49 protein-coding genes, 3 tRNA genes and 1 pseudogene (2 of these 53 only partly in view) are annotated in these 57,671 nt (G+C 47.5%); 22 read left to right on the top strand and 31 right to left on the bottom strand.

Annotation, left to right across the window (positions count from 1 at the left end):
* The 3 genes from queC to PRUTH_RS17480 form a co-directional block, all read left to right on the top strand.
* Positions 1 to 389 carry the 3' portion of a 7-cyano-7-deazaguanine synthase QueC gene (queC, locus tag PRUTH_RS17490; protein WP_257221110.1) on the top strand. Its footprint begins 319 nt before the window's first position, so only the last 389 of its 708 coding nucleotides appear in the window; its start codon lies off the left edge, out of view; it ends in the stop codon at positions 387 to 389.
* Between the two features lie 99 nt (positions 390 to 488).
* The gene (locus PRUTH_RS17485; protein ID WP_022944493.1) at positions 489 to 719 is read left to right on the top strand and encodes a hypothetical protein; all 231 of its coding nucleotides are present in this window, start codon (positions 489 to 491) and stop codon (positions 717 to 719) included.
* A 37-nt stretch (positions 720 to 756) separates the two neighbouring features.
* Entirely contained in the window at positions 757 to 2,088 is a 1,332-nt protein-coding gene (locus PRUTH_RS17480) for a diguanylate cyclase domain-containing protein (protein WP_151174046.1), read from the top strand.
* Here the strand turns inward: PRUTH_RS17480 and PRUTH_RS17475 are convergent, their stop codons facing one another.
* From PRUTH_RS17475 to PRUTH_RS17465, 3 genes are all read right to left on the bottom strand, one after another.
* Positions 2,089 to 2,802: a substrate-binding periplasmic protein gene (locus PRUTH_RS17475; RefSeq protein ID WP_170269016.1), complete on the bottom strand. Its 714-nt coding sequence runs from the start codon at positions 2,800 to 2,802 to the stop codon at positions 2,089 to 2,091.
* Between the two features lie 131 nt (positions 2,803 to 2,933).
* Positions 2,934 to 4,940, bottom strand: a complete 2,007-nt coding sequence (gene uvrB, locus PRUTH_RS17470) for an excinuclease ABC subunit UvrB (protein ID WP_151174044.1) — start codon at positions 4,938 to 4,940, stop codon at positions 2,934 to 2,936.
* A gap of 12 nt (positions 4,941 to 4,952) precedes the next feature.
* Positions 4,953 to 6,323 (bottom strand): MATE family efflux transporter, encoded by a 1,371-nt coding sequence (locus tag PRUTH_RS17465; RefSeq protein ID WP_151174043.1) that lies wholly within the window; start codon positions 6,321 to 6,323, stop codon positions 4,953 to 4,955.
* Between the two features lie 719 nt (positions 6,324 to 7,042).
* On the opposite strand from PRUTH_RS17465, the gene PRUTH_RS17460 reads away from it, so the two are divergent.
* From PRUTH_RS17460 to bfr (PRUTH_RS17425), 8 genes are all read left to right on the top strand, one after another.
* Positions 7,043 to 7,119: transfer RNA gene (locus tag PRUTH_RS17460), tRNA-Asn, on the top strand.
* A gap of 25 nt (positions 7,120 to 7,144) precedes the next feature.
* A tRNA-Asn gene (locus PRUTH_RS17455) sits at positions 7,145 to 7,221 on the top strand.
* A gap of 20 nt (positions 7,222 to 7,241) precedes the next feature.
* Positions 7,242 to 7,318 (top strand) — tRNA-Asn (locus tag PRUTH_RS17450).
* A gap of 292 nt (positions 7,319 to 7,610) precedes the next feature.
* A complete protein-coding gene (locus PRUTH_RS19425; protein ID WP_151174042.1) occupies positions 7,611 to 8,315 on the top strand; it encodes a hypothetical protein in 705 nt (234 codons plus the stop codon).
* Positions 8,316 to 8,346: 31 nt separating this feature from the next.
* Positions 8,347 to 9,546, top strand: coding sequence for an EAL domain-containing protein (locus PRUTH_RS17440; protein ID WP_151174041.1), 1,200 nt, complete (start codon positions 8,347 to 8,349; stop codon positions 9,544 to 9,546).
* Between the two features lie 223 nt (positions 9,547 to 9,769).
* Positions 9,770 to 11,863, top strand: coding sequence for a TonB-dependent receptor (locus PRUTH_RS17435; protein ID WP_151174289.1), 2,094 nt, complete (start codon positions 9,770 to 9,772; stop codon positions 11,861 to 11,863).
* Positions 11,864 to 12,087: 224 nt separating this feature from the next.
* Entirely contained in the window at positions 12,088 to 12,570 is a 483-nt protein-coding gene (gene bfr / locus PRUTH_RS17430) for a bacterioferritin (RefSeq protein WP_045978988.1), read from the top strand.
* Positions 12,571 to 12,572: 2 nt separating this feature from the next.
* A complete protein-coding gene (gene bfr, locus PRUTH_RS17425) occupies positions 12,573 to 13,037 on the top strand; it encodes a bacterioferritin (protein WP_022944623.1) in 465 nt (154 codons plus the stop codon).
* 79 nt (positions 13,038 to 13,116) lie between these two features.
* Here the strand turns inward: bfr (PRUTH_RS17425) and PRUTH_RS17420 are convergent, their stop codons facing one another.
* Positions 13,117 to 14,670: a phospholipase D family protein gene (locus PRUTH_RS17420; RefSeq protein WP_151174040.1), complete on the bottom strand. Its 1,554-nt coding sequence runs from the start codon at positions 14,668 to 14,670 to the stop codon at positions 13,117 to 13,119.
* A 91-nt stretch (positions 14,671 to 14,761) separates the two neighbouring features.
* Positions 14,762 to 14,956 carry a (2Fe-2S)-binding protein gene (locus PRUTH_RS17415; RefSeq protein ID WP_022944621.1) on the bottom strand — a complete coding sequence of 65 codons (195 nt, stop codon included), beginning with the start codon at positions 14,954 to 14,956 and terminating at the stop codon, positions 14,762 to 14,764.
* A 375-nt stretch (positions 14,957 to 15,331) separates the two neighbouring features.
* On the opposite strand from PRUTH_RS17415, the gene betI reads away from it, so the two are divergent.
* From betI to PRUTH_RS17390, 5 genes are all read left to right on the top strand, one after another.
* Positions 15,332 to 15,931 carry a transcriptional regulator BetI gene (gene betI / locus PRUTH_RS17410; RefSeq protein ID WP_026111069.1) on the top strand — a complete coding sequence of 200 codons (600 nt, stop codon included), beginning with the start codon at positions 15,332 to 15,334 and terminating at the stop codon, positions 15,929 to 15,931.
* Positions 15,932 to 17,395 (top strand): betaine-aldehyde dehydrogenase, encoded by a 1,464-nt coding sequence (gene betB, locus PRUTH_RS17405; RefSeq protein WP_151174039.1) that lies wholly within the window; start codon positions 15,932 to 15,934, stop codon positions 17,393 to 17,395.
* Between the two features lie 12 nt (positions 17,396 to 17,407).
* Positions 17,408 to 19,075: a choline dehydrogenase gene (betA, locus tag PRUTH_RS17400; protein WP_151174038.1), complete on the top strand. Its 1,668-nt coding sequence runs from the start codon at positions 17,408 to 17,410 to the stop codon at positions 19,073 to 19,075.
* 123 nt (positions 19,076 to 19,198) lie between these two features.
* Positions 19,199 to 20,416 (top strand): BCCT family transporter, encoded by a 1,218-nt coding sequence (locus PRUTH_RS17395; RefSeq protein ID WP_022944617.1) that lies wholly within the window; start codon positions 19,199 to 19,201, stop codon positions 20,414 to 20,416.
* Positions 20,417 to 20,421: 5 nt separating this feature from the next.
* Entirely contained in the window at positions 20,422 to 21,126 is a 705-nt protein-coding gene (locus tag PRUTH_RS17390) for a TorF family putative porin (protein WP_045978983.1), read from the top strand.
* A 29-nt stretch (positions 21,127 to 21,155) separates the two neighbouring features.
* Here PRUTH_RS17390 and PRUTH_RS17385 read toward each other — a convergent pair whose 3' ends face one another.
* Positions 21,156 to 21,686 (bottom strand): isochorismatase family protein, encoded by a 531-nt coding sequence (locus PRUTH_RS17385; RefSeq protein ID WP_151174037.1) that lies wholly within the window; start codon positions 21,684 to 21,686, stop codon positions 21,156 to 21,158.
* Positions 21,687 to 21,926: 240 nt separating this feature from the next.
* On the opposite strand from PRUTH_RS17385, the gene PRUTH_RS17380 reads away from it, so the two are divergent.
* On the top strand, positions 21,927 to 26,441 hold the full coding sequence (locus tag PRUTH_RS17380; protein ID WP_151174036.1) for an EAL domain-containing protein: 4,515 nt from the start codon (positions 21,927 to 21,929) through the stop codon (positions 26,439 to 26,441).
* A 37-nt stretch (positions 26,442 to 26,478) separates the two neighbouring features.
* Here the strand turns inward: PRUTH_RS17380 and PRUTH_RS17375 are convergent, their stop codons facing one another.
* Together PRUTH_RS17375 and PRUTH_RS17370 are read right to left on the bottom strand one after the other, a co-directional pair.
* A complete protein-coding gene (locus PRUTH_RS17375; protein WP_151174035.1) occupies positions 26,479 to 29,259 on the bottom strand; it encodes a hybrid sensor histidine kinase/response regulator in 2,781 nt (926 codons plus the stop codon).
* A 39-nt stretch (positions 29,260 to 29,298) separates the two neighbouring features.
* On the bottom strand, positions 29,299 to 30,216 hold the full coding sequence (locus PRUTH_RS17370; RefSeq protein WP_045979060.1) for a cation diffusion facilitator family transporter: 918 nt from the start codon (positions 30,214 to 30,216) through the stop codon (positions 29,299 to 29,301).
* 348 nt (positions 30,217 to 30,564) lie between these two features.
* Between PRUTH_RS17370 and PRUTH_RS17365 the strand changes: the two genes are divergently transcribed.
* Together PRUTH_RS17365 and PRUTH_RS17360 are read left to right on the top strand one after the other, a co-directional pair.
* On the top strand, positions 30,565 to 30,999 hold the full coding sequence (locus PRUTH_RS17365; protein ID WP_151174034.1) for a hypothetical protein: 435 nt from the start codon (positions 30,565 to 30,567) through the stop codon (positions 30,997 to 30,999).
* A 118-nt stretch (positions 31,000 to 31,117) separates the two neighbouring features.
* A complete protein-coding gene (locus tag PRUTH_RS17360; RefSeq protein WP_151174033.1) occupies positions 31,118 to 31,969 on the top strand; it encodes a patatin-like phospholipase family protein in 852 nt (283 codons plus the stop codon).
* Between the two features lie 11 nt (positions 31,970 to 31,980).
* Here PRUTH_RS17360 and PRUTH_RS17355 read toward each other — a convergent pair whose 3' ends face one another.
* The 7 genes and pseudogenes from PRUTH_RS17355 to ahpC form a co-directional block, all read right to left on the bottom strand.
* Positions 31,981 to 33,594, bottom strand: coding sequence for a methyl-accepting chemotaxis protein (locus PRUTH_RS17355; protein WP_257221108.1), 1,614 nt, complete (start codon positions 33,592 to 33,594; stop codon positions 31,981 to 31,983).
* A 227-nt stretch (positions 33,595 to 33,821) separates the two neighbouring features.
* Positions 33,822 to 34,174, bottom strand: a pseudogene (locus PRUTH_RS17350) (2OG-Fe(II) oxygenase).
* A 136-nt stretch (positions 34,175 to 34,310) separates the two neighbouring features.
* Positions 34,311 to 35,051 (bottom strand): alpha/beta hydrolase, encoded by a 741-nt coding sequence (locus PRUTH_RS17345; RefSeq protein ID WP_151174030.1) that lies wholly within the window; start codon positions 35,049 to 35,051, stop codon positions 34,311 to 34,313.
* Between the two features lie 41 nt (positions 35,052 to 35,092).
* A complete protein-coding gene (locus PRUTH_RS17340; RefSeq protein ID WP_151174029.1) occupies positions 35,093 to 35,560 on the bottom strand; it encodes a nuclear transport factor 2 family protein in 468 nt (155 codons plus the stop codon).
* Positions 35,561 to 35,715: 155 nt separating this feature from the next.
* Positions 35,716 to 36,060, bottom strand: coding sequence for a 5-carboxymethyl-2-hydroxymuconate Delta-isomerase (locus PRUTH_RS17335; protein ID WP_130145786.1), 345 nt, complete (start codon positions 36,058 to 36,060; stop codon positions 35,716 to 35,718).
* Between the two features lie 322 nt (positions 36,061 to 36,382).
* Positions 36,383 to 37,951, bottom strand: coding sequence for an alkyl hydroperoxide reductase subunit F (gene ahpF, locus PRUTH_RS17330; protein WP_151174028.1), 1,569 nt, complete (start codon positions 37,949 to 37,951; stop codon positions 36,383 to 36,385).
* 71 nt (positions 37,952 to 38,022) lie between these two features.
* On the bottom strand, positions 38,023 to 38,592 hold the full coding sequence (gene ahpC / locus PRUTH_RS17325; protein WP_045978974.1) for an alkyl hydroperoxide reductase subunit C: 570 nt from the start codon (positions 38,590 to 38,592) through the stop codon (positions 38,023 to 38,025).
* 256 nt (positions 38,593 to 38,848) lie between these two features.
* Between ahpC and PRUTH_RS17320 the strand changes: the two genes are divergently transcribed.
* The 3 genes from PRUTH_RS17320 to PRUTH_RS17310 are packed head-to-tail and all read left to right on the top strand — an operon-like array spanning position 38,849 to position 40,495.
* Positions 38,849 to 39,268, top strand: a complete 420-nt coding sequence (locus PRUTH_RS17320) for a DUF3429 domain-containing protein (RefSeq protein ID WP_045979059.1) — start codon at positions 38,849 to 38,851, stop codon at positions 39,266 to 39,268.
* A 55-nt stretch (positions 39,269 to 39,323) separates the two neighbouring features.
* The gene (locus PRUTH_RS17315; RefSeq protein WP_026111246.1) at positions 39,324 to 39,689 is read left to right on the top strand and encodes a hypothetical protein; all 366 of its coding nucleotides are present in this window, start codon (positions 39,324 to 39,326) and stop codon (positions 39,687 to 39,689) included.
* 2 nt (positions 39,690 to 39,691) lie between these two features.
* Positions 39,692 to 40,495: a Rossmann-like fold-containing protein gene (locus PRUTH_RS17310; protein ID WP_151174027.1), complete on the top strand. Its 804-nt coding sequence runs from the start codon at positions 39,692 to 39,694 to the stop codon at positions 40,493 to 40,495.
* Here the strand turns inward: PRUTH_RS17310 and PRUTH_RS17305 are convergent.
* The 16 genes from PRUTH_RS17305 to PRUTH_RS17230 all read right to left on the bottom strand — a co-directional run.
* Positions 40,431 to 41,189, bottom strand: coding sequence for a hypothetical protein (locus tag PRUTH_RS17305; RefSeq protein ID WP_022945854.1), 759 nt, complete (start codon positions 41,187 to 41,189; stop codon positions 40,431 to 40,433). The two genes, PRUTH_RS17310 and PRUTH_RS17305, sit on opposite strands and share 65 nt — an antisense overlap.
* The gene (locus tag PRUTH_RS17300; protein ID WP_138548857.1) at positions 41,162 to 41,884 is read right to left on the bottom strand and encodes a tyrosine-protein phosphatase; all 723 of its coding nucleotides are present in this window, start codon (positions 41,882 to 41,884) and stop codon (positions 41,162 to 41,164) included. Before PRUTH_RS17300 ends, PRUTH_RS17305 begins: the two co-directional genes overlap by 28 nt.
* Before the next feature lie 8 nt (positions 41,885 to 41,892).
* On the bottom strand, positions 41,893 to 44,106 hold the full coding sequence (locus PRUTH_RS17295) for a GumC family protein (protein WP_151174026.1): 2,214 nt from the start codon (positions 44,104 to 44,106) through the stop codon (positions 41,893 to 41,895).
* Positions 44,107 to 44,120: 14 nt separating this feature from the next.
* Positions 44,121 to 44,636: a polysaccharide biosynthesis/export family protein gene (locus PRUTH_RS17290; RefSeq protein WP_022945851.1), complete on the bottom strand. Its 516-nt coding sequence runs from the start codon at positions 44,634 to 44,636 to the stop codon at positions 44,121 to 44,123.
* Complete coding sequence (locus tag PRUTH_RS17285) at positions 44,636 to 45,832, bottom strand: outer membrane beta-barrel protein (protein ID WP_170269014.1); 1,197 nt, start codon at positions 45,830 to 45,832, stop codon at positions 44,636 to 44,638. The genes PRUTH_RS17290 and PRUTH_RS17285 overlap by 1 nt, the downstream gene beginning before the upstream one ends.
* Before the next feature lie 16 nt (positions 45,833 to 45,848).
* Positions 45,849 to 47,249, bottom strand: a complete 1,401-nt coding sequence (locus PRUTH_RS17280) for an undecaprenyl-phosphate glucose phosphotransferase (RefSeq protein ID WP_151174024.1) — start codon at positions 47,247 to 47,249, stop codon at positions 45,849 to 45,851.
* Positions 47,250 to 47,386: 137 nt separating this feature from the next.
* The gene (locus PRUTH_RS17275; protein WP_022945848.1) at positions 47,387 to 48,121 is read right to left on the bottom strand and encodes a WecB/TagA/CpsF family glycosyltransferase; all 735 of its coding nucleotides are present in this window, start codon (positions 48,119 to 48,121) and stop codon (positions 47,387 to 47,389) included.
* Positions 48,122 to 48,130: 9 nt separating this feature from the next.
* Entirely contained in the window at positions 48,131 to 49,153 is a 1,023-nt protein-coding gene (locus tag PRUTH_RS17270; protein WP_151174023.1) for an acyltransferase family protein, read from the bottom strand.
* A complete protein-coding gene (locus PRUTH_RS17265; protein WP_151174022.1) occupies positions 49,150 to 50,358 on the bottom strand; it encodes an aspartate-semialdehyde dehydrogenase in 1,209 nt (402 codons plus the stop codon). The genes PRUTH_RS17270 and PRUTH_RS17265 overlap by 4 nt, the downstream gene beginning before the upstream one ends.
* The gene (locus PRUTH_RS17260; RefSeq protein ID WP_151174021.1) at positions 50,348 to 51,427 is read right to left on the bottom strand and encodes a glycosyltransferase family 4 protein; all 1,080 of its coding nucleotides are present in this window, start codon (positions 51,425 to 51,427) and stop codon (positions 50,348 to 50,350) included. Before PRUTH_RS17260 ends, PRUTH_RS17265 begins: the two co-directional genes overlap by 11 nt.
* 2 nt (positions 51,428 to 51,429) lie before the next feature.
* A complete protein-coding gene (locus tag PRUTH_RS17255) occupies positions 51,430 to 52,755 on the bottom strand; it encodes a phenylacetate--CoA ligase family protein (protein WP_138589053.1) in 1,326 nt (441 codons plus the stop codon).
* Positions 52,756 to 53,763, bottom strand: coding sequence for a polysaccharide deacetylase family protein (locus tag PRUTH_RS17250; protein ID WP_151174020.1), 1,008 nt, complete (start codon positions 53,761 to 53,763; stop codon positions 52,756 to 52,758).
* Positions 53,763 to 54,605, bottom strand: coding sequence for an AAC(3) family N-acetyltransferase (locus PRUTH_RS17245; protein WP_151174019.1), 843 nt, complete (start codon positions 54,603 to 54,605; stop codon positions 53,763 to 53,765). The genes PRUTH_RS17250 and PRUTH_RS17245 overlap by 1 nt, the downstream gene beginning before the upstream one ends.
* The gene (locus tag PRUTH_RS17240; RefSeq protein WP_151174018.1) at positions 54,589 to 55,836 is read right to left on the bottom strand and encodes a VpsF family polysaccharide biosynthesis protein; all 1,248 of its coding nucleotides are present in this window, start codon (positions 55,834 to 55,836) and stop codon (positions 54,589 to 54,591) included. Before PRUTH_RS17240 ends, PRUTH_RS17245 begins: the two co-directional genes overlap by 17 nt.
* Entirely contained in the window at positions 55,829 to 57,247 is a 1,419-nt protein-coding gene (locus PRUTH_RS17235) for a lipopolysaccharide biosynthesis protein (RefSeq protein WP_151174017.1), read from the bottom strand. Before PRUTH_RS17235 ends, PRUTH_RS17240 begins: the two co-directional genes overlap by 8 nt.
* Positions 57,237 to 57,671, bottom strand: partial view of a VpsD family glycosyltransferase gene (locus PRUTH_RS17230; RefSeq protein WP_151174016.1) — the 3' end only. 717 nt of this gene lie beyond the right edge of the window; the window shows 435 of its 1,152 coding nt (coding positions 718-1,152); the start codon falls outside the window, past its right edge — the gene reads right to left on this strand; its stop codon occupies positions 57,237 to 57,239. Before PRUTH_RS17230 ends, PRUTH_RS17235 begins: the two co-directional genes overlap by 11 nt.

Raw genomic sequence — 57,671 nt, 5'->3', positions numbered from 1 at the left:
TGAAAAGCACGATAGTGCCGAACCGCAATATGATTTTGTTATCGCTCGCTGTCGGTTATGCTGTCTCACTTAAGGCCAATAAAGTCTATTATGGCGCTCACTCGGGCGACCATGCCATTTATCCAGATTGTCGTCCTGAATTTGTGAAGAAAATGGATGACGTGTGCCGTATTGCTAATTACGACGAAGTCGAAATTGTCTGCCCCTACTTAGATAGCAGTAAGATTGATATTCTCCGTGACGGCTTAGCCATGGATTTAGATTACAGTCAAACATGGACCTGCTACAACGGCCGTGAACAAGCCTGTGGCAAATGCGGTGCTTGCCAAGAGCGCTTAGAAGCGTTTGCGGAAAATAACGCAACGGATCCTCTCCCCTACGAGTCTTAATCCTGCCTGTTGACCACTGATGATTGTAAAATTGTCAGTGGTCATACTGAATTTTCCCGTTATACTGAACAGTAGATCAAATTAATAGGGAATTATTTCATGTACATAGCGCTGATGTTGGTGGTAGCCGCCCTTGTTATTGTCGCCACGGTGATGGTGGTGGATGTTCGTAATAAACAAAAAGCGCTGAACGCACGTGCTGGCCGCGAAAATGAGCAGCTCACAACCATGAGCAAGGAGCTTTCCCAACTCAAAGAACGTGTACAAATATTAGAAAAAGTTGTGACAGATAAGGGATTTAGCGTCGAACAAGAAATAAATAACCTATAATGCACCCAGTTGTGTGCTATTTGTGGCTGCCGCTACCATGAGCGTCAAGCGTTTATACCTTTATATCTTTGCAAGCCTAGCGTATTTTTGCGTGGCTGGCTTTGGTATTCACCTACTCACTTCGGCGTATTTCGAAAAACAAAAAGCAGAGAGTGAGCAACACCTGCGCGAGCAAACCGCACTTGTCCGCAACAAAATAGAAACCACCATTTTCAAAGATGTATTCGCCGCTGAAAGCTTGGCGACCGTGGTGGCTCTAAACCCTGAACTGGCCATTGCTAATTGGCATACCATCGCCGCTAAGACCCTAGAACAATCGCAATTGGTGCGCAATTTAGGGCTAGCTCCCAATGACACCATCAGCCACGTATTCCCATTAGAAGGAAATCAGCGCGCCATTGGTTTTAACTTCAAATCCAGCCCTGAGCAATACGCCACCGTGGTTAAAGCGCGACAAATTAAGAAGGTGGTCATTGCCGGCCCTTTAGAGCTAGTGCAAGGCGGCCAAGCGATCATCGCACGTTTCCCTCTTTTTGATGACTACCCCGTCAACGCCCATTATTGGGGCACTCTCAGTGTGGTCATGGATTTAGCCACACTGTATAGACAGGTCGGTATCAAAGATACTGAGCACTTGCATATCGCTTTGCGTGGGGTGAATGCATCGGGTGCCGAGGGCCAGGTGTTTTATGGCGATGCGAGCATCTTCAGTAATGCTGACAGCACCGCCACCATCCAACTTCCTAATGGCCGCTGGCAACTTGCGGCCCGCTATAGCATCCCCAGCAACCACGGTGACAATGCCCAACTACTCGGCGCCATCAGTATCGCGGCTGCCATTATACTGTATTTCTCTATCGCGATACTGGTGCGGGCATACCACCTCACTAAAACAATGTCTTTGCAGGATGAGCTAACCAAGCTGGCAAACCGGCGATATATCATGCAACGCCTTAATGCCTTGGTAAATGACCCACAGCAAGAAAAGAAGTTTGCCATCATCAGTATTGATTTAAATGAGTTTAAACAAGTAAACGATAACTTCGGTCATGCGGTGGGAGATGCGCTGCTAGTTCACGTTGCCCGAGAACTCGAAACTGCACTACGCGACGCGGATGTGGTTGCCCGCCTTGGCGGCGACGAGTTTTTAGTGCTTTTATATCGTATAAATGATCCGGATACGGTCGCACAAATTGTCGAAAAAGTGCGCCGCCATATAGAAAGCACTCCCCTCGCTCATGGCGATTTGTTTATCTACCCTTCACTAAGCTGCGGTTACAGTTGCCATACCGAGCAAACACTGGATATTGAAGCTCTGCTAAACGAAGCAGATAAACGTATGTATAGCGACAAAGCGCAGCAAAAATAATCAGTGGTTGATGAGCTCAGCCAAAGCCGCATCCATTTTCGCTATAAAATCATATTTAAAGGGGTAGTTGCCGCGTTCGTCCCGCGCATAGCCGATATGGGCTGAGCGTGTCATTAACACATGCTGCACAGTCAAATTCTTAGCCTTTATAGCAAGTTCAGGCTGTCGCTGCACTATTAGTTCTAATTCATACTCGCTTGAACGGCGGTCATTCACATAGCACTCAATTCGTTGCTTTAGTAGCTTAAACAAATTTGAACGGGTATTGGCATTACGCCATACTCGCACATCGCCGCGCTGCTGGGCTGCACGCACGGCATGGTCAAAAATCAAGTACCCAGCGTTGACACCAATATTAACCGCTGGGCCCGCTTTGCCAGCTAATGCTGCCGGTAAATCAGTGTCATTGTGGCACAGTGCGACCACTGTTTCTTGCTCAAGTGGCAGCGAATACATATCGATAAAGGGACGTTTATCAAGGTGTTTATAGGGCGGTAATATCGCAAACGCAGCGCCCTGCTCAAGCTGCTGCAGTGCCCGTTTCCAGGGCATTGGCTTTAATACCACCTCATAGTCTGTCAGTGATTTAGCAGCGCTTTGCACCAATGCAACGTAATCGCCTTGCAAAGTGCCTTGGCGAACATAAGTGTAAGGCGGATAGCTTTGATCAACCAGTATTTCAACGCGTTGCGACTGCGCAAAAACCGGCGCCACCCAGCACATAACAGCGCAGCCGAGAAGTGAAAAACACGCTTTTAAAATCAACGTGCGCCAACCGCCTTTGCAGGAATAATATCCTTAGTTTATAGCCTCCAACGAGCTAATATGCAAGGAGCCGATGGCCACTAGCTATGAATAAGCTGCTGCTGCAGTTCGTGCACTTGGTCGCGTACTTTGGCCGCTTTTTCAAATTCCAAATCACGAGCAAATTCGTGCATTTGTGCTTCTAGGCGACTAATCTCTTTGGCTATTTCACTGGCATCCATTGTCGTGCCGGCCTTTTTCGATGCCGGTTTAAGGCGTGCCTGCGCCGCTTTGTTTTGTACCTCTTCGCCGGTATCCATCACATCGGTAATGCGTTTTTTCAGCGCTTGCGGGGTGATCCCATGCGCTTCGTTATGGGCTATTTGCTTTTCTCTACGGCGGTTGGTTTCGTCCATGGCTTGACGCATTGAACGAGTGATCACATCACCATATAAAATAGCACGGCCGTTAATATGGCGGGCTGCACGGCCAATGGTCTGAATAAGCGAGCGCGTTGAGCGTAAAAAGCCTTCTTTATCGGCATCTAAAATAGCGACCAATGACACTTCCGGCATGTCTAACCCCTCTCGCAGCAGATTGATGCCAACGAGTACATCAAATACCCCTGCCCGTAAATCGCGAATGATTTCCATGCGCTCTACGGTATCAATATCGGAGTGTAAATAGCGCACCTTCACATCATGATCGCTAAGATAATCAGTGAGGTCTTCCGCCATTCGCTTAGTTAGGGTGGTCACTAAAACCCGCTCGTTCACTTCGACACGTTTGTATATTTCAGAGAGCAAATCGTCCACCTGAGTGGCCACGGGACGCACTTCTATTTGCGGGTCGACCAAGCCAGTAGGACGGATCACCTGTTCAGCAACTTCGCCTGCGGACTTGTCTAGCTCATAATCCCCTGGGGTGGCAGATACATAGATAGTCTGGGGCATTATGGCCTCAAACTCTTCAAACTTGAGCGGCCGATTGTCCATTGCCGAGGGCAATCTAAAACCATACTCGACAAGATTTTCTTTGCGCGAGCGGTCGCCGCGATACATAGCCCCCACTTGTGACACGGTAACGTGAGACTCATCGATGATCATCAAAGCATCATCCGGGAGATAGTCCAGTAAGGTTGGCGGTGGCTCGCCTGGCGCCCGACCCGATAAGTAACGGCTGTAGTTTTCAATGCCACTGCAATAGCCAAGCTCTTGCATCATTTCAATATCGTACTGGGTGCGTTGTGCAATACGCTGCTCTTCAATCAGCCGGTTGTCATCAAGCAAGCGTTGGCGGCGGCTTTTCAATTCGGTTTTGATATTCTCAATAGCCGCTAATATTTTCTCACGGGGTGTAACATAGTGTGTTTTTGGGTAGATGGTGGCGCGCACAAGGTTTTTTTCCACATGACCGGTGAGCGGATCAAATAAGCTTAAGCGCTCTATTTCATCATCAAACATCTCGACGCGTACGGCAATATCATCGGACTCAGCGGGGAAAATATCAATCACCTCGCCACGCACGCGATAGGTGCCCCGGCTGAAATCCATATCATTACGGGTGTATTGCAACTCAGCTAAACGCCGCAACATATCACGTTGGTCTATGGTATCTCCGACTTTCAATAGCAGCATCATTTTCATGTAGGAATCAGGATCGCCAAGACCGTAAATGGCAGAAACGGAAGCCACAATCACCACATCGCGCCGCTCTAATAAGGCTTTGGTGGCCGACAACCGCATTTGCTCAATATGCTCATTAATGGAGGCGTCTTTTTCGATAAAGGTGTCGCTTGCAACTACATAGGCTTCTGGCTGGTAGTAGTCGTAGTATGAGACGAAATATTCCACAGCATTATTGGGAAAGAACTCTTTCATTTCACCATACAGCTGCGCCGCCAGCGTTTTATTGTGCGCCATGATAATAGTCGGGCGATTAAGCTCGGCCATAATATTAGCCATGGTAAAGGTCTTGCCGGTTCCTGTCGCGCCGAGCAAAGTTTGGTGAGCCAGTCCCGCTTCTAACCCTTCGACCAACTGGGCAATGGCACTAGGTTGGTCGCCACTTGGCGAGTAACCAGATACCAATTCGAACATATCTTTCACTAACAAGACTCCTTATTGTTGGCTGTGGCGTTTAAGCTCATGAGTGAACCATAAGTACGCAACGACGGCTGTAAACAGATTACCCATTGCCGCGCCAATAAATAAACCGGTTAAGTCGGCGATTAAACTGCCGACATAGGCAATCGGCACATAAAAGACAAACAATCGAATTACGCTCAAAACGAGTGCATTCATTGGCCTGTGCAAGGCATTGAACGAGGAGTTAGTTAAAATAATAACGCCTTGTAGGCCATACGATAGCGGTAAAATGTAAATAAATAAGCTGATCAGCTCCCGCACTTGGCTCTCACTGGCAAAAGCAAGCGCTATCCAATGACCCACAGCTAACAGTAATAAGTAGATGAAAAATTGCCAAATAAGGACAAACTGCAAGGTCTTTTGGTGTGCCTCGCGCACCCGCTCTATTTTCCCGGCTCCAAAGTTTTGGCTGATAAACGGCGGTAGTGTCATTGACAACGCCAACACCACCAACGACGCTATCGACTCTATCCGGCTGCCGACACCGAACGCAGCCACCGCTGGTGCACCAAAGGTAGCGACGATAGCAGTCATAACGGCCATCGCTAGAGGCGTTAGCATATTCGCACCCGCCGCAGGAAAGCCTATTTTTAAAATCTTCCGTGTTGCCCCATAAAAACTCTGACTGCGGCACTGACTGCTCAGTAGTTTACGACGCACAATGAGAATATGCAGCACCAAAATAACGCCAACAACCCAAGAAATCGCACTGGCAATGGCCGCGCCTTGGACACCTAGTGCCGGAATTGGGCCCCAGCCGAAAATCAACACAGGATCAAGTATGGCATTGATAAGTCCAGAGCCGCCCATGATCAGGCTAGGCGTCTTCGCATCGCCATTCGCGCGCAAAATAGCATTGCCAATCATGGGTGTGACTAATAGCACACTGGCTAAAAACCAAATATGCATATATTGGTCGATGATGGGTAGCAACTGTGCTTGAGCCCCTAGAAGCTTAAACAACGGTTCGCTAAAGAGATAACCTGCTACCGATAGCAAGAGCACAAGTATCGCTGAAACAATGAGCGCAACGGTGCCATCAAAACGAGCTTGAGCATGCTCACCCGCTCCCAATGCTTTAGCTATCACCGCTGAGGTCCCAATCCCTAGACCAATAGCGAGGCTAATAACAGTGAATGTCACAGGGAAGGTAAAGCTAATTGCCGCTAAAGGTTGTGTACCTAGCATACTAATAAAAAATGTATCAACTAGGTTAAACATCATTAGAAAGATCATGCCAAAAATCATCGGCACAGTCATTTTCGTTAAAGTCGGTACAATGGCAGCATGAAGAAGCTGAGAGGGTTGCGCATGATCAGAAGAATGAGTTTCGGCTGTAGCCATATCGACGCTTATTGCTGCTAATTCCAAATCCCCATTCTAAAGCATCAAAGCATCCCTCGCTACGCCTAAATGGTGCATAAAAAATGATCTTTTTCTAAATTTGGCTGACTTGTTTGTGCAAAAGCATGTAAAAAACAAATTATTTACAGCATGTATACATTTTGGGGATGAAATGACTTTTTTTTACACAGAAAGATGAATACATCGTCAATTCAGATTATAACAAACGTTCTTTAAGTAACGCCAAAGAATATAATAGCAAGCAATTGATTTTAAATAAAAATATTTTTTATCCTTTTCCCCTTGCATTCTTACTCGCTCTCTGTCGATACCGATAGCTACTGCCCTTGCCCTATTCATAAACAGACTTATCCACAGATTTCGTGGATAAGTTACGCCACCCCTTTAATTATAAGGGGTTAAGCTAATTTGCTCGTTTTTTACTGAGTTTACGTTCATCTTCGGGTTGTTTGCGCTATGAGTCATGAAAGTATAAGTTACTGACAGACTCGATTATTTCCCTTTGTCAGTGTAATTACTGATGAAATCGCTCTGCGACAGGCGCAACGCAGCCCCAAATAGAGGCTGTTTTGCGCGCTAAGCAGTCAATTTGAGTGAAAAAGCGCCGAACAGTCTACTTTTTTTATTTTTAGAGTTTTTATTGGTTGACACTTTAGGGCGCGGTCATTAATATTTCGCCCCGTTGAAAGGCAGGCGCTTCCCCCTTAGCTCAGTTGGTTAGAGCGACGGACTGTTAATCCGCAGGTCCCCCGTTCGAGTCGGGGAGGGGGAGCCAAATCTTTCAGCAATAAGGTAATTGTTCCCCCTTAGCTCAGTTGGTTAGAGCGACGGACTGTTAATCCGCAGGTCCCCCGTTCGAGTCGGGGAGGGGGAGCCACTACTTACCTTTGAAATTGTTCCCCCTTAGCTCAGTTGGTTAGAGCGACGGACTGTTAATCCGCAGGTCCCCCGTTCGAGTCGGGGAGGGGGAGCCAATTTTCACCCATCTCCTCTTTCTAGACAAACTCATCTTTGTAAACTACTCTTTGTACTGTGTTTTTTCTCAAGCCGTGCTATATTATTGCGCCATTAGTCAATGATTTATAACAACTCATTGCACCAAGGTTGTATGTAATAACGGTTAAATTACACTAGTAGAGATTAGGCCGCTGTGATAATTCGCCGTCTCACATGGCACGCTCGCGCATGTGAATGGACTCTTTGCCAAAGTTCAGTCGCGATTAGGATTTATCGTTTAGCTGGTTAAATAATAAGGATAAAGCTAAGTTGAAACGGTTCACCCTCTTACAATTTTCTTTATGGCTACTGGCATTGTGTGCCGGTATTATCGCTAATGTGATGGTTTTTCACTCTTACAGTGTGGAAAAGCAAGAACACATGCAAGTAAGCTTGCAGCGGTATTTAGATAGCCATCCGCAAATTACCGTCACCGATGCTCCCGCTATGGCAGAGCAACTGTTTGCCACCATGAACTTGAAAAACCTATGGCTGAGAGATGCCGAAGGTGAAGTATTGGCAAACAAAACACATCGCCAGAACAGCGCACTACTTTCACAAGTGGCTCAGTCTCAGTTCAACAGTGTCCGCAGCCAGTATGCAGTCAGTAGTAATGGTGAGCTGCGCATAGAGTTTATTGCCGATTTAGACGATGTAGCGAAAACATTTGAAGTTGGATTACTTTATTTTGTATTAGTCATATCCCTGCTCGCACTGTTGCCTATTGCTAGTTTAAAAACGGCGTTTGTGGGATACCGCCGGCATGTGGCTGATATGATTTCAGCGATAATCGACCAATTCGTCAGCAATGGCGTGGTGCCAGATACCAGCAGCCGTGCATTCTCTGACGATAGCCAAAAGCAACGATTAGCCAGTCAAATCTCCCCTGCCCTCAATCGCCTATCAACATACTTAGGCTCGCAACTCGACAATATTGCCAGCTCGGCAGTGGAAATAAAAAAAAGAGGCCTATAAAGACGTAGTCACCGAACTGGGTAATCGCAACATGTTCGTAGAGTATTACGAACGTCACATTGAACACGTTCAGGGCGATTGTTTTGGCTGTATCGCCCTGGTACGAGGCACCGAATTGCAACACATCAACCAGCGCAGCGGTTATCAGCAAGGCGATGAGTACATTCGCAGTATTGCTGAGATGCTCAGCGCCGTGGTCGGCAGTTATCGTGGCAGCAGCGTATTTCGCCTTAACAGCTCAGATTTTGCCGTGGTGTTACCTAATATTCCGCTAAAAGAAGCGGAGCGCTTTGCTAATAATGTTCAGTCTAAGCTAAACCAGTATCAGAAAATCCATGATCTAACCTCTGTCGCTTACACCGGCATTGTCTCCTACGAGCAGAATAAACCCCTTGGCGAGCTACTGGCGAATGTTGATGTGGCGATGAATATTGCCCAGAGCAAACAAAATAACGCTTGGCACATTCAACGCCAAGAGGATATGAGTGCCAGCAGCAATCAAGGGTCGCAAAATTGGCGCAAAATGATCAACGATTTACTCGATAAGCAAAGTGTGACCCTAGTGATCCAAGCCATTATGCCGCTAGGTAAAAGCAACAATGCCTACTCAGAGATTCAGGCGCGATTTCGCGATGAGGAAGAGCATATCTTACCGACCTCTTCGTTTATGGCGATGGCCGATCAGTTAGGAAAATCGGTTGAACTGGATCAAATGATCATCGAACATGCTTTTCGGGCGATGAAAAGTAAAAACCTCAATGCGCAGTATTTTGGGCTCAACGTGTCAGCCGCAAGCGCCCATGACGATAAATTTGTGATCTGGCTTGAACGTCGACTGATGAAAGAAGGCGAATTGGCAGCTCGTCTCATCTTTGAGATTTCAGAGCTAGGACTGCAACAAAACATCGGCGCAAGCAAACGCTTTATTACCATGCTGCATCGCGCAGGCGCCCGTATTACCGTAGAGAAGTTTGGCGTAGGGCTAACGTCATTTAAGTTTTTCCGAGAGTTAAAACCAGACTTTATCAAAATGGATGCCAGCTACACGCGCGGTCTAGAAGACGATAAGAATAACCAGTACTTCATGCGATTAATGGTTGATTTAGCGCACCGTATTGGCGTTAAAGTATTCGCTGAAGGCGTTGAGAGCCAAGAAGAGAAGCATATTATCGAGCAGCTTTGTCTTGATGGTGCACAAGGCTACTACATTGAAAAACCTCGGGAGCTGTAACACAGCTCCTTTCCTACACTTACCCCACCCGCAAATGGCTTATATGCAACATCGCGTGGTAAAGCAAGTTTGCTCTGCCCGCTGTACATAAGTTACCGCGACTAAATGCATATGGTCGGATGACGTCTTTTCCACCTTGTTATAATTAGTGATATTAATTATCATTCGCCCCTCCATTTCAGTACAACAAGGACAATACGTGCGCTTTCCCTTTTCTCTAATTATGCTTGCTCTCAGTGGCAACGTCATCGCCAAACAAAATAACAATGAAAACTTAGAACATATTATTGTGACTGGTAGCCGTGTCATAGAAAATATTGACGAAGTGCCAGCATCGGTGACGGTGATCACTCGAGAACAAATTGAGGCCCAGCTTAAGGTTAATCCAGAATTACAAAACCTTTTGCAAATGATGGTGCCAGGCATGGCGCCAAGCACAAATAGTTCAAGTAACACCGGGCAAACGTTGCGCGGCAGAGCGCCCTTAGTGATGATTGACGGTGTCCCTCAGTCCACGCCGCTGCGTAATGGCTCTTTGGGCATACGCACACTCGACCCAAGCGTTATTGAACGCATTGAAGTCATCAAAGGGGCCACCTCAGTATATGGCAATGGCGCTGCAGGCGGAGTGATCAATTACATTACCAAAAAACCGACAACGGCTGATGATTTTAGTGCAGAGCTTGATGTGTCAACACGATTCAGTGCCGTCAAAGCGGATGAAACCTTAGGTGCACGCATCGAGGGCTCGGTCAGTGGCCGGGCAAACAAGTTTTCTTATTTAGCGACAATCAGCTATGAAGAAAATGGCGTACAGCGCGACGCCGAAGGCGATATTCTTGGCTTGCAATACGGACTCAGTGACGTACAAACGCACAATTACTTCACCAAATTAGGTTACGACTTTGATGCAGATAAGGCCCTCGCCTTTACTTACAACTACTATAAGTCGCAACAAAAAACAGATTTAGGCGATGTCTTTGGTAACGTCAATTCTGGCGATAAATCCTACGCCATTCATGTGCCGCCAGCACAGCAAAAGCAAGGTCGTCCTCAAGGCCCAAGTGGCAACACCAATGCCATGCTTAAGTACACCGATAACGCTATCTTCGCGCACACCGCACTGACTCTAGACTTATATGCGCAAGATATTGAAAACGTGTTCTTCTTCTCTCCAAATCTTGCCAACCCAGATGAGGGTTATGATGGCGGTCAGTCGATCATTGCCTCGCAGAAGCAGGGCCTGCGCGCCACGTTGAATACCTTGATAGATTTTGACAACACCGAAGCCACCTTTATTTATGGTATTGATGCGCTGCAAGACACCACATCTCAACCCTTAGTTGATGGCCGTGAGTGGGTCCCGGAAATGGACATGAGCAACCTTGCCGGCTTTTTTCAAAGTAAATGGGTGATGTTTGATGACTATGTTATCAAAGCCGGTGTACGCCATGAGGACATCGACCTCGAAGTTGATGATTACCGTACCCTTAAACTGTGCCGCAACGCCCAGCAATGCTCTGTGGCGTTCGAAGTGCGTGGTGACACCCTCAATTACACAGCCACCACCTACAATGTCGGGCTAAAATATAATGCGTATGAGCAATTTAGTCCGTTTTTTAGTTACTCTCAAGGTGCAGATATCTCTGATATTGGCCGCTTGCTGCGTAGCGCTACCGTGGATGATATTGCTCTGATCCGCACTGAAGCCGCGCTTATCGACAATTACGAAGTGGGCTTTACGTCGGTACTTGATAGCCTGCGAATTGAAGCGTCTTTATATCGCAGCACCTCTGATTTGGGAACCACTAACCGTTTTGATGAAGCCACTGGCGTATACATGCCTGCACGTGCTCCACAGGAGATTTGGGGGTATGAAGCGCTAGTGGATTACCGCTTTCACCCTGCTTGGCGAGCCACTGCCACCTATTCTTATGTCGAGGGCAAAAACACGGCTGAAGATATTTATCTCGGAGGCAAACAAATTAGTCCACCCAAGGCGACTGTGAACCTACAATGGCAAGCTACAGATGATGCCGCGCTCACGTTATCAAACTTATACGTGGGAAGCCGCAAACGGTTTACCGCCAACGATGCTGGCGAGTATGTTGGCGATCAAGGGCCGATTGACGATTATTTTGTCATGAACCTCAGCGGTAACTGGCAATTCAATTCAAGCGCCAATGCCTATTTCGGCATCGAAAACCTTCTAAACCGCGATTACTATCCCGCAAGAGCGCAAGCTTACACCTATGGCGGCTACAATATAAAAGGTTTAGGCACCACAATCACCGCCGGTATCCATTACCAATTCTAGAGCGGCAATAAGCAATCCAGTTGTATCAACAGTGCAAAGCCGGTTTACCGGCTTTTTTATTCGGCTTGTCTCACTGCGGTTAAAAAAGAATCACTCACAAGCATTAATCGAAACTTGAATGCGAATACTTTTTAATTGTAACCCTATGATTTATATATAAAAATTTGATTTATTCATAAGATCGACTACACTAGGGCTACATCTTTCTAAGGAGATTATGGCAAATGCAAGGTAAACAACGAGTTATAGACGCATTCAATAAGCTGCTTGCAAATGAGCTGGCCGCAATTGACCAATATTTCATTCATTCGCGCATGTACGAAGATTGGGGTTTAAATAAACTTTATGAGCGTTTGGAGCACGAGCGCGACGAGGAGACGCAACACGCTGACTGGCTTATCAAGCGTATTTTATTTTTAGAAGGCGTGCCCGATTTAACTAAACGTCGAGCTCTGCTTGTTGGTGGCAACGTCAAAGAGATGATGGCCAACGACCTTAAACTTGAGCTTGAGGTTGTACAGTGTGTTAAAGAAACCATCAAAATTTGCGAAGAAGAACAAGACTATCAATCTCGCGAAGTACTTGAGAAGCTCTTGTTTGATACCGAAGAGGACCATGTTTATTGGCTTGAACAGCAGCTTGGTCTCATTGAGAAGATCGGTATTCAAAATTATCAACAATCGCAAATGGGTGAGTCTGAGGCTTAATTATGAAAGGTGATAAAGACGTCATTGCAGCCTTAAACCAAGTGCTCGCAAATGAGCTAGTAGGCATTAATCAATATTTTTTGCATGCGCGCATGTTCAAAGATTTTGGTTTTAGCAAACTAGATAAAGCAGACTACAAGGTGTCTATCCAGAAAATGAAAAATGCCGATAGACTTATCGAGCGCATTCTGTTTTTAGAGGGGCTTCCTAACCTACAGGATTTAGGGCGCCTGCGCATTGGTGAAAATGTTGAAGAGATGATAGCTGCCAACATGCATTTTGAGCTGGAGTCATTAAAGGACTTGCAGGCAGCGGTAAAGCTTGCCGAAGAGCGTTTAGATTACATCAGCCGTGAGGCGCTAGATGCAATTCAAAATGAGCAGGAAGAGCAAATAGATTGGCTGGAAACGCAGCAACATCTAATCAAGGCCACGGGCCTAGAAAACTATCTGCAATCACAGATGTAACCCTTGCCGCGCCTGATCTTCATTAAAAAAAGCCGCTTAGTTGCGGCTTTTTTATTTTAGTGTGGCCAACATGGCTGTGCTATAAAACATCTTCTATCGGCAATAAAGACATAAGCCATACTTTAAAACGCAACCATGCACTGGTATCAGGCTCAGTGGTCAATCGCTGTTGATTCTTTCTGTCTTGCCACACAATATCGCCCTGCTCGTCGAGGCTTAGTTGCCACGCATATTTGGGCATCTCCGTTGTGATCCATCGACTTAATAAGCGATTCATACGCTCGGAGTGAATCAACAGCCCTTGCTCTGTGTTTAAATTAAACGAGCGCGGGTCTAGATTTAGCGAACCTACAAATATTTTGTCATCATCCATGGTCATGCTTTTAGCGTGCAAGCTGGCAGTGGAAGAACCACGAAACCCTTTACGCTTCGGTTGCTGCGCGGCTAAATCCAGATTACGCTTAAGCTCCCATAATTCGACGCCCATAGCCAACAGCTGCTGACGATAATCGGCATACCCAGCATGCACAACCGGCACATCGGTGGCGGCAAGCGAGTTAGTGAGAACAGTCACAGCAACCCCCTGCTCACGCCATTTCTTAATGAGCTCTAATCCTTTGTCTTTGGGAATGAAATAAGGGGAGATAATGTTCACGCGCTGGCGAGGCTCTCCCATGGCTGCAAACAGCTTCGGTGCCATGTGCGTACTATTATTACGGCTATCGGTTAACAGCTTATTAGGGTCATCAACATATAACTGCGCTTTTGCCCAATCCATAGACAGCTTGCCGTTAACCAATGTTTGTACCAGAGTGGACTCTTTAAGCCTTTGAATATACGGGCTTTCGTTGTGAAATGCGGTGCTAACGTAACGACTTAGGCGGCTTGATAACTGCGCCAAATCTTGGCTGTCAGCACTGCCAGACAATTCATTGATATCCTCAGCGAGTGGATGATTCCAATATAAGTCGAAAGCCATGGTTGCCTTATCAACGATTGGGCCGACACCCAGTACGTCAAAGTCAACAAATTGTGAGTTATGATCACCGGAAAAATAGGCGTTGCCAATGTTCCGCCCCCCAGTAATGAAGAGCTCGCTGTCAACGATAAAGCTCTTATTGTGCATACGCCGCGATACACGGGAATAATCAGTGATAAAACTTAAGAACCGCAACCGCCTGTGATTCAAAGGATTAAACAGTCTCACTTCAACGTTGTTATGCACCGCCAAAGCACTTAAATCTTGCTCTAAGTTCGCTTGAGATAGGTCATCAAGTAACAGGCGAACTCGCACGCCACGCTCGGCAGCACGCAATAAATAGGCACTCAACAGCTGTGAGGTTTCTTCGCGATGATACAAATAGTACTGTAAATCGACAGAGTATTGCGCTGTCTCTATCAGCGCAATACGTGCAGCGAAGGCATCTAGGCCATCAATCAAGGGATAAAACCCCGACAGTTCAGGGCTGGGCTGTTCGTCTATAACATTCGATATCAAAGCTGTTCCCTTCGCTGGCATGGAATAACTGGCATCATCTAAGTTGTGCACGTTATACGCTTTAGGGGCTACGCAACCGGCAACAACCACCACGGCAAAGACAAGTAATAAACGCGCGTTGATAAGGGCATCCATTGTGATTACCTAAGCAACGTAGTCTATTGTTACTATAACAAATTCAGGGGGATATAAAAGGAGGTAGGAGGATCATACGTCGCTATAGGGATTAAGCGACGTCGTCAGTCACATCAACAATATCAATCAGCTTTTGGTTAAGAATTTTTTTGGTGCAATTGCAGCATTTGCCACACTGCGAACCAACCTTTAGTTCTTTTGTAAGATCGCGCATTGAACGGGCTCCATCATCAATCGCCTGCTCAATTTTTTTGTCTGATACACCATGACATAAACAGATATACACGAATACAAACCACTCTCAATTGCGTTATTGGCTATAGTTTAATCTAAACAAAAATAGTTATCAATAAAAAATTATTGCTCTTTTATTGCGCTATCTACACTTTGCTAACAAGCAATTAGACATCTAATCATTGGTGCTGATAAAAAAATTTTGTATCTCTATTCTCGAGCTGTACCCGCCACCAAAAAAGCACTTTGACAGAACTATAACTCAATGTTTTAAATTGATATTTATCAATTCACCGACCAGTAAAAATTAGCCTTCTAGTCAACATAGATCTTTGCCTACGTTTGGATCTGAACAAACTCTGAAGCTTGATCATTTCAGCTCAAACTATTAATCTTTATTTTAATTGAACGGTCAATTAATAAAAATATGCCTAAAGTCGGAATGGAACCTGTGCGGCGTCAACAGTTAATCGACGCCACTTTAAACTCAGTTGCTGAGCTTGGCTTACATGCCACCACCATCAACAGCATTAGCAAACGTGCCGGATTATCTTCGGGCATCATTAGCCATTACTTTGGTGGTAAACAAGGTTTGATTGAAGCAACGGTGCGTTACTTATTAACCCAGCTGAAAATTAACTTGCTGGCGAAGACCACCGCTGACGACACGCTCAGTCCACGAGAGCGACTAAACTTAATCGTTGAGTCAAACTTTGCCCCCGTACAGCAACAGCATGACAGCACCCGAACTTGGCTGAGCTTTTGGGCGCAGTCACTGCACGACCCTGCCCTATTCCGACTGCAGCAGGTCAACAGTCGTCGCTTACGCAGTAATTTACAGGTGTCGTTTAATACCCTGATGCCACGCGACAAAGCCAAGCAGGCCGCCGAGTTGGCCGCAGGCATGATTGACGGATTATGGCTACGCTGTGTACTCAGCCGCGGCGAAGCCGATGACTTTCATCACGCTGAGCAGTTAAGTAAAAGTTATATCGATACCCTGATAGCGCAATTTGGAGAACAGTAAATGTCTTACCCTCGCTTACAAAGTTTTATTGATGGTGCCCCCATGGCCAACGCCAGTGGCGATGTGTTTGATGTCATTAACCCAGCAACTGACGAGGTCATCTATCAGGTCGAAGTGGCCGATGAGCATATCCAACAGGCCGCCATCGACAGCGCTAAAGCTGGTTTCGCGCAGTGGTCAGCGATGCAGCCTATCGAGCGCGCCCGCATTTTGCACAAAGCGGTGGCCTTGTTACGCGAGCGTAACGATGAGCTGGCGAAAATTGAAGTATTAGATACCGGTAAACCGTGGCAAGAAGCCGAGTGCGTCGATGTAGTCACTGGTGCCGACGCCATTGAGTACTCTGCCTCATTAGCGCCCACCGTAGTCGGTCAGCAGCAAGAGGTTGCCGGCGACTTTTACTATACCCGCAAAGAAGCATTAGGGGTGTGTGCCGGCATTGGCGCATGGAACTACCCTCTGCAAATCGCGTGTTGGAAATCTGCACCGGCATTGGCCGCAGGTAACGCCATGATTTTTAAGCCTTCGGAAGAAACCCCAAAAGGCGCCAACATGTTAGCGGAGATTTTCATTGAAGCCGGCGTACCAGCAGGGGTTTTCAATGTCGTCCATGGCGCCGCCGAGGTGGGTCAGTGGCTTACAACCCACTCAGAAATCGAGAAGGTCTCTTTCACCGGCGAAGTGGGCACAGGTAAAAAAGTAATGCAAAGCGCCGCCAGCAACTTAAAAGACGTCACCATGGAGCTCGGCGGCAAATCACCGCTATTGGTATTTGATGATGCCGATATTAGCGAAGCGGTCAGTGCCGCAATGCTTGGCAACTTCTACACCCAAGGTGAAGTGTGCACTAACTGTACTCGTGTGTTTGTGCAGCGTGGTGTTTATGAGCAGTTTATGAGTGAACTGCTCGAGCGCACACAAAAGAATATTATTGCCGGCGATCCGTTAGACCCTGAGGTGAACTTAGGCGCGCTGATCTCGAAAAAGCATCAACAGCTTGTGCTTGAGTACATTGAAAAGGGTAAACAAGAAGGGGCTACCGTTGCCATCGGCGGTCATGCACTGACCCCAACAAGTGCGCCGCAAGGCTATTTTGTGGCCCCAACCGTGTTTACCGATTGCGATGACAACATGACTATTTGTCGCGAAGAAATCTTTGGTCCGGTTATGAGTGTCTTAGTGTTTGATGACGAGCAAGAAGTCATTGAGCGCGCTAATAACACACCTATGGGCCTGGCCGCTGGTGTAATGAGCCAAGATCTACGCCGCGCCCACCGTGTGATCCACCAGCTTGAGGCTGGTATTTGTTGGATTAATGCTTATGGCGCCTCCCCGGCAGAAATGCCTGTCGGCGGCTATAAGCTATCGGGCATCGGCCGCGAGAATGGCTTAGAGGCTATCAACCAATACCTACAAACGAAATCAGTGTACGTGGGTATGAACCAACTTGAGAGCCCGTTTTAAGGAGGTGTCATCATGAGCAGCGAATTTGATTATATTATCGTTGGCGCCGGTTCAGCGGGTTGTGTACTGGCAAACCGCCTGAGTGCCGATAGTAATAACCGGGTGTTGTTACTTGAGACCGGCGGCAGTGATAAAAGTATTTTTATTCAAATGCCTACGGCGCTGTCTATCCCTATGAATACCAGCAAGTATGCTTGGCAATTCCACGCTGAGGCAGAGCCATATTTAGACAATCGCAAAATGCATTGTCCTCGCGGCAAAGTACTCGGTGGCTCATCATCTATCAACGGCATGGTGTATGTACGCGGTCACGCCAAAGACTTTGACGAATGGCAACAACACGGTGCACAAGGCTGGAGCTATCAGGACTGCTTACCTTATTTCAAAAAGGCCGAGCAGTGGTACCTCGGCGGTGACACTTATCGTGGTGGCGATGGTCCTTTGGGCGTAAATAACGGCAACGACATGAAAAACCCGTTGTATAAAGCCTTTATTGATGCCGGTCAGCAAGCAGGCTATGCCTTTAGCAAAGATTATAATGGTGCACAGCAAGAGGGCTTTGGCCCTATGCACATGACCGTAAAAGACGGCAAACGTTGTTCGGCGGCGCGTGCCTATCTGGATCCGGTCAAAGAGCGTAGCAATCTCACCATCGTCACTCATGCGAAAGCGCAAAAAGTGTTACTAGAGGGCAAACAAGCTCGTGGCATTCAGTATCGCGTTGGTGGCAAAGTTCATAAAGCCATGGCCAACAAAGAAGTGATTTTAAGTGCCGGGCCCATTGGCTCTCCACATTTGTTGCAGTTGTCTGGCATCGGTGACAAAGCCCATTTAGATAATGCCGGTATTCCCTGTACACACCATTTACCCGGTGTGGGCCAGAACCTGCAAGATCACTTGGAGTTTTATTTCCAATTTAAGTGTAAGCAACCTATTACCCTCAATGGCAAGCTTGGGCTGTTTTCAAAAGCCATGATCGGGGCTCGCTGGTTATTATTCAAAGATGGCTTAGGGGCGACCAACCACTTTGAATCATGTGGCTTTATTCGCTCTAAAGAAGGGGTTGAGTGGCCTGATCTACAGTATCACTTTTTACCTGCGGCGATTCGTTACGATGGCAAGAGTGCCTTCGCTGGCCATGGCTTCCAAGTCCATATTGGTCACAATAAGCCGAAAAGTCGTGGTCATGTGTTGGTTAAAAACAGCGACCCTGACTGTGCGCCAAAAATTCAATTTAATTACCTTCAACACCCGGACGATATCGAAGGCTTTCGTGCCTGCGTGCGCCTAACGCGCGAAATTATTAATCAAAATGCATTTGATGCATTCCGCGATGAGGAAATTCAACCGGGTACTGACGTGCAAACAGATGAGCAGATTGATGCCTTTGTGCGCCAAGCCGTTGAAAGTGCCTATCACCCTTCTTGCTCGTGCAAAATGGGTGAAGATGAGATGGCCGTGGTTGATAGTCAGGCAAAGGTACATGGTGTTGAGGGTCTGCGTGTGGTTGACTCCTCAATTTTCCCGACCATTCCTAATGGCAACTTAAATGCACCCACCATTATGGTAGCGGAAAAGGCAGCCGACCATATCTTAGGAAAGACTCCGCTTGCGTCGCAACATGTTGAAGTGGTCAACGACCCGCAATGGCAGCAGCGACAGCGTAGCCAAACTCTGTAACTAATACGATTTCACAAGGCTTTCTTGGTGCAGCTCAATAGCTGCGCCCTGGGCGCCTTATATTTTAAAAACAACAAAATGGAGAAAATATGAACTATTTCTACTTATATTGGGAGGGTGATAATGACTTTATGGCTTAGTGCTGGCATTTTATTTACCCTACTCGCTATCGTCTTTATCTTGGCGAAATGGGGGAATGTGCAGTGCGTGGGTGTCACCCCAGTACGAACCTTCACCTTTATTGCTATCTTGTTCACCTCCGGCCTGGATGTGGGACTGATCATGTTCCCATTGACCGAGTTTGGCGGTTATGCAGACATAAACGCAAGCCCAGAATATGCATTCACTAACCCGCTCGCCATTGAGTTTGGTTTTTGGGGCTTTTTCATTTGGAGTTTTTACTTCCTCACCTGCTTTTATTTCTGCGTAATTGAGCCCAAAGTAAAGTTCTTTGAGATCCCTTGGGTGAAGTTTATTAATAACGTGGTGATTATTGGCACCTGTGCCTTCACCGCTTCATTATTGTTGGCCAACTTACCATGGTATTTGCCTAGCATCGGTGATGGCGAGAGCATCATTCCGTTATTTTACCTCATTGTCTTTGCCGCTATTGCCTTTTCTGTTTACTCCAGTACCGACATTAAATATGTACGTGTATTGAGTGTATCCACGACGTGGGTCTTTATTGGTCTTATCGCCTTTATGTGGGGCAGCGCCTTCTTATGGGGTGATAGCGCCATGGGTGAGTACGCTCAGTCAGTGGCCATGCTGGGAGGCTATTTTGGCAACATCCACGAATTTATCTTCCCTATCAATGATTACCACGCCTTCTACCTGTTTTGGTGGTTCGCATGGAGCATCATGATTGGCCAATTTACCGCCCGCTTTGTCGGTGGTCTTAAAACCTATCAGGTGCTAGCAGCGATGTTGATCTTCCCCTCTATTCCAATTGCGCTGTGGTTTGCGGTGTTATACCACTATCACGATGCAGGGCTAGATACGACGGGTATCCGTAACTTCGCCATGGTGTTTGTCGGCATTATCTTCGTGATCAACTCGTTGGACTCATTAATCCGTCTTTATAGTGACAACCTCAATCTGACGACTAAGCGTCTGGGTAAATGGCGTTACATGGGCTTCCATTTTCTAGCCTTAGCAGCGCTGACACTGTTGTTTACTTTTGACTTCTTACAAATCCAATGGGTCGGTGCCTTGGTAATTGGTCTATTCTTTAGTTGTTTAGGCTACATTTTGTACACCAAATTCAAAACCGTGAGCAACATCGATAGCTCACCAAAAGAAAACCGTCTTGATTATAAAAAAATAGAATCCGTACATTAGGAGCAATGATGAGAAAAACAATTTACTCTTTAAGCGCAATCTCGTTAATGATGGCCTCACAGGTCGCATTGGCTGATTGGTCAGCAACAATTACTGGTGCTAGCGACTACACCTTTAATGGTGTAAGCCAAACTGAAAACGACCCAGCGCTGCAAGGGAGCATTGATTACGCTGCCGATAACGGTTTCTACGCCGGCAGCTGGGCGTCAAACGTCGACTTTGGCGATGGCACTGACTTAGAATGGGATTTCTACGTCGGCCAATTTCGCCAGTTGAACAACCAGCTGTCTGTGGATTATGGTATCGCTTATTACAGTTATCACGGCGCATCTAGCTCCAGTGACGGTAACTATTTTGAAGCCTACACCAAATTTGCCTATGACTCGCAACTGGGTACTACCGAGGCCAACTTCTGGTACACCTGGGATTACTTTGGCACCGATGCTGGCCATGTTATCTCCATGCTAGCTCATAACTATGCACTGGCAGAGGGTCATAACTTGCGCTTAAGCGTAGACGCGTCAAACTCGCTAGATGGCGATAAGTTCGCGTGGCAAGCGGATGGCAAATCCTACGTACATTACCGTCTCGCCTATCAAACCTCCTATTCAGGCTTTGATTTCGAGTTAGCGGCAGAAGATACCAACCTTGATAGCGAATACGCTGATGAGCGCTTGGTACTGTCAGTGAGCAAAACGTTCTCACTGTAAATCCCCACAATGGGCGCCGACCATGGCGCCTATTTTATTAACGCTAAAACCTCTTTAAATTGCGGATGCTCGCAACTGTGCATCCATCCGAATATAGCCGTTTCTGCAGAGCATACCTGCACGCCAGCTTGGCGCAGTTGCAAAAGCGCCCATTGTTTGTTTTCTTGTTTTCGTGAACACACCGCATCGGCTATCACACTCACTGTGTAGCCCTTGGCCAATAAATCCATTGCCGTGAAGTAGACACAGACATGACTTTCCATACCACACAAATAGATGTGCTGGTGCGAGCCTAATGCTTGCTCAAAATCTTTATGCTGGGCGGCACTGAACGTTGTTTTGGTAATATAGTTGGCGTTCCCTATTTTAAGTTGTGCATCGGTTGGCCCAAGACCTTCAGGGTATTGCTCTGCCACCAAACAATGAATATCAAGGCAGTGACTGGCGCTAAGTAGCAACTGCACCTGAGCACGTATATGGGTGTACTCGCTCATAGCGGGTGCTAACTTAGCTTGCATATCAACAACCACTAAGGTTGCATTTTGTGCATTATTGTTCATTAAACGCTCCACTTTGTTCCTTTTTGTTTGCCGAAATTCATCATAAGGTGTGGTTTTTTCAAAGTAAAATTATAAAGATATAGTGACGAACCAAGGTTCTATGCTAAATTTATGTATTATTGTTAACGATTAGTTGATGCCTAAATGCCCTGAGGGATTTAAGGCTAATATGTTGGTTTCAACTTCAATTGGGGTCAGCCATTGCGTCGTCTACATAGCGCATGTATTACTGTGCTTTTCATGCTTTTGCATTTATTTGCTACACCCTCACAGGCACACGTCAACGATGCTGGATACGGCTATCAGCTCCAACGTTTATCCACTGATGAGGGCTTGTCTCAGGGCTCGGTTAGTGCCATAGCCCAAGACGATTTCGGCTATATGTGGTTCGCCACAGGGCGTGGTTTAAATCGCTACGACGGCTATAAGGTAACGCTTTTTGAGAGCCAACACTCGGCGCTAAGTAGTGACTTTATTTTGACCATGCTTAAACTAGCAAATGGCAAACTACTCGTGTCGACGCAGTTCAGCGGCGTGTACTTGGTCGATCCGGCCACACTCACTTCCAAGCAAATCATTGCCAATACCCTTAGTGAACACAAGATAGACTATGTTAGCGTCTCTGCAATCGCTCAAGATCCCCTGAACCCTGAGCGTGTTTGGCTTGGCTTAAATCATCATATTTTCAGTCTCGATTTAACCGATAACTCACTCACCCATGCCTTTAGTATTGCCAATGAAACCCATATCATCCGCGCCTTGCTGCCACATCAAGATGGGCTTTATGTCGGTGCATCTAATGGCCTTTACCATTATCAACAAGGCCGAGTGAAGCAAATTAACTACCTACCCAAGAGCGAAGCGCCGAGCGGCGATCAGCAAAACGTGAAACTGTTGCGCTTTGACAGTGAATTCGGCCTGATGATCGGCACGGTAGAAGGCTTGTACAGCATGAGCCTCTCTAGCCCCAATACATTTAGAACATTATTGCCAAGCTACAACATATGGGGCTTCCAACGCTATGGGCTTTATGACTTTATCGCCACAGATGAGGGCTTAAAACAATTTAATCGGCAATCTTTGCGCGCACAAACACTGGTCCAATTTAGTAAATCGCGCTTTGCCGTCAGCGACAACAGTATCCAAGTACTCTTTCGCGATAAAGGTGGCATGATTTGGCTTAGCTCTCGCTCCCAAGGAGTCTACTCATGGTCGCCGCTGTCTATGCGCTTTCGCCAACGAACACTTCCTAGCGGCCAGTATAAACATGGGCACATCGCTTGGGGCATGTATGAGCAAGCCGACGGCACATTGTGGGTGGGCAGCGATAACGGCCTCAATCGCCTCAGTGCCAATGGTGAGAGTGAAGCATACCTGGTCAGTAAAGACGATAAACTCGCCATTGGCCAACAAACTATCTATCGTATTTTTCCAGCCACACATCAGCCAGACTCGCTATGGTTGGAATCAAGCTACGGCAGTGAGCTATTTAACATCAAAACCAGTACCCTCACCCGACCGTTAGAAAAAGCAGATAGGCCTCAAAGCTTCGACCCCCAGAGTTACTATGGCGGGCTTGTGCAGTTACCTGACAATCGGGCGTTTTTTATCGCCCCCAGTGGCTTTTATATGTATGACCCCGAGGCCAACCGCATTACCGATGTGCCAGCACTAAATCGTGCGCTTTTGCCTGATTTAGCCACGCACTTTCTATCGCCGCTGCCTAATCATCCGAACGACCCACTGCTCAGCCATAGCGGTACGCTTTATCGCTATGACACCTCGCGCCAACAAGTTGAGGTGGTTTATGAATCCGCCAACACGAATCCACAGCACTTTAATTATATTGATGGCTGGACGGTCGATCAGAATAATTCCTTGTGGTTGAGCATCGATAACGAGGGCTTAGTTGCTCTTGATATGGAAACACTTGAGGTTCGCGCCCGAATAGGCCTAGAACAAGGATTAAAAAATCTTGGCGTGTATACGCCAGTGGTGGATGATTTAGGTTACTTGTGGTTTGGCTCCAACAACGGCTTGTATCGATTAAATATAAACTCTGAACACGTGCGCTATTTCACCGTAGAAGATGGCCTATCCGCATCGGAGTTTAACGCCTTCGCGGTACTTAAGCGAGGCAACGGCGAGCTAGTATTTGGTACCGTAAAAGGGTTATTGGAAATAGACCCGACAGACTTCGTCTCTGGCAACACCCAGTATATTGCACCACCACCGCAAATCACCAATATTGATTTATTGTCTCGTTCAATCGATTACTCCCCTATCAGTTATATTGATAAGCCGCTGCAGTTACAGCACGACGACCTCGGGCTGACAATATCCTTTTCTAGTTTTAACTTTTTACACCGCAGCCAAGTGCGCTACCGCATTAGTTTATCGGGTGCCAGCGACTTTACTTATAACGATTACAAAGACAACACCTTACAGTTTGCAAAACTCAACCCCGGACGCCATGAACTAAGCATTCGTGCTTTCGACCCCGTCTCCGGCAAGTACTCACGTGAGGCGCGTCTTATTGTTAATGTGGCCTACGCGCCATGGCGTTCGCCGCTTGCAAAAACCATGTATGCCTTGCTCGCCATTGCGATTATTGGCGCTTGGCTAATGTACTTACGCGCACAACAACGCAAACTACGTGACGCCCACAGTGTAGCGGTCAACTCGCAACAGCAAACCAACCTAGCTCTGCAAAGCAGTAACAGCGGTGTGTGGCACTACTATGTATCTGAGCGCCAATTTGCGCAGCGGCGTCTGAGTGACGAGCTCGGTTATGCTAACAGTTTTTTGAGCTGCTCATTTGAGCAACATGCCGAACTTATTCATCCCCATGATGTGGAGCGCTATCGTACCCAGTGGAAGCGCTTTTTAAAACAAGGGGAACAAGGCACTTGGGAGTGCACCTATCGCATTGCTCACAGCAGTGGTGAATGGCTGTGGTATCACGAAGTCGGGCGCATTACCGAATGCGACTTACAGGGGCATGCGCGAGTAGTATCAGGCATCTATACCAATATCACCGACGCGAAAGCCTCAGCGCAGCAAGCCACAGTATTAGGTGAAGCCATCAGCCAGATCAGCGATTGGTTACTGATTTTAGATGAGCATATGCAGCCGTTCTCCGCCAATCATAGTTTCCTGCAAGCCTTTGCCAGCCAGCAAGCGCCACAACTTAATATTCAGCCATTTGTACGTGCTCTGGGTAAACACAAATATAAGAAGTACATGAGTATCATCGGCCGCTTAAAAGCGGGGCAGAACTGGCGTTGTGAAGAGCAGATCCGCACCAAGCATAACCGCCACCATCCGGTGCAGATAAGCGTCACTGCGGTGTGCCGTGATAATAACGACAACCGTGATGAGGTAAGCTACTACGTCATCGTGATCACCGATTTGACCGAGCAAAAGCGTGCTGAAGACGAGTTACGCTACTTGGCCAATTACGACCCCTTAACCGGGTTACCGAATCGCACTATGATGCGCTCAAAAATATCCCAAGCAATTGACTATGCGAAAGAAAACGCTTCCCTTTTGGCCTTATTATTTATTGATTTGGACAAATTTAAGCCGGTAAATGATTCGTTTGGCCATGCCGTAGGTGACCAAGTGCTGTGCTGCATTTGTGAGCGCATCAGCGAACAATTAGACGACAATGCGCTGCTCGCGCGTCAAAGTGGCGATGAGTTCTTGTTACTGATAGAACATGTCCATTCACCACAGATGCTCAGTGAATTTGCTGAGCACTTAGCCAAGGTGTTAGAGCAACCCATAAAAATTGGCAATATTACTATCAATATCTCTGTCAGTGTGGGAATTGCGTTGTCTCCTTTCGATGCGGATAACGCCGAAGATCTTATTCGTAATGCCGATATGGCGATGATCCATGCCAAGAATGCGGGCCGCAATGGCTATAAGTTCTTCACCGAACAAATGAACAACCGCATTACCCATAAGTTAATGCTAGAAAATGCGTTACAAGATGCCTATCGCGATGAGGTGTTACTCAACCACTACCAGCCCATTGTGCATGACTTCCAAAAGCGCATCGTAGGTGTGGAGCTCCTTCTGCGCTGGCCACATGAAGGCACCTTTATCTCTCCGGGAGAATTTATCCCCATCGCAGAGGAAATAGGCTTAATTGATGCCATTACCGAGCAAGCACTACACAGAGCCCTGCGCGATTTAAAGCCTTGGTTTGAGAGCTCTGATGATTTCTATTTATCTTTGAACCTGTCGCCTATTCATATCTTAAAGTCGAATTTAAGCGACCGCCTACAAGATATTTTGGCTCTTCACCATGTTAGCCCCACCCAGCTTCGCTTGGAGATCACCGAAAACACCCTACTAGAGGATAAAACCAAAGCGGCAGAGCAACTTAACCGCTTGCACAGCGCCGGATTCAAACTTTTCCTTGATGACTTTGGCACTGGTTTCTCATCACTGACCTATTTGAGTCAATTCCCCATTGATGTCATTAAGATAGACCAAAGCTTTGTACGGCAAATTGGGGTAAATCCAACTAATGAATCCATTATTCGCACCATTCACAACTTGGCGCGCAGCCTTGGCCTATACTGTATCGCCGAGGGGGTGGAGACCAGAGAGCAAATCTTTTTCCTCAATAAGTTAGGGTGTCACCATTTACAAGGGTTCTTCTTTGCTCGACCAGTGGACGCACAAACACTGCTATCGAGTGAGTTTATCGATGGCGTAATTGATAAAACCAAGAGTTTGTAGTGCTTGAGTGTCGTCGATGCTTTGAGTTTACGCCTAGTTAGTGGGAAATATTTAACACAGCGCGAATACTGCGGTGCAACTCATGCGCTTGCAGTGGCTTGGAAACGAAGGCATTCATCCCCGCCGCCAAACAACGGTTTTTGTCCTCTTCATAGGCGTTGGCAGTAATCGCGATAACGGGCATGACGCCATATTTATGCGGCTCTTTGCGAATATGTTGGGTACATTGATACCCATCCATGTGCGGCATTTGGCAATCCATGAGCACCACATCATAGCGTTGCTGCTGGAGCATATCCAAAGCTTGCACCCCATCTTGAGCGATGGCCACCTCACAGCCCAAAGGTTCAAGCATCTTGGCAAGGACTAATTGATTTACAGCGTTATCCTCAACCACCAGGACGTGTCGCTCAGTTAAATCAGGCGCCGAGAGTTCGCTATGTTGGTTAACCTCGATGTCCTCACAGGCTGGCGCTTTGATGGTAAAACTAAAGCAGCTGCCTTCTCCTTCAGCGCTGGAAACGCAGATATCGCCGCCCATTTTTTGTACCAAGGATCGACAGATTGCCAGTCCCAGACCAGTGCCTCCGTACCGCCGAGCTGTTGACACATCAGCCTGAGTAAATTCCGTAAAGATACGTGCTTGCTGCTCTTCGCTCATGCCTATGCCAGTATCACGCACCGTCACTTGAAGCTCATCATCGCGGTATTGCACGCTAAGGACAATCTCTCCTCGCTCGGTGAATTTTTTCGCGTTGCTTAATAAGTTGGTGATCACTTGGTTGAGTCTGAGCTCATCAACACGAATACTAGAGGGCACATTCGGGGCAATTTCGCACGCAAAGCACACCTCTTTGTTGTCGTTGGCGCTATTAAATACCTGCTCTACGTGAGTGAAAAATGCCCGGGTAGCCAATGGCTGTGCGTTCAATTCCAAGGCATTGGCTTCAATTTTACTAAAATCCAGTATGTCGTTAAGAATTTGCAGTAGGTTTTGTGCACTTGCACCCAAGGTGGCTAAATACTGGCGTTGCTGGGCGCTCAGCTGCGAGTCTTGCAGCAAAATGTCGGTGATCCCAAGCACACCGTTCATGGGTGTACGCAGCTCATGGCTCATGTTAGCTAAAAACTGTGACTTTGCTCGGCTGGCCTGGTTCGCCCTATGCACCGCAGTCTTGAGCTCTGCAGTTTGCTCTTGTACTTTACGCTCCAATTCTTGGTTAAAGCGCGTTAGTTGTTTGTTCAAATCGCGGTTGCGATCATCGGATTGTGCTAGCTGCTCAAAACTCTGCTGGAGTTGCACCACCAGCGAATCAAACTGTTCGTGTAGTTGCTGAACTTCCCGCCACTCGTGTTGGCTAAGCGGCGTCTTATTTGGCAGCATCGGGTAGCGCTGCATTACTTGGGTTAAAAAATTAAGTGGCGCCACCAATCTTTGGCTTAGCTGGCGAATGAAAATCCCTGCCAGCAGCAAGAGTACCAGCGTGAGCAGCAACACGTACAACCAGGTTGAAGCGACCACAGAGTTTACATGGAGGCGGTTCATCATAGCGATGACCGTCCAACCTGTTTGAGAGCTATTAAGTGACCGGCTGTAATACAGCTCATTGTTAGCAGAGCGGTATAAAGCGCTTGAATCACCGTTAAACTCCGCTAAAGCAGGTGGCTCGAGGTGGCTTAGCACTTTGAAAGTATTTGCACTGCTATACACCACGTGATTGTTGGCATCCATTACCAGCAATTCCCCTTGTTGCTCAAACAAGTAGGGCCGAAAGCGACGAAAGGACTCTAATCGCAGCGAACCTTCAATCACGCCTGCAAACTGTTGTTTTTCGTATATCGGTGCCGAAATGCCAACAATGGGGTTGTCACCTAAGCCACGACCGCGAAAAACACTGGAAATATAGCCGTTAGGGTGGCTATGCGCTTGCGTGAAGTAATCGCGGTCTGTCACATCTCGCTGCTGTGCGGAGAGCCCATCGAGAAGCGACTTAGGCCATCCCACATACGCCACCCCTTGCTGATTGATCAGCACCGTAGAAATAAAGCCAGGGTACATTTGCCCTAAATGACTAAGCTGCCAACGCTCATCAACACCTTGCGCCAAGGTATCGCGCGCCGAAACAATGGCATTTTGGTGCTGTTCCAGGTAGCTATCTATTTGTTGCGAGACCCTATCTGCATGGGCACGTAATTGTGTATTGACCTCATACTCTATACGTTCATAGTGATCGTTAACCAAAATCACGGTCGTCAACAGCACCACCAATAGAATCAATACGCTGACCACGTAGCTGAGAATATGTTTGAGCGAGTTTTGCCGATAGTGCCAAACTATAAAGGGTAAAAAGTAGCTTAATAGGTCAACTACAGCTAATGAAATAATGGCGTTAAGTAAATACTTGAAAATAGCAGTGGTAAGCGATAACCACGGCAACTCGACCATCCAATGACCAAAAACCACCAGCAGCGGCAAGCCAACCAGCAACCAAAAGACCCCACCCCATGGCAATAACGGACGCCTTAAGCGGCGACAACAAAACCAATGCAACCATATCAACTCGAGCAAAAATGCGATACTGGGCCAAGCATGTTGCCAGCGATAAAAGATAAAAGCAGAGGCGATAGCCAAGGTGATAACACTGTAGCGTAAGCCCAAGGCAACGAGGCTCAGCAACACAAAAATTTGCCCGAATAAAAACTCGGAGCTGTCCAAAAACCACACAGGAATTAGGTGCGTCAACCCGCCAATCAGGCCGAGTAAGCAAGCCACCATGAACTTGTTGCTACTTTGAAGTCCGGTGCGAATTGTGCTCATTTGTAGGAAAGCTTAAAAACTTATAGGAACTGCATAGTCTTAGTGTTGTACACAGTGATGCGCTTGTCCATCTTCGGAGTGCGGATGAGCCTCTATTTGCAGTACGCTGTGCTCAACATTAAAGCGTTGTTTTAACATCTGTTCGGCATTGTTTCGACAGACAGCATCATGAGCCGCGACAGTACATTGATGTTTCAACACGATATGCGCGCCAACGGCGAGCTGCTTGTCAATTCGAGACACGGTCACATTGTGCACACTGTGTACGTGAGCGAGTTTAGTCATCGCCTTTTCAATAGCTTGTGCACTGGGCAAACGCCCTTCTTGATTCTGCAACCGCTTTATACACTGCACAATAAGGCGCAAACCGGTGAATAACACGAACACGGCTATCACCATGCTAAAAAGCACATCCAATTGCTGCCACCCAGTGAGCGCGATAGTGACACCGGCCACTAAGGTACTGACGGTGGAGAGCAAATCAAAGAAAGTATGGAGAAACACCGCGTACACATTAATGCTGTCTTTGCGGCCCTTGTACAGCACCCATGCGGCGCATCCGTGAAAGACAAAACCGATACTTGATACCCACGCCATAATGGTGGTGTTAACGTCTTTGTGATGCCCCTCATGCATTTCAAAATACCGCTCAGAGCCAAGAAACAAAATGGTTAAGCTAATTCCCAAATACAGGCTGCCATTAATAAGCCCGCCCACTAATTCGGCTTTTTTATAGCCTTCATTAAAGTTGCGTGCCAAATGAATGGCGATAGAGGACGCCAAAATAGCGATAAATAACGTGCTGTTGTGCACAAATAAATGACCGGCATCGGCGAACACCGCTAAAGAGTTTGCGTGATAAGCCCCTATTAGCTGGATGACCATAAAGCTACAGGTTATAGCGAGCGCAATAAGTAAGCGTTTGCGAGAAGCCTGGTGTGTGGTGATGTCGGTCATGCGCGCCGGATGATACTCGGGAATGATATATAGTCGCAATTGTACTTGTTTTGCGACTATATTACACCCGTTTTCATCACCACCCATTGTGAATGCACAAGAACTGCTCATAAAAGAGTGATAGGCACCACTGCCCGCTTTGGAGCCAATCACCGCTCTAACTTGCCGGTCATATCGATAACTAAATTTCCCTAAAAATCATCCATATGTAACTTTTTTGTTAAATCAGCATTGAAACTATGCTTTTTTTAGCTAATCTCAAAGTCGCGTGGCGACACAACAGGACTGAAGGATTGCTCTTGTGTGTAACCAAAACGCAAAAACACATTTATATAAGGAAATATAATTATGAAACTAGTGAAATCACTCTCTACTGTGGCCTGTGTTATCGGCCTATCTCTTGCTTCAACCTCCCCTGTATTAGCTGCGTCTTCGACCTCGGTAGTCGGTACTTGGCGCAACCATGTCAATTGGAATTGTAATACTGCGGGCTCAACGCCGATTACCGCTGCGTTATTTACAATTAATGCCGATGGCACATGGAGCTACCCATACGGAGGCGGTAACTGGTGGCAAGAAGAGGGATTGGTGATCATCTCTTTCGATAGCTACCCGACTTTGCAGTACGTGGGTAATGTGACTAAAGATGCCGTTGTTGGCATTCAAGGCTACTCCGACAATCCAGGTTCTCGCGGCTGCTTCTATTTGTTGCGTGAACAAGCGGGTAAAGCCAGCGACGTTAAACACTATGTCGATGGTAAGGATGCTGTTACCAATCGTTGATCACTTTTATGGCGGTGCCCTATACACCGCCTTTTGCCCTTATTGCCCATTGCTGCGCAAATAAAATTCATGCTAAGTTGCTGAGGTAATAAATAAAAGCGTATGCAGGGTTTTACCTATCTCCAATTCATCTCTAAGCCATGCCCTTGTTGTTGAAGGGGGCGCGATGCGTGGTATTTTTGCCACCGGCGTACTCGATACGTGGCTGCAACAGCACTACCAGCCCTTTGATATGTATTTTGGAGTGTCCGCTGGCGCAACTAATATCGCCGCTTATTTGTGCCAACAACACCAGCGCAACTATAAGGTGATCACGGATTACTCGTGCCGACCTGAATTTATTAATTACCTACGTTTTGCACGCGGCGGGCACCTGTTTGATTTGGATTGGCTATGGCAACAGACCATTGCTGATATCCGCTTAGATTTAGCGACATTTGCGAAGCAAGTCGCAGCATTTTATGTGGTGGCCACCAACATCGCCAACGGTCAAGCCGAGTATTTAAAAGCCAACGCCGATAATTTAGAAGCGATTTTAAAAGCCTCTTGTGCGCTGCCTTTGGCCTATCGCGATTATCCGCAAATTGGTGATAAGCAATATACCGATGGGGGTCTGAGCGATTCCATCCCCGTGCAACAGGCTTACTTACAAGGAGCGAAACGCATCACCGTGATTTTGTCCCAGCCGTTGGGCTATCGCAAAAAACCGAGTCGCTCACACTGGGTGACACGACGCCTACTGCGCGACACCCCGGCGCTGATCAGTGCCTCGAGCCGCCGAGCAGAGGGATATAACCAAAGCTTAGAATTTATCCATTCACCGCCGCCGGATTGTCATATCGAGGTCATTGCCCCCGACCCAGAGTTTGCTGTGGGCAGAACCACGCGCGACGCCGCCAAGTTACGCCACGGCTACACTTTGGGCTGTCAGCAAGGGCTAGACTATTTGCAGCGGCTAAGCATCACTTAGCGAGAGCGTATTTAGACCACAAAGGCTTTCACTTGCTGTTGCAGGCTATCAGCGAGCTGCGCCAATTCTTTACTGGCATCGGCGTTTTGCTGTGAGCTTTGCGATACACTGGTAATGCTGTCGTTAAATTCATTAATATTTTGGCTTATCTCCGCAGCCACTGTCGTTTGCTCTTCGGTGGCTGTAGATACTTGTAAATTCATATCGGCAATGTCAGCGACCGCTTCACGAATACGGTTAATGGCGGTTGCCGATTCTTGGCTGTGATGCTCACTTTCTTTGGCGCTGTCATCGGCACTCTGCATCGCTGCCACCGCCTGGCCAGCCATATCCTGCAGCTTGGCGATCATGGTATTGATATTTTCAGTGGCCTGTTGAGTATTGTGTGCCAGTGTACGCACTTCATCAGCAACCACCGCAAAGCCACGCCCTGAATCTCCGGCGCGGGCAGCTTCAATGGCAGCATTCAGCGCTAGCAAGTTGGTCTGCTCAGCCACCCCTTGAATCATTAGCACCACTTGGTTGATCTCATTTGACTGGGCATTCAGCTCACCAATCAATTGGGCGTTTTGCGCAACAATACGAGATAAGGTGCGAATAGCCTCAAGGTTATCATCGATGGTTTGACTGCCCTGCTCTGCCAAGCCATCCGCAGATGCAGCATGTTGCGAGGTATTTTGCGCGTTTTGAGCCACTTCTTGAATCGCTGCACTCATTTGTGTAATGGCGGTGGCTATCATCGCACTTTGTTGCTCTTGCTGGGTTGCAGTCGAGGCCACCTGGGCACTGATCGCTTGCATTTGCTCTGACGCCGATGACAACGTCAGTGTCGCACCCGTGACGTCAGTAACCAAAGTGTGGATTCGGCTAAGCATATGATTGAAGTGCTCTGCTGTAGTGGCTATTTCGTCTTTCCCGGTGACTTTGGCACGCAGGGTCAAATCGGCTTGTTCGGCAATGGTTTGAATGGTGCCCTGCAAGTGGCTCAAAGGCCCATGAATAGAGCGGTAGATAAACCAAGCCAATAAAGACATAAAGGCAATGGTCAAGATAATAAAGACTAACAATAAGGTGGTGACGTGGGAAACTTGCTCATCGGCACTGTCGCGAAACCGCTGCGCTTCTGATAGCTGCAAATCGATAAGTGCCGCGTAGCTGCCACTGAGTGGGTCAAAAACACTGTAAAGGTCGGCTACAAACTGCGATTGGTCCATCGCTTTAAAGGTGCCATTTTCTATGGCCCGCATGTACGTATCAATTTTCTCAGCCACTGGTGCGAGGTGCTCATCCACGTCTTCGGTTAAGCGCTGCTCTTCGGTTGTGAGTTTGGTTTGTAAATAGTCCTGCCAGTGCTGCTGCGCGGTGGCTTTCGCCTGTTCAATCAAAGATATAACTTGCGATTTGTCGATAACGCCAGCGCGATACTTATGCAATAAATCGACAATGTTGACCGCGTAATTATCTGACACCACTTTAATTTGCTTTAATGGCACCACCCTATCTTTATAAATACTGTCAACGCCCTCGCCAATGGTATTAAGTTGAGACATACTCAGCGTCGCTGAAATAATAAGTAATACAATTGGAATTATGGACAAAATAATCAGTCGCATCTTTACAGACATGGTATTGAGCATGGGACACCCTCGTAATTTAAACTAAGATTTTTGTGCCTATCCATGCACTTCATGCAACAGCAGTTGCTACTTAATTATTTTCGAAGATAAGCAAATGCGCCAATCCAGTTTAAAAAATTACTGTTCTCACCCCGAGATAATATGTAAAAAACGAGTGTGATTAGCGATTCACGCTAACCCATATGTGATCAATACGATGGACGTCAGTTGGTCTTTTAATGGCCACGAACCCAACCAATACTAACAAATAACGGCTGCCTGAGGTGACCTTAGTAACTGCATGCTCACTGATATCGGGGCGAAATAACTTGATTCGTTTAGAGCTGTAAATAGGCGTTTTACAAACAAACTGACCGCCACAGCGTGCTTGTTTGAGGATAATATTAAGCCGATAATGCCTGCCTGCGGTTACTTTGTCAGTGTGCGTGGGCACCTCACAGCCTTGTGGGAACTTGAGCAAGTAGACATCGAATTTTAGCGGCCACCATGCCCTTGCCAGCAACATTTTCTCATAACCGCTTTTCTGGCGGCCTTTTTGCCATCTAAAAAGTGTATTGAACATGCGCATAATCACCTTAGGAACTCACTATCTTTTGCAATACTCAGTTATTCACTTATTTCATTACGGTCGCCATGGCGCGCAGGGATAGAGGCGACAAAAAGTGCAAATCAACCAAATTTGGCTGCCAGCCTTGAGCCAGGTGTTAAGCTTTGTTGAGCATCGCACAGGGCTGGCCCACTAAATAGCCATGTACTAGTTGCTTAATTTTATCTTGCAACCATCTTGGGCCGTGATCCGAAAGATCATTATGGCGAGCGTCAGGTATTTGCACTACGCAGATGTCGCTTTGCACTGTGTTTGCAGGTAACACTCCTTCATCGGCAGCAAAGTCGCTTGCCCGAATTGAGAATATGTTGATATCGGTATTTCTAGGTAAAGGAACGCGGCGGTGATCCAATGTAATTATTGATTTAATATAAGGCTTCTTTTCATTTCCTAGCCACGAAGAAATATCGCCACCATTGGAATGCCCAATTAAAAGCAGCTCATTAAACGCATAGTTCAAATAGCGAGACTGAAGCTGGCTCTTAAGAAACGCCAATGTCTTGGCACCCCTGACCCAATTCTCGCGTCGAGTCTCGTATAGATTCCCCGTTACCGACAGTGGCGGATCTTGAGGGAGCTCGTGAGCGACAGAAACCACCATATAGCCCAACTCACGAAGCTGCTCCTCTAAAAAAGAATACTGGGTGTGAGCAACACCGTACCCCGCGCTGAGAAATGCGACAGCACACTTGCTCTCGATGGTGCAGTCCTGCTCATTAATTGGATAAGATATTTTAACAGGAATGCCTCTATCCCTAGCTTCATCATAGATAATCTTTGCTTGCACCAGGGGGATACAAAAAATAGGGATAAGGAGCCATACATACAGGTACTTCATTTTCTCTCCTTAAGGCCTCGCACCCTACTCAATGGGCAAAGTTACTCATGGTATTTTCTTATTACCGCAATTTTGCCGTCTTCAATTTCCAATACTTCCATCATGACTTGGCTATATTCTATCGGTTGATTATTTTCAGGGTGGGTGCCCTTAGCGTAGCTTTTATATCTTATAGCAACTGCTGAGTGGTTAAATGTAAATACATCCAATAGCTCTGCATTGTATTCGCTGTGGGCGCCAAGATAAAAAGTCATCCCTTTTCTCATTGCCTCTTTGCCATTTGGTAAGCGCGAATCATCTGTCACCCAAGGTAAGTGCGAATGCCCAACATCCTCTGTAAGTAAATTAAGATGGGTCTCCAGCTCTTTCTTTGTTGCTCCTGGGCTTTGCGTGGCAACCATGGTATCGAAATACTTTTGAGCAAGTTCATTTAGATCAATTTTTGTCTCTTTGGCGGATAGCGATGCTGAAACCAAAATTGATACTGCAAAGAATAGGTATTTTTTCATTGAAAACTCCGTTTTCGGTTAATTCATATAACATGTTTATAAAGACCCAGTCGCGTTCCTCGAAGCCAGTGATGCGATTGAATTCAAGCGGCTCATTGGCAAATTTATCCAAAGCGAGCACTGAATGCCACCATAGGTTTGGGTAATGTGACGAGTTACACCATTGTACGATTACAGTAAGTGGCCATTTCAAAGTCACTGATGTTCATGGCGATATTCGGAACATTCGGAAATAAAGTTACCAGCTTTGATACCATTTGCTGCGATAGCATCGCCTTTTGCTCAGTCGTCCTGCCTTGCATGATGGAGGCGAAAACATGAATGAAGGGCTCTCGCTTATTACCTACAGAGTATTTTTCGAAAGAATTTATTCTGACTTTGATATCACGTTCATCAAACAAATTGGTAGCACAAGCTTGCAAAAAAAGTTGTTCAATAATAAAGGCTTCATCATGGGAGACGAAGATGTCCTGTGAGCAATCCATTACAAAATGTGGCATTAATCCTCCGCCGACGGTCTGACTAACAGGTATTGTCCCTGCTTTACACGCTAGCATACCTTGTAAAATTGAAATTCGCTAATGAAGGTAACGCAATGAAAAATAAACTGAAAAATGACAGCTAACAACACCGGTAGCGCGGCATGAGTATAAATGGGCGGCATTCAAATAAAACCACTTAATCGGTAGGGGGACATGCACAATCAGCTTTACCGCTTGCAGTGGCAGCTGCTTTCAATTTCACAGCACAGGAAAAAAGCCGCTCATTGAGCGGCTTGGGGACTACACATCTGGAGATTTCAGGGTGTGTGCAGTATCTACTTTAAGCGGCATCACTTTGCGCTTGGTCGTCGCTGTGACGAATTAAGTAATCAAAGGCGCCAAGACTGGCACTGGCTCCTGCGCCCATGGCAATAATGATTTGCTTAAAAGGCGTGGTAGTGGCGTCCCCAGCGGCAAAGACCCCAGGCAGGTTAGTCGCGCCTTTATCATCAATCGTTATTTCACCAAAAGAGCTTAAATCCAGAGCACTGTCTTTCAGCCACTCGGTATTAGGCACTAAGCCGATTTGTACGAATACGCCGGCTAAGGCTACATGCTGCGATTGTTGTGTTTCGCGGTCGGTGTAATTAAGACCGGTCACCTTATTGCCATCGCCAACAATTTCGGTGGTCGCCGCATTGGTAATAATGGTGACATTAGTAAGACTTTGCGCCTTTTTAACCAGCACGTCGTCAGCACGTAAGGTATCGGCAAATTCAAGTACTGTTACATGCTCAACAATGTTGGCTAAATCGATCGCTGCTTCAATGCCTGAATTACCGCCACCAATCACCGCTACCGACTTACCTTTAAAGAGCGGACCATCACAGTGCGGGCAATAAGCAACCCCGTGGCCTCGGTATTCACGCTCACCTGGCACATTCATTTCCCGCCAGCGTGCCCCCGTGGCGAGGATCAGGGATTTGCTTTGCAGTGTGGCACCATTATCCAAGGTGATGGCGCGGTTATCGCTGTCTAAACGTGCGGCGCGCTGATTATCGATGACATCGACATTATATTCTTTCACATGCTCTTCTAGCTGAGCTACCAGTTTCGGGCCCTCTGTGGCTTTGACCGAGATAAAGTTTTCAATGGCCATGGTATCGGCTACTTGGCCACCAAAGCGCTCAGCGACAATACCGGTGCGCAGCCCTTTTCGCGCCGCATAGATAGCAGCCGATGCACCCGCAGGACCACCGCCGACTACCAATACGTCATAGGGGTCTTTTTCATTCAATAGTTCGGCTTGGCGCGCCGCAGCTCCCTCATCGACTTTGTTAAGAATGTCATTGAGGCTGATAGCGCCTTGGCTAAATAGCTCGCCATTCAAGTACACCGTAGGCACCGCCATGATGTTGCGCTGCTCTACTTCCTCTTGGAACAAGGCACCGTCTATCATGGTCACATTCACCTGAGGGTTCAAAGCCGCCATGGTATTGAGCGCTTGCACGACGCCTGGGCAGGTTTGGCAGCTCAGGGAGATGTAAATTTCAAAATTAAGGGTTTTATCTAAAGCCTGGATTTGCGTGCGTTGCGCCTCATCGGCCTTAGTTGCCACACCGCCGCTGTGCAGTACAGCGAGCACTAATGAAGTAAACTCATGACCCATCGGGACCCCAGCGAATGTAATCGAGGTGCCTTGCTCGCCGAGTACTTGCATCGCAGGGCGTCGCGCTGCTTGGTGGTCTTGCCGTATACTAATGCGCGGGCTCAACTCGGCCAAATCGTTGGCCAAGGTGTCTAATTCTTTACTTTTATTGCTTTCATCGAGGGCTAGAACCAGCTCTATATTGCCCGTCAATGCGCTAAAATGGCTTGATAATTGATTCTTAATGGTACTGTCTAACATGGTTAGCCTCTTCAAGCGTTAGAAAAATAAGGCGGTGTTGCCACCGCCCGAGTGTTGCGATTTAGGCGTTATTAGATTTTGCCGACAAGGTCTAGCGAAGGTGCAAGCGTTTCTTCACCTGGCTGCCAAGAGGCTGGGCATACTTCACCGTCGTGAGTAGCGATGTACTGTGCCGCTTGTACTTTACGTACTAACTCTTTAGCGCTGCGGCCAATGCCTAGGTCGTGCGTTTCAACCACTTTAATTTCGCCTTCAGGGTTGATAACGAAAGTACCGCGTAGCGCTAGGCCATCTTCTTCAATCATCACACCGAAGTTGCGAGTGATTTTGCCAGTTGGGTCGCCAATCATTGGGAACTCAATTTTATTAATGGTTTCAGAAGAATCGTGCCACGCTTTGTGGGTGAAGTGGGTGTCTGTAGACACTGAATAAACTTCAACACCCATTTCTTGCAATTGAGCGTAGTAGTCAGCCAAGTCACCTAGCTCCGTAGGACATACGAAAGTAAAGTCCGCTGGGTAGAAAAACACAATTGACCATTTGCCTAATAGGTCTTGCTCGCTTAGCTCAACGAAGTCACCTTGGTGATAAGCCGTTGCGTTAAAAGGTTGGATTTTAGTGTTGATCAATGAGTTGCTCATAAATTACCTCATGTTGTCTGTCATCAGTTTTAAATAATTAGCGGCGTGTGCCGCTGCGTTGATGAATAAGATAGAGGTTGTGCTTTAATAAATAAAACAGATTGATTCGATTACAACCATCGATAAATGTGATTAACGCTTAAACTTACTGCGACTTCTCAGACCGTTAATGGCTTTTTCGCCTGAACTCATTGAACTCTTTAACCTGCGCCACGTACAATTAAGAAAAGCATCCGCGCTGAGGTCTACTTTGTCTATTGCCCGTTATATCAATCATATCCAATTAGGTTACTTAGGATTACTGCCGTTTTTAGCCTTGGTTGGATGGAGCATGCTCAGTGGTCGCACTGAGTACGCTGGCACCATGTTCATTTATTATGGCATCGCGATTATGAGCTTCCTTGCCGGTCAGTTATGGCGCCCCGGTGAGCAAAGCTATGGGCGCGCCATTGCTGCTGTTATTCCCACCATCCCGCTGCCGCTGTTGGCGCTGGGCAATGAGCTGTTCACATTAGCGTGGTTAAGCGCCAGTTTTTGGTTGGTGCTGGCCATTGAAGTAAAACAGCCGCAATGGGCAGAGCACCACAAGGACTATCGCAAGATGCGCTTTGTGCTTACCTCAGTGGTATTTGTGTGTCACTTGCTGATGATTGCCGCCATGCTCGACAGACCTTAGACAGCTTCACAGCAATACAGTACACTGCGCGCTCTGATTTTTCGGTGAGATGGCCATGATTGACGATTTACGCAGTGCCCTTGAGCAGTTGGGCGAACAGTTCAGCGAAAAAAACGCCGCATTCAAGGTAAAGGTTGTGCCGTTTTTTTGCTCGGTACGCATTAAAAAAGACCATAAGCACGAAGGCACCCTGCACTTTTATGCTAACCAATTTATAGATGCGTGGTTGGTATGTTTGTTTATTTTATTCGGGGCATTAATTTATCAGCCGGAGCTTGGTCTTACCCACGGCCCTATCCACTTTGCCATTGCCGCTTTTGTGGCCCTGCGTTTAATTATCCGCCAGGTGGCTATTGAATCACTGAAAGCTCGGCTCTATTTGTTGCAACCCCGCTCCAATGCCCCGCAGAGTCACGAGTAACTATGTACTTAAGTGCTCAGTGGCGTATTTTAACGGTCGGCGACGGCGATTTAACCTTTACCCGGGCGCTTAAACGACGCTTTGCAGACGCCCATATCGTCGGCTCGGTGTATGACTCAGAAGCGGTACTGCGAGAGAAGTATTCCAGTCACGGCATTGATGAGTTACGCCAAGCCCAGGTACCGCTGTATTTCAGCTTTGATGTGACCAACCAGGCCTGCTGGCAACGTCTTAGCACGGGCTTTGATGTCATTATTTTCCAATTTCCATTGCTCAGCCAACTAGGCTCTAAAAGCGCCTTTGCTGCAGCGCAGCAACAAGGTGGCCTCAACACCTTGAATCGCGCCCTGTTACACCAATTTTTACGCTATGGTAGCGCCTATGGCCTAGCTAAACACGGCGCCGGGCTTTGCTATATCACCTCAAAAGACGTCAAACCTTACAGTCATTGGGGTCTTGACCACGCTCTGTGTACTGGTCTTGATATACAGTATGTCGGTGAGCAGCCCTTTAATATTGATGATTTCCCCGGATACCGTATCCGCAACGTGGACCGCAATAAACATGTCAAAGACACCAAAGGAGTCACCTACAGCTACGCGCTGAACCCCAAAAACCTTGACTTTCCCTATCACCGCCCGCGTTATTTAGATGATGCCAACTATTGCCCACTGTGCCATGCTGGCCCTTTTTGCAATGAAAAAGACCAGGCACAACACTTCGAGAGTCGCCAACACCAGCTTATGCTGGGTTATCAGCAACACTGGCAAAATTGGCTTGCGCACGCTTACAAAGGTTATTCATGACTTGATGCTGCTGTTGCAGTTTCGCCACTTCATGACATAACAAGGTTTTGCGCATTCGCAGTTGGGCTCGTTCCCACAATAGCCAGGCGCCATCCCGTTGCACTAACGCTCGTTGCAGCTGAGTACGCAGTGCTTGGCGCTGCTCGGCGTTGAGTTCAGCGTAATATAAAAGGTAAAACTCAACACTGGTGATATTAACCTCTTTTATAAAGGGCCCATATTGTTGCGCCTGTTTTAAATACTGCCACACCGAATCGTTGATTCCATCCAGAGAATAGCTTACTTTTGCCAACTCCAGCCAAGTATACGGCCAGCTCGGTCGCAAGCTCAGAGAGTGCAGTAATTGTTCTTTGGCTGTTCGCAGTTCAACGCCATCGGCATAGCCATGCGCAAAGCCATACAATGATAGCTGCGCCTGAATCGTGTGGTATTGTGCATGGTTAGGAACGAGCTCAGCAGCGCGTTGCAGACGCATGTGGGCGCGCATGTAATGGGTCGAGCCGACGGCTGGCTCCAACTCATCTTGTTGCACCTGCAAGTGCGACAGTAATGTTTTACCTTGTAAATAGGCTAGATTACCCTGCAAGGCAGCAATGGAGCCCGCTGCCAAGCCAATACTGATCAGCATAAGCAGGGTGGCTGCCAAGTGCCGAGGAGTTAACCGAGCTAAAATAGACCTTGGCATAGACGCCATGGGTTCTCCTTGGTGTAGCGTTGGGCCAGCTCCTTGCCGACCAGTTGCTCAGAGCGCTCACGGGCCTGCGCTAGGCGAAAAGGTCGACGTTCGCAACTGTGGGCATCACTGGCTATCAGGTCAACGTCACCCTGCTCTAGCCACTGCACTGCGAGTTTTTCACTGTCATCACCAAAATCCCCTAGCAAACTCCCTGCCGTCACTTGAATTAAGCACCCCAAGCGCTTAAATCGTGCCAGCAAATGTGGCTTCGCCTTAATTTCTCTATTGCGCTCAGGGTGCGGCAGCACCACTGTTAAGCCTTGGCGATTTAACCAAGTGATCAGCTTGTCGGCACCGAGAGGTACATGCGAGTGCGGCAATTCTAAGAGTATTGCGCGCTCTGGGCCTTGACCATGAAATAGCGCAATGAGGTCCCTGGAGAGGGCTGCCATAATTTGCGAGTCAATGCGCACTTCACTGGCAAAAGCAACGTGAATATCGAGCTGTTGCTCACGTATAGCTTGCTGCAACCGCGCAAAACTTTGCGCGACTACGGGTTGGGTGTTGTCAAAGCGACCAAAGTGCAGATGCGGTGTGACAACCACATGGGAGATCCCTTGCGCCTTAGCTTGTTCGAGCATGGCGATACTGTGTTGCCACTGCTGCGGTCCATCATCTATCCCAGCCAACACATGGTTGTGAATATCAATCATAGCAAGCCTTACGTTGGTGCATTTGCTTGGGTATATCCATGGCTATCGTAGTAGCCATAATGGGCATTATGACCCTGCTTTTGTTTGCCATTAACTTGGTTTAGCAGCACCCCACAAACGTTTGCTTTAGCATCAATTAAGCGGTGTAGCCCGGCCTTCACTAACCCCTGATGTGTCGATCCTGATTTAACGACATAGATCACTGAATCACTGTGCTGGGAAACAACAAGCGCGTCACTCACCGCCTCTAAAGGTGCCGTATCAAGCACTATATAATCGTATTGCTGGCGCAAGTGTGCCAACAGGGCCTTAAAGTTTTCGCTACTGAGTAGCTCTAACGGGTTAGATGGGATTTGCCCTGCACACAACACGTGAATGTTTGACTGTTCATCAACGTGAATACACTCCTCAAGCTGCTGAGTATTCGCAAGGACATTCGCCAGCCCTGGCTGGTAAGCCGGAAGAGAGAAGCGCCCAGCCAATGAAGGGCGACGCATATCAGCATCAATTAATAATACTTTTTCCATTTGCCCGAGCGAGAAAGCGAGGTTGATGGATGTGGTTGATTTCCCTTCACCCGGCACCGATGAAGTCACTTCAATCACTTGATTGTCACGGTCCATCTGACTGAGTACCAGCGACGTTCTAAAGGTGCGCACCGCCTCCGCAAAAGCCAACTTACCTTTATCAAAGAAGGTGTGCGTTGGCAGCGGCTTACGTTTTGATGAGGGTAAACTCGGCAACACCCCTAGCAGTCGCTGACCGAGCTTATTTTCTACTTCTTCAGCGTTGTTCAGCGTGTCGTTTAGCGCGTCGGTTAGAAACGCCAGCACGATACCGAAACCTAAGGTCGCAACGAAGGCCAATACGACGATTAACTTACGGTTTGGCTTCGCTGGGTTCGTCGGCTGGTAGGCATAATCGGTAAACCGAGCGATTGGCGAATTGAAATCACTGGTGACTTCGGTCTCTTTGGAGCGCGATAAAAAGGTATCATAGATATTGCGGTTGGTTTCCACTTCGCGTTTGAGCTGATGATACTCAGTTTCTTTACGCGTTAGCATTTGAAAACGCTGACGCAATTGCTCCACATCTTGCTGCAACGCTGACACCGTACTATTGGCGGTGCGCATCTCTTTTTCTAAGCCCATCACCAAAGAGCGAATTTGTGCCGATAAGTTTTCCTGCACAGTAGCAAGCTCCGCTCGCGCGGCAATCATTTTAGGGTGTTTAGGGCCATATACTTGTCGTAATTCACTCACTTTGCGCTGCGCGGTCACAACCTCTCGCTTCACGTCTTGAATCACTTTGTGAGTGGTGATTTCGTTGATCGATTCCAACCTGGCAATGTCATCACGGCCATACTCATCCACCACGCGCATAATCGCGTTGAGCTCGCTTTGGTTACGCTTCGCTTCCACCAATTGTTGCGCGGTTTGCTCTAATTCACGACGCACTAACCCTACAACGCCCTCAATATCAACTAAATCCTCACGCTCTCGGTAGCTTTGCAGCTTCTGTTCGGACTTATCCAAGCGCTCTCGCAGGATACTTAGGCGGTCGTTTAACCACCCCGAAGCCTGTTTAGCAATGCCCATTTTCGCTTGCATCGCATGAGTAATGTACGCTTCACCAACGGCATTGGCGACATCAGCAGCCAGCGCCGGATCGCTCGACTCATAGGCGATAACCACCAACTGGGTTTTACGGATCGGATGAATACTCAGCCGCCGCGAAAACGCGGTGATAATTTTCTGCATTCGTTTTTCGTAAGCTTGCTGCGCATCGGCGGTGCTAGGCAATGTCTGTGGCTTTTGTGGAATATATTGCTTCACCCATTGCTTAATATCATTCATAACCCAACTGAGCATACTAGGCTTGGGTTGAAAATCTCGATGCTCAAGCAGGTTCAATTGCTCTATCACATCTCTGGCAATGGCTCTGGAGCGCAAAATCTCATATTGGGTTTGATAGTACTCTTTTTTTGAGGCATCTAAACCATAGACCTCTTCAAAACTGACCGCTTTACGCTGCTGCGCCTCAATAAGTAAGGTGGCGCTAGCACGGTATGAAGGAGTCAATTGCAGCGCCCACACCATAGCTAGGGTGGTAACTAAAATCGCCAAGAGCGCAATGCGCCACTTAAACTTGTTAATGACTTTTAAGTAATAGCCCAGAGTCACAACCTCAGCGGCGCCTGTATTGCGTGTTGCTGTTTTCATTCTCTACCCTGAAATTAGAAGAACCGTTGCTCTATTTTTATGGTGTCACCGGCGGCGACCTGAGATTGCAAAGACGCTTTACTGCGCTTTGCCTGTTGCTGCTGTTCACTGAGCAAAAAGATTTTGTCTGTGGAGGCTCGCTCAGTGAGGCCACCGGCCAAGGCGATAGCTTGATCCACCGTCAGTCCTGGTTGATAGGGGTAGGCACCAGGCTCTTCAACTTCGCCATGAATATAGAAAGGTCGGTAGCTGACCACTTGGGCGTAGACATTGGGCTCAACGAGGTAGTCGCCTTTCAAGCCACTGTAGATCAGCTGCTCCACTTCTTTTACTGTGAGTCCTGTCAAGGTAAGCTCACCCAAAAAGGGGTAGCTGACTACGCCACTTTTGCCCAATAAAGCATCTATATTAAGATCCGGCTGACCAAACACTCTAATTTGCACTTGATCGCCCGGCCCGAGCTTATAATCGCTGTTGGCAACCGCCCATTGACTACATAGTGCCAGCAGCACTGCAGCTAGCCACCGCATTAACGACTCCCCATCAACGCAAACTGTACAGTCAAACCAATGCGATTGCGGTCAAAGACTAAATCGTCGCGAGTAGAGTTGTCATTGCGCAGTTCGTAATAACTTGATAGCACCACGCTTGGGCTCAACGCGTAATCCATCGCCAAAGTGAGCCCACGTAGCGAGTCTTGACGGTTTACACCGACAAACTCATCATCGGTGTACGAATACGCCACCTTAGTTTGCAGGTTTTCACGCCATTGGTGCACCCACTGCGCCTCGTAGAACGTCTCGCGAACATAATCGCCTTCAACTAAAGGGTCGCGAGCACTGCGTGAAGTGGTAAAGCGAAAGTGGCTATAAGTCAGCGGCTGCCACTTAATCTTGGCCTGCCAACTGACCCCAGAAAAGTTCTCACGGGCAGCATTAGCAAAGTCCTTTTTTTGATAACCGACTTTGATCTCACCTTCTGTTAGCGCCGTTGCTTCCCAGCTGTACCCAGCATAAGCCTGATAATCATCGGAATCGCGAGTGACACCATTGATGTCAACAACATCGTAGCGATAGTTGTTTTGATGTACGGAGACGAACACGTCTGAGCGTGATTGTGAATTAAAGTAAAGTGTGGCGCCGAAATTTGCTTTGTCGTAATCACGATACTGCGTAATGCTCTCAAAACGCGTGTAGTTTTTGTTGTAATAACCCGCATCAAATTTAACACGGTACATCGCTGTTTGTGCGCCAAACTCATAGTCGGCGTGGTAATCCTGCTGCTCGTAAGTGAGCGGCTCAGCAAAGGCGTTAGGTTGTCCTTCAGACAGGCCTTCACCACGGCGCTCAACATTCCAATCGGCGTCAACACGCACATTGAAGCGATGACGTCGTGACGGTTCAAAGTGAGACAAGTAACCAATATGACCATCGGTATAATTGTCTGCACTACTTTGAATATAGGCCGCTGAGCTTAACCGTGTGGTAAGCTGATGCCGGTTAATGCCGTCATCATACGCCATCTCTAACTCTGGCGTGGCAGTGTAAATCATACTGCTTTGTTCATTGTTGGCCGTACTGAAAATATTATCATCGTACATCGCGCCAACACTGAGCTTGGGCGTTAATTCAAGGCCATTTTGGGTGATATAGCTGCCTGGTTTTGGCATCGCTGCATGGGCTGTTGTCGCACTCAATAACGCTGCTGCCAGCATCGACTTTCTCATTCTCCACTCCCTGATATTAATACGCATTTTTCCCAACGAAGCCTTTGAAAATAGTCATAAATATAATTTTTATATCAAACCACAAAGACCAACTTTTAATGTATTGGAGATCGAACTCCACCCGCTTTTCCATTTTCTCTAAGGTGTCTGTCTCACCGCGCCAGCCATTAATTTGTGCCCAACCTGTGATCCCTGGCTTAACCTTGTGACGGATCATATAAAACTCGACTTTCTTACGATATTCCTCGTTATGTGCCACAGCATGCGGGCGAGGGCCGACAATGGACATATCACCGAATAAAACATTAAAAAACTGCGGTAATTCGTCCAAACTGGTGCGCCTCAAAAACCCACCGATGGGGGTAATGCGTGCGTCGTTTTTCGTCGCTTGACGCACCACAGCATCGTTTTCCATTACTTTCATTGAACGGAACTTCCAAACCCGAATACGCTCGCCGCCGAGGCCATACCGGTCTTGTACAAACAACACTGGTCCCGCAGAGGTTAATTTAATTGCAATTGCTATAGCGATAAGCAGTGGTGAGATAAGCAATAGGATTAACGCCGCGACGACGATATCTTCAGAGCGTTTGATAAATTCTCGCGCACCTAAATAAGGCGACTCAAACACGCTTAGGGTATCAAACCCACCGACGTGGTCGATGCGCGCATGAATCAAGTTCGAGAGTAAAAAGTCAGGGACAAAGTGGACGTCAACAGTGGTATCCCCAAGTTGACGCAAGATATCGGCAATACGCTTGTCAGCTTTCATCGGCAGAGCAATGAACAGCACATCGACTTCACCGCGACGAGCAGCGTTGACGGCCTCACAAATTACTCCTTGAACATGGAAATGCAACTGCTCGAATACTCTATCTGGTTGGCGGTCTTCAAAAAAGCCCACAAAATCAAAGCCCAGCTCATCATGCTGACTTATTTCCCTAAATAAATTGGCCCCTGACTCGGTCGCGCCAATAATAGCGACTCGTTTTAAGCTAAAACCAAGCTTTCGTTTATTGACTTTATATAAACGAATAAACAACCGCCAACTAAACAGAAATATAAATGAACTAAGAAACCAAATAAACAAAGTTAAACGTGACAAATTCTCACTAAACTTAAAACCAAAAGCAAAGATAAATAATGCACCACTTGCAATAACTAAAGAGAGCCAAGACCAGCTCACCATATGCTGAAACTTACCTGCTCGCCAACTGCGATAGACGTTAAAAACCTCCGCAGTGTAGAGGTAACAAATCATCAAGATAAGAAATGCTACCAGGTAATGCTGATCCAGCTCTACGCCACGTATAGCAGCGGCTATAAAGAGCCCAGCAGTGATCGAAAACAAATCCATCAAGCGGTAGAAAACACCGCTGGAGGTTGGGTTATTTTTAAATGTTTTATCGCTGGTCATGGGTGCTCCAAGCTTAAATTCAGCCATCCTAGTAACAGGTGAAATTATAATCCACAATCCCACCAAGTAAAATAGATTTAACTAACTTATCTATAATAAACATTTAACCATGAACAACGGGTTAACTATAAGCGCTGTCATCTATTTGTCATGCGCTCTTTCATTAACAAATAAGCGAAGCGGCTATTGGTAACAAGGTAGCGCTTCCACATTCGTCCGGGTTCTTGCAAAACGCGATATAGCCATTCCAACCCCGCATTTTGCATCCACTTTGGCGCCCGCTTTACCTTACCGGCAACAACGTCAAAAGTGCCGCCAACGCCCATAACAAAGTTGACCCCGAGCTGGTCTTGCCAGCGGTTGATAAAGTTCTCTTTTTTCGGCGAGGTGATGGCCACAAAAAGTAGCTGTGCACCGGATGCCTTGATTTTCTCAACCACAGCCTGCTCATCATCCCAAAAATAGCCATGGTGATACCCCGCTACATTTAATTGCGGATTTTGCTTTTGCACCACCTCAGCTGTACGAGCCACCACTTCGGGTTTAGCGCCAAGTAAAAACACACTGAATTGTTGCTCGGCGCTCATTGCCAATAGCTCATGGAACAGGTCAACGCCCGCGACGCGCTCTGGTATGTCATGACCACAGGCTCTTGCTCCCCATACCACACCCATGCCATCAATATTGATGATGTCACAAGCTTTAACTGAGTCAGCGAGTTCAGCATCACGTTGCATATTGACCAATTTGGCGACATTAACCACCACGTGCTGAAGAAAGTGCCCGCCCTTAATATGATCGCGGATCACCGTTACCGTCTCCGTCATTGTGGCGCTATCCATAGGGGCATTTAAAAATTGAATTCTTTTCATGATTTCTCCTTAATATCCGGCAATATAGCGGCTGTATCGCTTGCCGATAAGCCGTTGGCCAATAGTGAGCGCAGCGCACGCAAGCGCAAGACACAGCGCCATTGCGACCACGGAGCTAAGTACATAGCTAATGTGTGCCAAGGGTTTGGTAAGTAGATACAGCTCGTAGGTAAACAAGCCGTGAATAAAGAAGATGCCAAAGCTCATCATCGCCAATTGTGACAGCGGCTTGAGTAAACTGGGGTGTCGTTGCAACCACTGCTCTACGCGTAAATCGCTTAATAACAATAACAACACGCAACTGAGCATCGCTTTTTGCACAAACAGCCAATCAACAGCATAAAACCCTAAGCGTGGATGGTGGGCATTGCCAAACTGCTGTAAGTGCAGGCTTTGATATAGCCATACGCCAATAGCAGCCACAGCTAAGCTGACTATCAATGCTGTCGATACTGATCGACAGCGGTGCAGCTTTTCACAGCTCAAACCCAGTAAAAAAGCAGGCAAAAAATAGAGTAAATTATGTGCGAGATGGGTCAGCTCTTGCGGACGCCCAATACGCATGGAGAGGTAGCATAAGGGGATTAACACTAGGGCCTGCAACCACAGCGACTGAGCATGATACAGTTTGAGCATTGGCGTAAGCGAGAACATCACCATAATAAAGGGCACATACCAAAGCGGGAATAACGCTCCCCCTAAGCCCACCTCTATAAGCTGATAATCCTGGCAGTACAAACCTAAGGTGCATTTAGAATACGCTTTGGTAAGCGCCAACAAAGAGATGCACACAAAAGGTGGAATCAACAGCGCCTCTTTCTTGCGCATAAAATCAGTCCAGCGCTGCTTCGGCCAGCTGATATGCGCCGCTAAAAAAGCGGACAAAGCAACAAAGAATACCGATGAGTTAGCGACCAAATTTTTATATAGATAGTCGACGGCAGTTTTGTCCTCGCCCATCAAAGAGGTGTGCTGCGCGACGACCAAAATAATCGCCAGTGAGCGCATTGCGTCAATCCCAGCAAGCCTCACGCTGCCTCCTGCTCAACGCGGGTACGCTGCTGCACAAGCGCCAATTCACTAAAGCTGTAATACACCCAGGCCTGGGTCCAACGCATATAATTGACTTTATTGGTGTAGCGTTTGCCTTTTTGATACACAAAACGGCCACTGCGCTGCTCGTAGAGCAACTCCACGCTGCGAGTGAGTATTTTACCCGCCAATGCCAGTTGCTCGGCATTGGGGTTAACCTTTAGCAAAGTTAATAGCGCCTGGCAGACGCTGTGCATATCCAGTGGGTAGGGATTATCGTGATAGTACTTCGCCGTGCCTTGGCTATCAAACAAGTGCTCAGTATAAAACTGCAAACCACGTTCTATCGCCGCGTCAAACTCTGTCGTTTGCAATTGCGAACGCACAATATCCAACGCCTCGAGGTTATATCCGGTGTGAAAGCCGTCAATGAACTGATGATGATGACGTGTTCCATAGACCCACGCGCCCTGCTCATTTTGTGCCTGTACTGATTGTCGCGCAACCTGCAAGGCTAAGTCGCCGTATAAGCTGTCATCATAGTACGCAGCGTAGGTCGCCACCCAAGCCGCTGCCCACAAACTGGCATTGTGTACGAATGCCGACTCACCTGGAATATAGGCAAAATAGCATTGCTCTCGCCCCTGTTCGTCCGTGGTCTGCGTATATAAATGGTCTACCATAAAGTGGGCGCTTTGCATTGCACACTGTGTGTACTTATCTTGCTTCGTCACTTGCCCAAAAGCATGTAAAGCTTTGGCAACATACAGGGTGGTGATCACATTGGGCTTGCCTTTGGGCACATAAAACGCCCGGGCATTCCAGTCAAAGTGATAGCCCCAGCAAGGCGCTCCCCACTGCTGCTCATCGCATTTCTGCGTAAGTAACCAGTCGGCTAAACGTTGTGCTTCATGCACGTACTTTTGCTCACCACTGCGCTGATAATCATTCACCAAGCCTAAGATAAATAATGCCACGCCTTTGGGGTTGCGTTTCTTGGGCACCAAGCATAAGGGTCTGAAGTTGATGGGCGAGCGTTTGAACAGCTGCGTCCATGCCAGTCCAAATACGCCCTTGCGCAACATAGGAGCAACAGAAAACAGTCGGCTGTTCAGGCCATCAAAAGGGTCATAGCCGGCATAATCATCCGCTTGCGCTAAATTTAAAGTTTGCTGAGCCAGTGTGTTAGCAGTTTCAGTGTTCATCGTGTAGCTCCCTGTACAGGGCGTCTAACTGCGGGATCACCGCTTGCTTGGAAAAGTTGTCTTCAAAGCGTTGTTTCGCATTAGCGGCTAATCGCGCGTTAAGGCCACGATCGCCAATGGCATTGATGAGCAACTGGGCCAACGCTTTAACGTCACCGGCAGGACACATCAATCCGCTATGTTGATGTTGCAAGGCGTCAGGTATGCCTCCGGCATTGGAGGCGACCACGGCTTTTTGCGCAGACATAGCCTCGAGCACCCCCATAGGGAAGCCTTCGTTGTAGCTAGGCAGGCAATAAATATCCGCTCGCGCAAGATAGTCGAGCTTTTGTTCACCACTGATCCACCCTAAAAAGCTAACATCCTGCTCTAACCCTAATTCAGCAACCTGAGCTTTAAAGGTGGCCATATCACCATCGCCACCGAGTGCTAAGCGTGCGTTAGGACACTGTTTTTTTACCTCAGCAAATGCCGCAATTAAATCTCCAACCCCTTTGCGCTGGCCTAGACGGCCCAAAAATAGAATCAATCCAGGCTCAGTGCGCTCAGTCCCTAATTGCAAAGAGTCCACGGCGTTGTATATCACTTGTACTTTACTGGGGTCATTAACTAAGCTCTCAACCCAGCTTTGCCACTGTGTGGAGAGCACAATCACCTTATCAGCGAGCTCGTAGGTATGACGAATATGGGCTTGTTTTTGGGTGTCACATTCGTTTTCGAAGAATTCACGAAATTCGGCGCCATGCAAATGCAACACAACCTTCACTCGAAAGCGTTTTAGCAATCTAATAAGCAGCGATTTGCGTTGATAACTGCCCCGCGATGCCATATGAATATGCGCCACCGCCACACGGGAGCTCAATAAAGTCCACGCTGTTTGGATATAGGCGAAGAGAAAAGTAAACAGCCGTTTTAGGCCCAACTTTGACGTGTCACGCTGATGGGTGGCGATATGCTTTACATGCCAACGGGAGAAAAACCCCGAAGATTCCAACGTATGCAAGACCGTAGCTATACCGCCTTGGCCGCCTCGCGCGGTGGCTAACGTAATGTTTTTGTACTGTTTCATCCTCATTCCTCAATGCTACAAAGCGCTTGGCGTACTTTGCCCGATGCGGTTTTTTCTAGTTGCGATACCGGTGTTACTTTCACCTGCATGCTTTGACCCAAGCGCTCCTTGGTATTGCTTATTAATTGCTGGCGCTGGTGCTCATCAAAGCGCCTATCATCTATTTGCACTCTAACCTCGACCGCGCCTGGGCGATGTTGCACAAACTGACACCCTAGTAAGCCGTCAACCCCTTTAGGAATATGGTTAAGCACGTAGACCTTCTGGCCTTGTTCAGCCACCAAGTAATCCCCTTGGCGACCCTCAATGGCGCTGATAACAGGATAATGACGACCACAGGGACAGCTTTGTTCATCGCTCAGCTGGACAAAATCGCCCGTGCGATAGCGAATGAGTGGAAATAAAGAGTTGTTAAGGTTGCTTCCGATCAGTTCATAACGATTACCATCGATATGGTGCAACTCAACTTCAGCGTAATCGTTGAGAAGGTGATAGTTACCATGCTCACAATTGGCGATCGCTGCAACACGCTCAAATAGACCATACCAATCAAATACTTTGCACTTAAAGCGTGACTCAATCAGGGCTCTGTCTTCGGCGCTTAAAGATTCTGATGAGGTGATGACTGACTTTAATGGCGCCGGGTAATAGGTATCACAACTTTGTAAATATTTTGCCAAGCTGACAATCGACGACGGGTAGGCTTGGATAACATCGACACCAAACTCCACCATGGCGTCAATGTAACTCGCCATATTAGCTGTGGTTAAATGGAAGGAAGACAGCATGATCATATCTTCGAACCACGAATAACGCCAAAACGGCGCCTTTCGTTGCTCACCTGGGACGATCATATCTCCGCGAAGCCACGCTCGCTTATCTCCTTTTTGGTACCCCGCCCACTGTCGGTGGCGATTAGTAAAAGCTCGCTCACGCATGACCGATTCTTTCGATTGGTAAATCACTAAAGGACTGCCTGTGGTGCCACTGGTTGCCCCTTTGATCTTGACCCCTTGATGTTCGGAGTCTAGAAAATCACGATGCTGAGCTTTAACAGTGGCTTTATCAATCACACTGTATTGCCCTAAATCAGTGCCTTTATCGCGATAAAAAGGGACTCGGCGAGCCGCGTGTGTAAGCATCTTTTTAAGCCGCGCTTGGCGATAGGCGTCGCATTTGTGCACATCGTATTGCAACTGTTCAAGCTGCGCTGTTAGCGAGCGAGTGTGTCGGTTATCCCGCAGCTTCTGACGTAAACCACCATAGACCGAGGCCAATACATTTTGCAGCCAAATCGGACTGCGCTTGTACATACGAGAGGTATACATTTACACCGTCTCCCGCGCATCTGAGAGAGTGATAAATTGACCCTGACGCTGTGCTCGTTTAAGCGTGTATGCAAATGGAGAAAACCATGAATAGTCTTTGGCATGTCCAATAAGTACGGTGGTAGACAAGCACTTTTGCTGCGCCAAAGCTAAAAATCGCTGTACTTGTGCTCGGCTACTTAGACACACATCGAAGTTACTGTTTGTCAATTTATTTGGCTGCAAAGGGGCAGCCGGCTTAACGCTACGTTGATAACCAATACGCTTTAATTTTTTATTAAATAACCGCGTGTATAGACGCGCCAAAGAGATTTTTTCTGCCAATGAGCTGCGTAGCGTAAGCAGCGGGTACTCGATGACTTGTGTAGGCTCATCACTGCCGGGCATGGGCTGGGGCAAGAATGAGTCACAGTCGGTGTAGTCGTATTGACACAAGGCCTTATTGGCGTAAAAACCCGGGCACAAAGATGATTCAGTATCAAAGCCTGCAGCGCTTAGTGCTTTCACACTCTGCGGATTAAAGCCGATATTGTAGCCACCTGCACGAAATGCATGACAACGATATTCGCTGTTGAGGGGCTGAATTAATGCTTCCAGAAAGGCTTTACCGGCGAGCAATAAATCAAACTGACCTGGGGTGCCATCAGCACTGGTGCGATAAGGCAAGGCAGAAAATCGCCACCAGTCAAAGTTGAGCTGCCATTGTCCTTGACGGCACTGTGCTTGATACCATTGAGGGTGCAGGTGTAATTGTAAGTCGTGACCTAGAGACACCATACGCTGGAGCTGGGCTTTAATATGCTTGGCATCGTCGATAAAAAGAGGATTGCCGCTGTCGGCTTCTTTAAAAATCGCTTCGAGCTCAAGATATTCGATGAAAAAAGTAGCGCGTATTCCCAGCCGTTGCATGGTTTTGAGCATTTTGTCTGTGGGCGCGACCAAGTGCTTAAGCACATCGCCCTTGCCACTGCCAAACAACTCATAATCAAACGTCAAAATGTACTTCATTAGCTCTTCTTCCTTGAGATGTTTTGCGCGAATAGCTGCTGGCATTTAGGCAACAGTTTAGAGTTGTCGATAGCATAACAAGGCGAAACTAAACGCTGACTTAAGGTAACCAATTGGGGACAATGCAAATCAAAAAATGTGCTCGACTCCATCAGCGGCTCGCGAATGTCATGCACAAAAGTGGTTACGCGATGTTGTTTGCCTTCATGAATCACCGTTGCTGCAAAGGACTTGTCGCCATAGAGATATCCCAGATCTTGCTCGTACAGGTCTTCAGCGCAGTGCACCATCGAACAATTACGTACGCCCAAACCGATGGACTTGGAGTGATCCAATTGTGCCAGCAAGTAATAGGGGCTGTGCGCATCATAAGGCGTCTGGCTACGCTGGTGATGAGCGGTAATTAATCGGCTATGTTGGCCCCAAGCGGCAACGGCTTTGATAGGGTGGATACTGATGTGACTGTGCTCATCATCAGCTAGAGTTTGCGCCAATACCCCGGTGCCACAACGCACATGTGCGCTATCAAAAATACGCCCGGCCTTTAGCCAATCTTGCGACAACCCTGGCGGGTAAAATGGCATGGCCAAGATACCTGTAGGGCCGACAATTTGCTTTAGTAGCTCGAGCAATTGCTGGGGAGTAAAATCAGCATGCAAAAACCCAAAACCACAGTGCACTAACAATGCATCCCCTTGCGCTATCTGCAAATCATCGAGCAACACCGCTCGCATCTGCGCCAGCGTGGTTTTAGGTTGCGCGTTTAAAGCCTGACGTTGGCGACGGTACTTTATTTGCCGTAAATGGGCATAAATAGACGATGACTTAAGTCGCGCAAGCATGGCTAGTTCCTTGGGCCCGAATCGATTTTTGGGCTTTTTGTTGAAGTTTTAAAGCACAGAACAAGGCACAGTAAAGTAGTAACAATACCGGTGTTTTTGTTGTTAATGAGTTATTGGTTACCCCCACAATCATAAACACACCAATCGCGGTACGGCTGACTAAGTTCCCGTGATAAAAGAAATAACCTAGGGGCAAGAAAGCGGCGATAAAAAGCGGCACAGCACCAATCAAGCCAAAATTAAAAATCCATCCTACGAGGTAGTTTTCAATAACCGAGATATCAATATAAAACTCGATAGCAGCCATCAAACTCGCTGAAGCGCCGAACACCCATTCTTTTGGGCTCAACTGCTCAAGCAGATAAAACACATCTAAACGCGCTGTAGCACTGTGATCGATATACATTTTCGAAGCGATACGTTCCGTGATCCCCGACTCGATAAGCACCACAATAAAAGCAATAAAGGCGAAATAGCCGAGCATCATAAGTACCGCTAGGTACCGCCTGTCAACGGCCACACCACGGGTTAAAAATCGCCACAATGCGGGCACGGCACACACTAAGGCGCCAAGGCAAAAGAGTGCTAACGCTGCCCGCCCACCAAAAGCAAACAGCGCCAAAATCACTAGGCCGATATAAGCAAAAGCCGGGAGTCGAGTGTAGGAGCAGAGCAACAAGGCTAAAGCCACGGTGATCAGGGCATTGTTCAGGGGGTGTGTCATCAATGCGGTTGAGCGAAAAAAAGCAAAGGAGTCAAACTCAACGCTTACAATACGAGTATTTAATACATACTCCCCCACGGCAAGTAAGGAATTAAACAGCAACAAGTAAGCAAGTAGCACCAAAATACGCTGCAACTGCGAGTGTGATAGTTGCGCGAGTAGCACTAACAACAACAATGGCGCTAAAAAGGTATTAACCATATAGGCCATGCCTGACGTGCCTTGTGTGGCTAAGCCATAGACGATAACAGCGCTTAGAGCGATAAATGACCACCACCAAATAGACGCTAATTGACCTAATTCAGCAACACTTGCTGCCATGCCTCTGCTCAACACCAATAACCCAAATAACGCCAGTAAAATGTATGCATAAAGGTGTATTTTAACCACCGGCGAGCCGCCTTCTGATACGTAGGCGATACCGAGATTTTCAAGCAGGTAGCCACCGAGTACCACTGCACTGAATAAGGCTAATTGTAGGTATTTTACTAATTTAATCTCAGACACTGCGCCGCCTCCAGTTGAGGCGTTGGCTACGTATAGCGAAAGTATTGAGTAACCAGTACATCAGCGCATAGGTCGTGATCCCTACCAGTACACCAATAACAAGCTGCTGCCAAGGCGCAAGTGATACAAGGTTTTTCAACAATGTATAAAGCACTGCGCCCATCACCGTTGTCGCCAGTAGCGTTTTATAAAGCTGTGCTGGCCAAGTAAAGTGGTAACGGTAATAACGCCCAGTTATCAACGACAGCAACGCTGCGACACACATAGCAATAAGCAACGCCAATGCAGCACCTAACGCACCTAGCTTGGGTACCCATGTAAACGCTAAAGCGAGCTGCAAGGCAAAGCCCACAGCAGTGATCAGCGGTAGCCATTGAGTGCGCAACCTAAACTGTAAGCCATGGTCTAAATAGTGGCCGCGTAGATTCAAAATAAAAGTGGCGGCGGCGATAGCATAAAATACGCGTAAATCTAGCTGCTGATAGCGCTCACCTAAAAACACAGTGATCAGCGGCTGTGCCAGTAAACACAGCCCGGTCAGCGCCGGTATCGCTAACGCACACAAATACCCACCATAGCGGCTATGGGCCTGACGCAATTGCTGCGGTTTGTCGGTGAGTTTAGTCAGCTCTGGATACAACGGCAGTGCCACGACCATAAACACCAGTGCCATTAAGCCCACTAACAAGTTGGCTATGCCGGCGTAGAGCCCAGCTTGCTCTAACGAGGTAAGCTGAGCAATGACGATACGGTCACTGCGTGTTGCCAATACTCCGAGAGCACCAGTAAACATAAAAGGTAAACCATAGTGCAGAAACTCTCGGCGCAGCACCGGTGTGCCCTTATGTCCCTGAGGGTTTCTACGCAAAGTAAATAACAAGGCGATGGCGTTACTCGCTACCAAAGCAATTAAGGCGCTATGCAGGGCACCATCAAACCATAGGCAACCTAAGGTAAGCACCACGGATAACACCGCTTGGGTCAAGGTTGCATAACGATAACGATTAACTTGCTCACACACTCGAGCGCGCTCAAGGTAGTAGGTGTATGTTCCTTTGGCAACGAACAGCAGAGCAACCCAAAGCATGTTGCTCCATGAGAACAGCGAAAACACCCACAAGCACAAGGCTACAACCAGTACTGCTACCGCTGCAAATAACCATAACAACGAGCTACTGAGGCACAAAAGCTGCTCACGCTCTGGACTTTGTGCACTGGGGTAAAAGCGTAGCAGTGCAGTATTAATCCACTGCGCAAACATAGAGCGTGTGCTTTCCATGATCACCAGCAGTACTGCCAAAAGACCGTATTCGCTTACCGTGAGAAACCGAGTTTGTATGGCTATGAGCGCAAACACACTCAATGCTGAAAATATCTGTACTGGGGCGTAGCTGAGTAACTTATTGAACACCCGCTAGCTCCTTGTACAACTGCTGATACTGGGCATTGACTCGTTGCGCCGAAAAAGCGTCGGCGATGAGCTGAGGCTCAGCACTGCCCCTACCCTCGAGCACCTGACTAACTCTTTGCACCGCAGCGTCGATATCATTGCTATCGATAAAGGCGCCACCCGCACTGATGAATAACTGTGGCTGCTCAGCCAATACACCCACGCGCGTCGAGACCACGTTAAGACCAGCAGCGACCATTTCCAAGGGGGCCAAGCCAAAAGTTTCCTCTTGTGAACAAAACAAGCCCACATGTGCTTTGGCATAATGCTGCGCCACTTCAGACATTGACAAGGCACCGGTAAATTGCACGTTAGTCGAGATCCCAAGCCGCTCGATTTGAGCGTCTAACTCCGCTTTATAGTCATGATCACGTACCGGGCCGAT

It is taken from the genome of Pseudoalteromonas ruthenica, assembly GCF_008808095.1.
GTDB lineage: Bacteria > Pseudomonadota > Gammaproteobacteria > Enterobacterales > Alteromonadaceae > Pseudoalteromonas > Pseudoalteromonas ruthenica.
Note: the sequence above shows the minus strand (reverse complement) of the source record. Positions and strands in the feature narration are given on the sequence as shown.

What these genes read in the sequence shown, in the direction of transcription:
- PRUTH_RS17315 (WP_026111246.1), top strand. Translation starts at nt 39,324, where the DNA reads ATGATTGACGATTTACGCAGTGCCCTTGAGCAGTTGGGCGAACAGTTC.
- PRUTH_RS17310 (WP_151174027.1), top strand. Translation starts at nt 39,692, where the DNA reads ATGTACTTAAGTGCTCAGTGGCGTATTTTAACGGTCGGCGACGGCGAT.
- PRUTH_RS17245 (WP_151174019.1), bottom strand. Translation starts at nt 54,605, where the DNA reads ATGCTTGCGCGACTTAAGTCATCGTCTATTTATGCCCATTTACGGCAA.
- PRUTH_RS17280 (WP_151174024.1), bottom strand. Translation starts at nt 47,249, where the DNA reads ATGACCAGCGATAAAACATTTAAAAATAACCCAACCTCCAGCGGTGTT.
- ahpF (WP_151174028.1), bottom strand. Translation starts at nt 37,951, where the DNA reads ATGTTAGACAGTACCATTAAGAATCAATTATCAAGCCATTTTAGCGCA.
- PRUTH_RS17385 (WP_151174037.1), bottom strand. Translation starts at nt 21,686, where the DNA reads ATGAACAATAATGCACAAAATGCAACCTTAGTGGTTGTTGATATGCAA.
- PRUTH_RS17375 (WP_151174035.1), bottom strand. Translation starts at nt 29,259, where the DNA reads ATGAGCACAATTCGCACCGGACTTCAAAGTAGCAACAAGTTCATGGTG.
- PRUTH_RS17390 (WP_045978983.1), top strand. Translation starts at nt 20,422, where the DNA reads ATGATGAGAAAAACAATTTACTCTTTAAGCGCAATCTCGTTAATGATG.
- PRUTH_RS17395 (WP_022944617.1), top strand. Translation starts at nt 19,199, where the DNA reads ATGACTTTATGGCTTAGTGCTGGCATTTTATTTACCCTACTCGCTATC.
- PRUTH_RS17345 (WP_151174030.1), bottom strand. Translation starts at nt 35,051, where the DNA reads ATGAAGTACCTGTATGTATGGCTCCTTATCCCTATTTTTTGTATCCCC.
- bfr (WP_022944623.1), top strand. Translation starts at nt 12,573, where the DNA reads ATGAAAGGTGATAAAGACGTCATTGCAGCCTTAAACCAAGTGCTCGCA.
- PRUTH_RS17290 (WP_022945851.1), bottom strand. Translation starts at nt 44,636, where the DNA reads ATGCGGTGGCTAGCTGCAGTGCTGCTGGCACTATGTAGTCAATGGGCG.
- betI (WP_026111069.1), top strand. Translation starts at nt 15,332, where the DNA reads ATGCCTAAAGTCGGAATGGAACCTGTGCGGCGTCAACAGTTAATCGAC.
- PRUTH_RS17380 (WP_151174036.1), top strand. Translation starts at nt 21,927, where the DNA reads ATGCTTTTGCATTTATTTGCTACACCCTCACAGGCACACGTCAACGAT.
- PRUTH_RS17250 (WP_151174020.1), bottom strand. Translation starts at nt 53,763, where the DNA reads ATGAAGTACATTTTGACGTTTGATTATGAGTTGTTTGGCAGTGGCAAG.
- PRUTH_RS17300 (WP_138548857.1), bottom strand. Translation starts at nt 41,884, where the DNA reads ATGATTGATATTCACAACCATGTGTTGGCTGGGATAGATGATGGACCG.
- PRUTH_RS17480 (WP_151174046.1), top strand. Translation starts at nt 757, where the DNA reads ATGAGCGTCAAGCGTTTATACCTTTATATCTTTGCAAGCCTAGCGTAT.
- PRUTH_RS17485 (WP_022944493.1), top strand. Translation starts at nt 489, where the DNA reads ATGTACATAGCGCTGATGTTGGTGGTAGCCGCCCTTGTTATTGTCGCC.
- betB (WP_151174039.1), top strand. Translation starts at nt 15,932, where the DNA reads ATGTCTTACCCTCGCTTACAAAGTTTTATTGATGGTGCCCCCATGGCC.
- bfr (WP_045978988.1), top strand. Translation starts at nt 12,088, where the DNA reads ATGCAAGGTAAACAACGAGTTATAGACGCATTCAATAAGCTGCTTGCA.
- betA (WP_151174038.1), top strand. Translation starts at nt 17,408, where the DNA reads ATGAGCAGCGAATTTGATTATATTATCGTTGGCGCCGGTTCAGCGGGT.
- PRUTH_RS17295 (WP_151174026.1), bottom strand. Translation starts at nt 44,106, where the DNA reads ATGAAAACAGCAACACGCAATACAGGCGCCGCTGAGGTTGTGACTCTG.
- PRUTH_RS17285 (WP_170269014.1), bottom strand. Translation starts at nt 45,832, where the DNA reads ATGAGAAAGTCGATGCTGGCAGCAGCGTTATTGAGTGCGACAACAGCC.
- PRUTH_RS17365 (WP_151174034.1), top strand. Translation starts at nt 30,565, where the DNA reads ATGAAACTAGTGAAATCACTCTCTACTGTGGCCTGTGTTATCGGCCTA.
- PRUTH_RS17435 (WP_151174289.1), top strand. Translation starts at nt 9,770, where the DNA reads ATGCTTGCTCTCAGTGGCAACGTCATCGCCAAACAAAATAACAATGAA.
- PRUTH_RS17335 (WP_130145786.1), bottom strand. Translation starts at nt 36,060, where the DNA reads ATGCCACATTTTGTAATGGATTGCTCACAGGACATCTTCGTCTCCCAT.
- PRUTH_RS17265 (WP_151174022.1), bottom strand. Translation starts at nt 50,358, where the DNA reads ATGAACACTGAAACTGCTAACACACTGGCTCAGCAAACTTTAAATTTA.
- PRUTH_RS17275 (WP_022945848.1), bottom strand. Translation starts at nt 48,121, where the DNA reads ATGAAAAGAATTCAATTTTTAAATGCCCCTATGGATAGCGCCACAATG.
- PRUTH_RS17465 (WP_151174043.1), bottom strand. Translation starts at nt 6,323, where the DNA reads ATGGCTACAGCCGAAACTCATTCTTCTGATCATGCGCAACCCTCTCAG.
- PRUTH_RS17305 (WP_022945854.1), bottom strand. Translation starts at nt 41,189, where the DNA reads ATGGCGTCTATGCCAAGGTCTATTTTAGCTCGGTTAACTCCTCGGCAC.
- PRUTH_RS17370 (WP_045979060.1), bottom strand. Translation starts at nt 30,216, where the DNA reads ATGACCGACATCACCACACACCAGGCTTCTCGCAAACGCTTACTTATT.
- PRUTH_RS17260 (WP_151174021.1), bottom strand. Translation starts at nt 51,427, where the DNA reads ATGAAACAGTACAAAAACATTACGTTAGCCACCGCGCGAGGCGGCCAA.
- PRUTH_RS17420 (WP_151174040.1), bottom strand. Translation starts at nt 14,670, where the DNA reads ATGGATGCCCTTATCAACGCGCGTTTATTACTTGTCTTTGCCGTGGTG.
- PRUTH_RS17355 (WP_257221108.1), bottom strand. Translation starts at nt 33,594, where the DNA reads ATGTCTGTAAAGATGCGACTGATTATTTTGTCCATAATTCCAATTGTA.
- PRUTH_RS17440 (WP_151174041.1), top strand. Translation starts at nt 8,347, where the DNA reads ATGTTCGTAGAGTATTACGAACGTCACATTGAACACGTTCAGGGCGAT.
- PRUTH_RS17255 (WP_138589053.1), bottom strand. Translation starts at nt 52,755, where the DNA reads ATGTATACCTCTCGTATGTACAAGCGCAGTCCGATTTGGCTGCAAAAT.
- ahpC (WP_045978974.1), bottom strand. Translation starts at nt 38,592, where the DNA reads ATGAGCAACTCATTGATCAACACTAAAATCCAACCTTTTAACGCAACG.
- PRUTH_RS17340 (WP_151174029.1), bottom strand. Translation starts at nt 35,560, where the DNA reads ATGAAAAAATACCTATTCTTTGCAGTATCAATTTTGGTTTCAGCATCG.